Source organism: Bradyrhizobium sp. S3.2.6 (assembly GCF_040546885.1).
GTDB classification, from domain to species: domain Bacteria; phylum Pseudomonadota; class Alphaproteobacteria; order Rhizobiales; family Xanthobacteraceae; genus Bradyrhizobium; species Bradyrhizobium cytisi.
On sequence record NZ_JBEPOS010000009.1, the window covers coordinates 113,600 to 170,058 of the forward strand.

The window sequence follows — 56,459 nt, forward strand, 5'->3', positions numbered from 1 at the left end:
GGCAGTCGGGCGTAGCACCGTCGGAGCATTGCGCGACCGTTTCTGCCAAGATGGCTTCAAGCTTGACAAGATCCGAGAGTTTATTGCGAACGTTCGCCAGATGCGTGCTGGCAATCTTGTGCACATCGGCACACGAAGCGCGCTCCGGCCCTCCTAAGACCAGCAAGGCGCGAATCTCCTCGAGAGTGAATCCGAGGTCGCGGGAACGCCGGATGAAAGCCAATGTGCGTTTTTCGGCTGGTCCGTATGCCCGTCGACCGCTTGCGGTTCGGGGCGGCGCCGGCAACATTTTGATCCGCTCGTAATAGCGGATGGTCTCAATGTTCACGCCGCTATCCCTGGACAGCTCACCAATTGAGATGCTTTCGGCTCCCGAAGGCGTGATGGTGCGCATGAAATAGTCCTTGATCCTGTAGTCGCTACAGGATGCATGGTTTAGCCCATCATGATCAAGCAAGCTGATCACATCGCCGATAATCGGCGGCAAACCCTCATGGCGACCGGCGGCCTTGTTGGGGCCCTCGCGGCTTCGTCGTGTTGCATCTTGCCCCTCGCCCTGTTCGGTCTTGGGGTCAGCGGAGCATGGATCGGGAACTTCACTCGGCTTGCCCCCTACCAGCCGTACTTCCTCACCGCGACGCTCGCGTTCCTCGGGTACGGCTATTGGCTGGTCTACCGATCCTCAACGCGCGCCTGCGCCGATGGCGAGGCCTGCGCGTGCCCGTTGCCAAATCGTCTCGTCAAAGCGGGCCTCATCCTCGCAACCATTCTCGTCGTCGCCGCGCTGGCCCTCGACTTCATCGCACCGCTCGTTCTCAACTCGTAACTGGAGATTCCCAATGAACAAGATCCTCGCGCTCGCGGCCTGTGCCGCCACCATCATCGCCTCGCCAGCAGCGATGGCCGCCGACAAGACGATCACCTTGGCCGTGAACAATATGGATTGCGCGGCCTGCCCCTCCATCGTCAAAGGTAGCCTGAAAGCCGTGCCCGGCGTTGCCAAGGTTGCTGTGTCTTTCAAGGACAGGACGGCAACGGTCATCTATGACGACGCCAAGGCCAATGTGGACCAACTGACATGGGCGACCACGAAGGCGGGTTATCCGTCCGCGCCCCGGAGCTGATCCGATGCTGCTTCAATCGACCATCACCTGTCCGCAATGCGCCGCCGCGAAATCGGAGACCATGCCGACCGATGCCTGCCAGTTCTTCTATGAATGCACCGGCTGCGGCACAAAGCTAAAGCCGAAGTCGGGCGATTGCTGCGTGTTCTGCTCCTACGGCTCGGTGCCGTGTCCGCCGATCCAGGCGGTACGCTCCGGTGAACCGGATGCGGCCTCCTGCTGTGCGTAACAGGCGATGACCAACGCGCCGACCCAAACCACTCGCGACTGGCTCGGCAGCGTGCACACCAGCTTGCTGGCGTGGTGGATGCCCAAGATTACGGTGACACGATTACGGCGTCAGTGCTGGACTGCACCGCAATTCCGGCTTGAGGATATCCGCTCACTGCGCACGTACGCCCACGCCGGCGTCTCACAGCCAGCGCCGCACCCGCCCGACATAGTCATCATAGGCCGTGCCGAACTGGCGGCGCATCTTGGCCTCCTCGAACGGGATGTGGACCCAATTGACGGTCGCGAAGACGGCAACGGGCGCCATGAACATCGGCCAGGCGCCGATCCATATTGCAATGCCGAGAGCGAGAGTGACGAGGCCCAAATACATCGGGTTGCGGGTGAACCGGTAGGGACCACGCGTGACGAGTTTGCGGTTGGTCGGCGACACCGGATTGATTTCGGTATCCTCGCTCCGGAACAGGAGGAAAGCCAGGACGGGCGGGATGAACGCAAGTCCGACCAACACTAGTCCCAGCGCCGGCAACGGCAGGCCGGGAATTGCCGGCCAGTGCAGTAACCAGCTCAGCGCGACGCAGAGCAGGATAAAGATCAACGTCCAAACTGGCGGAGCGAGCTTGAGCATGATTGAGCCACCTGAACCGGACGGTCCGACAATATCTCATTCACCACAAGGGCTATCACGGTGCTCCGTAATTCCAATCACTCCAACGTCACGGCTCTGCCAGAAGCGAACTTCCGAGATCACTCAACGCTGGTGCGTTCCGGTTGGAGGCTTACGGGAGTATGTCTTTGGGTCAACCAGCGCGGCGAAACCAGCGGCAAGAGAAACGACCGCGACAAACAGGGCGGTCATGGGGTCAATAAACAAATACAGAACCGCCGCGATTGACGTCAGCAGCAGAGCGGGGCCGATCAGTACGGGGTGCGATCTAAACCAGTCCAGCACCTTGAACATGAGCGTATTGCCTCGCTGATGGGCCACGACAATACCAGATTTGCCGTTCTTCTCACTACCAAGAACGTTCAAAATTGCTTCAATCGCTCACTTGGCCTCACGGGGCCGCGGTTTCCGTTTCGGGTCATTCGCGTCGGTTTGGCCGGACCATGGCGGCTTCGGGTCTATCCGGGTGAACGGACATTCTCGGAGCTGATGGGCACATCTCAAACGGGCCAGAAGCAGTCGTTGGAGGTCGTCAACCAGAAGCGACATCATCATCGGTCGAAACCCGTGTCACCTCATTGCGCAGAAACCTAACTCGCTCATTGTATTCGCCAGCGGTTGCATTGAGTGGGAGCCCTCTCCAGCGCAAGAGGCCGACCGAGATGAATATCCCGACATAGGTGGCACCCAGCACCACAGAGCAAACATAGCAAAAGGGTTTCCAGAGCAGGGTCGGACCGAAGCTCAGCGGATATATCCAAACCAAATTGAGAAGATACGGCAAGCGATCCATTGAGCGCCCCATTTTGTCGGTTGCTCGGCAGATATGACACAACCTTGAGCCAGCTATCTATCCGCAAGCGCGTGACGCTCACCCTCAGCGCGTAGGATGGGTGGAGCGCAGCGATACCCATCGTCTCTCACCATTTTCACGGTCATGCGCTGAAGAAGAAGCTGCCACCCGGGACAAAGGTTACGAGGATAACCAGTCATGATGAGATGACGACAGAAGACAGCAATGGGTTTCGCAAGGGCTCAACCCACCCTACGAGCTTCGGGTCTATCCGGGTGAACGGACATTCTCGGAGCTGGTGGGCACGTCTCAAACGGGCCACAAGCCGACCTTATCCGCCTGCCTCGTTTCATAATGGAGCGCCAAAGCCTATCTTGCGGCAAGCCATCCACAAGCGGTGCAGATCATCGTCCGATGGAGCATCCGAATGGTCCATGCCGGTTTCAATGCACGCATTCTTCAGTTCTCTGTATTGCGGCGATCCGTAGAAATAGAGACCTACAAGCAGTGCGAGCGCCAAGCCTATACCCATCATCGCGCGCTGCATCAGCGTTCGCCGTCGGTCATGAGTTAGGCCATTTGTTGACGTGACGTGCAAGTAGAACCACTGCGCACATCGCCGCTATAGAAATCGCGAAAGACAGGGGCACTATTGGAAACGCTCGCGACGAGCTTCCGCTCACAAACAGGTACTGCAGCGTGATTGCTGTCAGCTTCCAAACAAAAAACCAAAGGATCCCAATGCCCGCAGCAGCGATCAACGTATAACCAGCGCCACCCGGCCTCGGGGAGGTCGAGCTTGCTTCGACCGGAGCTATTGCTTGCTCGCTTGTTGAGCTGTCGGCAGCAATGGGCGCTCGTAGCAGCAAGAATGCCAATGCCGCGAAGAGGGCGATGATCCCGACCGCAAGGGTTAGAAGCGCCAAACCCATTTACCGACCTTCCTCGCGACCTCACACGCGGCTTACATCATCGTTTGGTTGCGTGTACGCTGCATGTCAAACGATCGCGCCGCAGATGCTCAATTTTAGATAAACATCGGCTTGACCGCTTCGGATTAGTTGCAGACCGGGGAAGAGGGATTGAGTTACCGGGCCTCGGCGATCTTCGGTCCAGATGACAGCATCTGCGCGTTCGTTGCCGCGGGCCGGTTCGATGGCGATGCCGGGTCTGGCGATCGGAGCGCGGCGTCGGGCGGCGCTTCCTGGGATGGTCGACGGGCAGCATTTGCCGGAAGCACGATCACCTTCGCTCCGACTTTCACCCGCTCGTAAAGATCCGCGACGTCCTCGTTGGTCAGCCGGATACAGCCGGACGAAACCCGCTTCCCGATCGTGTCGGGCTTGTTGGTGCCGTGAATTCTATACTCGGTCTCGCCCAGATACATCGCCCGGGCGCCGAGCGGGTTGCCGGGACCGCCTGCCATAAATCGCGGCAGATAAGGCTGACGCACAACCATCTCTGCAGGCGGACGCCAATCCGGCCATTCCGTCTTACGCGCCACGGTCTGCTCACCGGACCATGCGAAACCTTCGCGGCCAACACCGATGCCGTAGCGCATCGCTTGTGCGTCGTTCAGGACGAAATAAAGGAATGTGTTCTTGGTATCGATGATCACGGTGCCCGGCGTCTGGTGGCTGGCGTAGTCAACCACCTGCCGAACAAAGGCTCCGGGACCATCGGCGGCCTTTGGTGGTTCGACCGGAGGCGCCGGAGCAGGAATCGGAGCCGGAGCCGGCGCTGATGCATGAACCGGCGTTGACACGTAAACCGGAGTTGACGACGCCAGGGCCTGGTGCGCGGACGGTTTTCGTATCGGTGGCACGCTCGCCGGGCGAGACAGCAAGCTGTACCCCAATGCGGCGGCGGCCACGGCGCCGATTGCAACTCGGCCGACCATTGGGAGTGCAAGTGTCTCTGCCTTTCCACGTTTGGCCCGCCTGCTCATATCTTTCCCCCCAGATCACTGCCTGGAAGACGTACCCAGCAAATTTTAACAAACCTCGAAGCGATTCCGCTCAGACTGGAACCGTTAAGCGCCGTTAACGGCAACTCTTGTCCGATCGAACACGACTTGACGGTCCCGCTCCATAGCGAGGGAGCGAGGTGGACGACGCGCTTCTGACGGACTGCAAGATGCGCGTGCGGATGTCCGGTGGGGCGGTCCGAACAATCTGAAGACGCCCTCATAGGAAAGAAGCTGCCGAGCGCGACTCGGCAGCCTCCTTTTTCTTGTCAGATCACGCGGCGAGGATGTCAGCGACCGGTGGGATCGTTGCTCCTGCCGGGACGAAGCGTCTGGGGCCCGCCCTGGCCGCTGTTGGTGCCTCCATCGGATCCGGCCCCGGCACTGCCAGCGCCGCCGCCCATGCCGGTTGTGCCGCTGCCCGATCCGTTACCGGCCGCGGACCCGGCCCCTCCCACGCCAGCGGCGCCTGTTCCAGCGGCCGCACCTGCACCGGCTCCTCCGGCGCCCGCACCCGCTCCTCCACCTGCACTGCCGCCGCCCGCCTGGGCGTGGGCGAAGCCGATCGACGCACCGGCGAGCAACGCGCACATGGCCATTGAGAAAATCGTCTTTCGCATTCTTCAACTCCGTTTGACGTTGTGGCCGTCAACCGAAGCTACATGCGGACGTTCCTAAAGGCTGATGATAAGCTTTCGCAATTCGTCAGGAACGATGTCGTGTAACGCCGGATTGATCCTTGCGGCTGGGGCGACAATTCGTTAGCCACATTCAGCCACCGGCGATCGCCGTTCGGCTGACTGATGGAGTATCTCATGCGGATCGCCGCGCTGGTTGTCTTCATGGTCGCGGGGCTTGCTCCCGCAGCGCACGCAGAGCGTGACTATCCCTGGTGCGTCTTTGGCGGCGAGCTCGGCGCTCCCGGCGAGTGCATGTATGTGACGCGAGAACAGTGCCTGGCCTCGGCGTCCGGGCGGTGGAACACCTATTGCGATGTCAACCCACGCGTGCGGTTCAAGCTGCAGCAGCCGGCTCCGCCCCGGACGCCCCGGACGCGCTGATCACGGCAACGCTGATCGGAGTGCTCGGCTCCGGCTCCCCTAATGTCCGCTTCTCTGCCCGCAACCGCGTACGCGCGGACGTCAATCCAACGGTACGTCCAGACTGGTCCCTTCGGTCATGATGCCGGGGATGTGAGCAGTCGTGAAGCCGTTATCCCTTGGGGCTCAGCGGCCGAGCGTTACGTACGGAGCGAGGGGCAGCTGGAGAAAAGCGATGCGTTCCATTTTGGCCTTGAGCCTCTTGAGCGCCCTGTGCGGCGTTGCGAACGCGGCGCCGGTACATCACGCCCACCGGCACGCTGTCGTTCACTCCCAACAGGGCATGTTCGCACCAGATCCCGCTTCGAGCTTTGCCTACGCGCCACCGCCGCCGCCGGCCCAATTCCGGTCCATCCCCTCCTGTGACAAGCCTGAACCGTATTACGGCGCTTGTCAGGGTTATGCGCCTGGCGAAAAGGAGCGATTTCTGGCCACCGTGCACAGCCCGTAATGCTTGGGGCGAGCGACGTCGTCTGACTTCGACCATCAATCCAACGGCACGTTCAGACTGGCACCCTTGGTGATGATGCCGCCACGGTTGCCGATCTCGATCGAACCATAGCGCTGCTTGAAGCAATCGGGCAGCGGCCGGTCCCCTTCCATGCTGAGCCAGAGGCGCAGCAGATGACGCTTCTGGCTTGTATCGGGCCAATCACGAAATCCGGTCCGGTCATGCAGCAAGGCATGATTGTAGACGAACTGCATGTCACCCGGCTGAAGCCGCATGCCAAAATGCAGCGTGGTATCATTCGCGAGCGCGTCGAACAGATCGAGCGCCTCGACGTGAGCCGGTGTCAGTCTCGGCGCATCGGCAAAGCGCTGCGCACTGTCGATATACTGGCGCTGATAGAACCCGGTCAGGAATCCCGCGTGCCAATTCAGCACCGGGATCTCGAGATACGGCTTTTCGTTCTCGGGCACCTCGCCGCGCCGGTCGGTCGCGATGGGATCAAACAGGAGCGCGGCAAGGTCGGGACGCCTCTCGAGCATCTCGTTGTAGATGGTCGACGTGCTGACGAGGAGAGAATCGCCTCCCTCCATGGCTTCGCGAATGCATAACAGCCCCACCACGTCGGAGGAATCCGTGTGGAACGTTTGCCGTTCCGACGTCTGATAAATCCGGGTGTTCGGATCCCTGGCATCGGCGCCGGTGTCACGGACGTGACCGAGAATGTGACCCGCCGCATTCTGGGACCGCGCCGACCCCAGATGCGCGCCGACCCCGCAGAATATCGTGGCGGCAAACTCCTGGCTGTAGTTTGCCACCGGGAGGCCGCGGATGACCTCGAAGCCGAGGCCGGCCAGGAGCCTTGTCTTGAGCCCTTCCAGATGCGCGCCGAAGTGAGGAAGCGGAAAGCTGTCCTTCGTGATCTCGGCGATTTTCTTGCTCCTGCCGAGATAGGATTCAGCCGCGTTCTCAAGCTCCGTGATCTCGCTGGCCGCAAGCGATATCAGCCATCGATCAGGATTGGCCTTCATCTCGGCGCCTCGCCAGGCCGACGGGATATCGATTTTCCCTGGAGGGCGATTGATCCTGTCGGGCGCTGAGACCGCATTCATCGTGGTGGCTCCTGAGATTGATCGCCAGGTAAGACGTCGGAACTTCAATTTCGCAGCTCAATCCTTCAACCGCACCATACACCCGAGCAAGGGGCGGCCCGCTCACCGAGAGGGGATTGCACTATTTCACAAGGTGTTGCCTGAAGTGCACAGGTATCGTCCCGTGCTTGTGGTTAGATAAGCCCACGGGGTAACGGGAGATGGTCCGTGCAGACGTGGGTTCCTGCTGCTATCGCCACGATTTTGATCGCTGGTTCGGCCAACGCGGCCGATCTCGCGCCTGTGTACAAGGCGCCTGCGGGAGCGGCACCGGTCGCCTACAGCTGGTCCGGGTTCTACCTGGGCGGGAACGTGGGCGTCATATGGAGCGACCGGCGGGCGGACCCCGTGTCATTCACGACCACCGGCGTTGACTTTTCCGGGCGCCAGGCCGTTGGCCAATTTCCGAGCTTCGACGTCGGCAATACCGCTTTCACCGGCGGGGGTCAGGTTGGATACAATTTCCAATTCGGGTCAAATTGGGTCGCAGGTATTGAAGCCGACATCAACTACAGCGGCCTGAAGAAGACCGACACGCGCGTGTTCCCGGCGACCCCTTTCATCGGCGGCGGCATCATCGACGCCAATACCGAATCCGCGACACAAAAGCTGGGCTGGCTCGGGACCGTACGCGGTCGCCTCGGGTTCACAACCCTGAACAACAGGCTGCTTGCGTTCGTGACCGGCGGCCTGGCCTATGGCAAGGTCGATGACAGCATCTATACCATTGGCGTGCCAGACGGCGCTGGCCCGTTTTTGATCAGCGCCAGCTCGGCGGCGGTTCGCGTCGGGTGGACGGCGGGCGGCGGCCTGGAATACGCATTTGCCAACAACTGGAGGGCCAAGTTCGAATACCTCTACTACGATCTTGGCACGCAAAACCTCACCCTGGATTACGCCCCGGTTCCGGGCGATGCCGGCAATACGATCACGTACCGATTTCGTAATAACGGCAATCTGGTGCGCGTCGGCCTGAACTACAACTTCTAGAGATGAACGGGACGTCGTCGCCGCTGCACGAACGCCAATCGGGCCGGCCATCTACGTGACCAGCTGCCTCGCCGCCGCCGAGATCATCACCAGCCCGCCGGTGATCACGGCGACATCGAGGATCGCGGTGTGGATGTGCACCGGCATCCGCTCCACGAAGGCCTTTGCCATGAACGCGCCGGGGATGGCGATGCCGCCGATCAGGAGCGCGAAGGCGAGCACCTGCGCGGTGACGGCGCCGGCGAGGCCGAACACCGAGATCTTGATCAGACCGGTGCCGAGCGAGATCATCGCATCGGTCGCGATCACGGCGGCGCCTTCGAGACCCGCGGCCATCAAGAGCGAGAGCAGGATCACGCCCGAGCCTGACGTGCCGCCGACCAGCACGCCGTAGCCGACGGAGCCTGCGGCGAGACCGGTGTCGCCGATCTTGACCTCGCGGCGGCGCAGCACACGGCGCAGCGGCACGCTCAGGATCAGCATGGTGCCGATCACGAGTGCAGCTCCGGCATTGGTGAGGCGTGTATAGCCGTAGGCGCCGAGCGCGGTGGTCAGCGCCGCGCAGGCCAGCACGATCAGCGCACGGCGGCGATCGGCATAGCGGAGATAGGCGACCGCACGGCTGGAATTGGTGAAGAGTGCGGAGATCGCGATGATCGGCACCACCGGCTCGGCACCGACCAGCGGCACCAGCACCAGCGGCATCAACGCGCCGGTGCCGTACCCGGCGAGACCACCGATGATCGAGGCAAACAACGCCATCAACGCGACCAGCAGAAGCTGAAACATCGAGATGTCGGCGAAGCCTGAGACGATGGTCACGTTCTCTCATCGCGGCTGATGCGTGCCGCAGCTTGATCGGCGATGGAAGCGAGTGCGGTTTCCTCTAGTGGAAAATCCGCCGCAAGCCAAGCGTCCTCGGCCAATGTCAACACATGTCCGAGCGCTGGTCCTTCCGCCATGCCGCGCGCGATGAAGTCGGCGGCTTTCAGCGGGAATTTCGGCGCAGTCCAGCGCTGCGGCAACTCCGCGAGCGCGCGCCAATGCGGCGACGTCACGTCGCCGCCGGCCCTCGCCCAGCCCAGCAAGACACGGTCGTGATAACGCTCGGGCCCCAGCCGGTAGAGGAGCCGCCGCGCATTGGCCTCGTTCTTGGTGGCGAAGCGCCACCAGCGATGGCCCATCGAATCCAGCGCCTTGGCCTCGGCATTGGAGAGCCTCAAGCGCATGGCGACACGCTTGGCGTCTTCGGTCACGGCCACCGTCAGCGCGGCGAGACGGCGCGTTACGCTTGGCGGCAAGCGCAGCTCTTGCTCGATCGCGATCATCGCCGTCAGTGGCCCGGCATAGGCGACACCACCGGTCAGCGTTTGCAGCAATCCGGCATCGGCCATCGCCAGCGTGGCTGCGGATGCGCCGCCCGCCACCAGCAATTTCAGCATCTCCATGCGCACGCGCTCGGCCGACAGGGCCGCAAGGCCAGCGCGCCCGCGGATGCAGGCGAGATAGCCGTCGCGGTCGGGCTCGCCGGCGCCGAACGCGGCATGGATGCGGAAGAAGCGCAGGATGCGCAAGTAATCCTCGGCGATGCGCTGGTCGGCGTCGCCGATGAAGCGCACGCGCCGCGCTCTCGCATCCGCGATGCCGCCGACATAGTCGTAGACGACGCCGTTGGCGTCGACCGACAGGCCGTTCATGGTGAAGTCGCGCCGCTCGGCGTCCTTCACCCAGTCGCGGCCGAAGGCGACCCTGGCCTTGCGGCCGAACGTTTCGGTATCCTCGCGCAGCGTCGTGACTTCGTAAGGCACGCTATCGATGACGAGCGTGACGGTGCCGTGGTCGATGCCGGTCGGCACGCACTTGATGCCGGCAGCCTTCGCGCGCCGGACCACCTCGTCGGGGCGCGCCGTGGTCGCGATATCCGTATCGCCCGGCGGCAGGCCGAGCAGCGCGTTGCGGACGGTACCGCCGACCACGCGCGCCTCCTCGCCATCGGCGTTAAGCAGTTGCAGGACGCGCGCGGTCCCGCCCGCGGTCAGCCAGGGCGCACCGGCAAGGACCGGCTCAAGGATCGGCTCCGCGCTCATTGTCCGGCCCTTATCTTTCCATTCAGCTGTCCCTGCCCGGCACGAGCTTGCCATGCTCGATGTGGGCGGGAATGTAGGTCGAGTTCGGTGCGGCGCCGGAGAAATGCGCCAGCCCGATCAACCCGGCGATGACAAGCACCAGCGCCACCAGGATGAGGCGCGCGACGACGGTGATCGGCCACGACGATTGCACGAACAGGCCGGATCGCGTGGCGGCCAGGAACAGCGCATAGACGGCAAAGGGGATGAGGAAGATTCCGATCTCGGTCAGAACCGGCCGGATCATGACGAATAGATCCGCTCATACAGCACACGCAGCATTCCGGCCGTCGCACCCCAGATGTAGCGCTCTGCAAACGGCATCGCATAGTAAAACCGCTCCATGCCGCGGAATTCCTTGCTGTGCACCTGGTGGTTCACCGGATTCATCAGGAAGGATAGCGGCACTTCGAATGCGTCATCAACCTCGGAATGGTTGATCGTGAGCTGAAATCCCGGCCGCACCCTGGCGACCGTCGGCAGGATGCGGAAGCCGAACGCGGTGCCATAGAGATCGAGATAGCCGATCGGCTCGACGAAATCTCTGGACAGCCCGACCTCCTCCTCGGCCTCGCGCAGCGCGGCGTCGAGCGGCGAGGAATCGGTCGCGTCGATCTTGCCACCGGGAAAGGCGATCTGGCCGGCGTGATCGTTGAGGTTCGTCGAGCGCTGCGTCAGCAGGATGGTCGGCTCGGGATGGTCAACCACCGCGATCAGGACGGCTGCGGGGCGCACCGGCTGCTCGCGCGCGACGATCTCGAGCATCTTGTCGGTGCCGGGATCGCCGGAGGCCGGAATGATGTTCGGGTCAAACAGGCCGGGCGGAACGTCGAAGCCGAGCTTCGCCCTGGAGCGGGCGAAGAAATCCGCGGCGCCGAAAGCAACGGGCTCGCTCTTCTCGCTTCTGGAGATAGGCTTGTTCAAAGTGCGGCCCTCACCTGCTCCGCGTCGGCCATGGCGAAGAACTCGCCGGCCGACTCGACGCCGAACATCGGCTGGCCATCGACCATCCGCTCCTCGCCCATGTCAACCAGATCGTAATAGAGCGCGCGGGTGACCTTGGCCCAGAGATCGGCGCGGACATGCAAGTATGGCGTCAACCCGCCGTCCCTGGCCTGCTCGAAGCGCAGCCGGTGCGCGGCATCGCAGGTGACCCAGTCGTCGACATTGGTGCGGAAGCTCAGCACGCGATGGTTGTCCTCGCCGCTCTTTTGCATCTCGACCGCCATGAACGGCGCGTCGTCGACGCGGATGCCGACCTTCTCCACAGGCGTGACGAGGAAATGCTTGTCGTCCTCGCGCTTGAGAATGGTCGAGAACAGGCGCACCAGCGCATGACGCCCGATTGGCGTGCCCATGTAGAACCAAGTACCATCGGACGCGATTCGGATGTCGAGATCGCCACAAAACGGCGGATTCCACAAATGCACCGGAGGCAGGCCCTTTTTGGCGCCTTCGGCACTGGCAGCAGTTTTGGCGGCGGCAGTCAGCCCCTCAAGACCGCGATCGGCGCTCTGCCCTTGGTTCGCCATGGTTTGCCCTGACTTTGTCATTTCGCACGTATGTCGTTTGGCACGATTGGTGCACGTCTGATTTGTAAGTCTACGTTGCAGATCAGTGCGCGGTTCCACCCCGCATTAGTCCGGTGTGGAGGTCGCCACTTCGTGATGCCCTACATAACCCTAAGCCGATAAGGTGGGGATAGGTTAATTCAACGAATACATGGCCTTCCTGCAAGTCTAGCATGGGGCCCATGTGATCACGTGACGAGATCACGTGACGGCAGATGATCTGACGACGCAAGATTGCCGCGTGACAGGCTTAAGGAGCTAACGGATGGCGGAAAGTGTCGAGAAGCTCGAAGACGGCATCGTCCGTTCGGCCGAGCAGGTGTCGAGCCAGGTGCGCGCGGCGAAGGACGCGATCGCATCGGTGATCTTCGGCCAGGATCGCGTGATCGAGAACACGCTGGTCACCATCCTCTCCGGCGGCCACGCGCTTTTGATCGGCGTGCCCGGCCTTGCCAAGACCAAGCTGGTCGAGACGCTCGGCGTCACGCTCGGTCTCGATGCCAAGCGCATCCAGTTCACGCCTGACCTGATGCCGTCGGATATTCTCGGCGCCGAAGTGCTCGACGAGAGCACCGCCGGCAAGCGCTCGTTCCGCTTCATCTCCGGCCCGGTCTTCGCGCAGCTGCTGATGGCCGACGAGATCAACCGCGCCAGCCCGCGCACGCAATCGGCGCTGCTGCAGGCGATGCAGGAGCAGCACATCACCGTGGCCGGCGCGCGCCACGATCTGCCAAAACCGTTCCACGTGCTCGCGACGCAAAACCCGCTGGAGCAGGAAGGCACCTATCCGCTGCCCGAGGCGCAGCTCGACCGCTTCCTGATGGAGATCGACGTCGACTATCCCGATCGCGACGCCGAACGCCGCATCCTGTTCGAGACCACCGGCGCCGAAGACACGCTGGCGAAGGGCTCGATGACCGCCGATGCGCTGATCACCGCGCAGCGGCTGGTGCGCCGCCTGCCGGTCGGTGATTCCGTGGTCGAAGCCATCCTGTCGCTGGTGCGCTCGGCCCGTCCGGGCGAGGAGAGCGGCGAGGCCGGCAAGTTCATCGCCTGGGGCCCCGGTCCGCGCGCCAGCCAATCGCTGATGCTCGCCGTGCGCGCCCGCGCGCTGATCGACGGACGTCTCGCGCCCTCGGTCGACGACGTGCTCGACCTCGCCGAGCCGATCCTGAAGCACCGCATGGCGCTGACGTTCCAGGCGCGCGCCGAGGGACGTACGATTCCGGACGTGATCCGGCAATTGAAGACACGGATCGGTTGATGGCCGCAGAGACCGGGCACACAGCAAAGGAGGTCATCGCGATCCGACGTGCCGATGGCGAAAGCCGTACGCTCGCCGCTTCGCTGCCGCGCCTGGTGCTCGAGGCCCGCCGTATCGCCGCCAACGTCATCCACGGCCTGCACGGCCGGCGCCGCGCGGGGTCCGGTGAAAATTTCTGGCAGTACCGCCGCTTCGTCTCCGGCGAGCCGGCGCAGAGAGTCGACTGGCGCCGCTCGGCGCGTGACGACCATCTCTATGTCCGCGAGCTCGAATGGGAGGCCTCGCACACGGTCTGGATCTGGCCTGATCGTTCGCCGTCGATGGCGTTCGCCTCAAAGACCGCACGTGACTCCAAATTGGAGCGCACGCTGATCGTTGCGTTCGCGCTGGCCGAGCTGCTGGTTGCGGGCGGCGAGCGCGTCGGCATTCCCGGATTGATGGCGCCGACCGCAAGCAGCAGCGTCATCGACAAGATGGCGCAAGCGATGCTGCATGACGATGCAGACCGGCTGAGCCTGCCGCCGTCCTTCGTCCCCGCCGCGCTGGCCGAGACCATCGTGCTGTCGGATTTCTGGTCGCCGATCGCGGAGATCAGGACCACGCTCGCAGGGCTCTCCGGCTCCGGCGCGCATGGCACGCTGGTGCAGGTCGTCGATCCCGCCGAAGAGAGTTTTCCCTATTCCGGCCGCGTCGAGTTCGTCGAGCCGGAAGGCTTTGGCGTGATCACCGCCGGCCGCGCCGAGAGCTGGGTGGACGATTACACCGCGCGGCTGGCGCTGCATCGCGACCAGATCCGCACCGAGACCAACAAGCTCGACTGGCTGTTCACGACGCATGCGACCGACCGCTCGGCCGCTGAACTCTTGCTGTTCCTCCATGCCGGCATGCAGGTGAGCAAGTCGGGCGCCCGCACCACCTCGATCAAGGCGGGGCCGGCCGCATGATGGGATTGCCGCTCGCCTTCACCGAACCGCTGCTCCTGATCGGCCTCGTCAGCCTGCCGGTGCTGTGGTGGCTGTTGCGCGTGATGCCGCCGCGGCCGCGCCGTATCGAATTTCCGCCGACCCGCCTGCTGTTCGACATCGCACCACGGGAAGAGACGCCAGCGCGGACGCCGTGGTGGCTGACCGCACTGCGCCTGCTCGCCGCAGCCCTGGTGATCTTCGCCGCCGCCGGCCCGATCTGGAATCCGCAAACCGGCCTCGCCTCCAGCAAGGCGCCGCTGATGATCATGCTCGATGACGGCTGGAGCGCCGCCTCGAACTGGGACACGCGGATCCGGGCCGCCGACGAGCTGATTGCCAATGCCGACAATGACCGCCGCGCGATTGCACTGGTGCCACTGTCCGAGCCGAACCGCGACATCACGCTGATGCCGGCGGGCGCTGCGCGCGTTGCGCTGCGGCAGATCGTGCCAAAGCCCTATTCGATCGAGCGCGTTGAAACCCTCACGGCAATCGATCGTTTCCTGAAAGCGACCGGCGACTGCGAGATCGCCTGGCTGTCTGACGGCGTCGACACCGGCCGCGGCGAAGAGTTCGTGCAGGGGCTCGGCAAGACCTCAGGGGATCGCAGCTTGACGGTGTTCGAAGGCGGCACCTCCTCCCCGCTGGCGCTGGTCGCGGCGGAAAACGCGGCGGCGAGGATGACGGTGAAGGTGCTGCGCACCGACAGCGGCATTGCCGCCGGCACCGTGCGGGCGCTGGACCAGAAGGCCTCGCCGATCGGCGAGGCGCGCTTCACCTTCGGCCCGCAGGACAAGGAGGTCGAGGCGGCGTTCGACCTGCCGGTCGAGCTGCGCAACGACATCTCGCGGCTCGAGATCTCCGGCGAGCGTTCGGCCGGCGCGGTGCAGCTCCTCGACAAGCGCTGGCGGCGGCGCGCCATCGGCATCGTCTCGGGCGCAACCAGCGAGACCGCGCAGCCGCTCCTGGCGCCGACCTTCTACCTGACGCGCGCGCTGGCGCCGTTCGCCGACGTGCGGCTTGCCGACAAGGGTTCGCCGCAGCAGGGCATCACCCAGTTCCTCGACCAGAAGCTGCCGATGATTATCCTGGCCGATGTCGGCACCGTCGCGCCCGAATTGCGCGAGCGTCTCAACGCCTGGATCGACCAGGGCGGCGTGCTGGTGCGGTTCGCGGGTCCGCGGCTGGCGCAGGCCGAAGACGATCTCGTGCCGGTCAAGCTGCGCAAGGGCGGCCGCACGCTTGGCGGCAGCCTGACCTGGGAGAAGCCGCAGCATCTCGCCGCGTTCGCCGCCGACGGTCCGTTTGCCGGCGTCGTAGTGCCCAAGGATGTCACCGTGAGCCGGCAGGTGCTGGCCGAGCCGGACGCAGTGCTTGCCACCAAGAGCTGGGCCTCGCTCGAAGACGGCACGCCGCTGGTGACCGGCGAGCATCGCGGCAAGGGATTGGTCAGCCTGTTCCATGTCAGCGCCGACATGCGCTGGTCGGATCTGCCGATGTCCGGCACCTTCGTCGAAATGCTCCGGCGCGTCGTCGACATGTCCGGCTACACCGCCAAGCCCGGCGCCGGCGTTGCCGTCGAAGCCAGCACCGAGACGCTGGCGCCGCTGCATCTGCTCGACGGCTTCGGCGCGTTCGGGCCGCCGCCGGCCACCGCCAAGCCGCTGACGGCTGATTATCGCGACCGCGCTACGCCGGATCATCCGCCCGGCTTCTACGGTCCGGCAGAAGGACCGCTCGCCGTGAACACGCTCGCAGCCGCCGACCGCATCGCAGCCCTCAACACCGCAGGCCTCCGCGCCCGGCACGCCACCTACACCAACGCCGAGCCGCGCGATCTGCGCGGCTGGCTGCTGTCGACGGCGCTGGCGCTGTTTCTGGTGGACGCCATCATCGTGGCGCTGCTCGGCGGCGGCCTTGCCGCACTGCTGCGCCGGCGCGCAGCGCCCGCCATGATCCTGCTTGGCTTCGTGCTCGCAGGCATGGCCGTGCTGACGCCGACGCCGTCGCGCGCCGACAGCGCGTCGGACGAGTTCGCGATGAAGTCGACCTCGCAGACCCGCCTCGCCTATGTCGTCACCGGCAATGCCGACGTCGATTCCATCGTCAAGGCGGGCCTGTCCGGCCTGACACTGTTCCTGGCGCAGCGCACCGCGCTCGAGGCCGGCGATCCCGTCGGTGTCGACCCCGCGCGCGACGAGCTGGCCTTCTTCCCGCTGATCTACTGGCCGATCGTGCCGGGCGCGCCGAAGCCGCCGCAGGACGCCATCAACAAGATCGACGCCTATATGAAGCAGGGCGGCACCGTGATCTTCGACACCCGCGACGCGGTCGAAGCGCCGCCCGGCGAGAACGGGGCCTCGCAGACGCCGGGCATGCAGGCCTTGCGCGAGATCCTGTCCTCGCTCGACGTGCCCGAGCTCGAGCCGGTGCCGCGCGAGCACGTGCTGACCAAGACCTTCTATCTCTTGCGCGACTTCCCCGGCCGCTTCAACTCGGGCCAGACCTGGGTCGAAGCGCTGCCGCGCGAGGACGACGACGAGAGCGCGCAACGGCCCGCGCGCGGCGGCGACGGCGTCTCGCCGATCATCATCACCTCCAACGACCTCGCAGGCGCCTGGGCGCTCCGTCCCGACGGCCAGCCGATGCTGCCGCTGACCCCGGGCGAGCCGCGTCAGCGCGAATTCGCCTATCGCGCCGGCGTCAACATCGTGATGTACACGCTGACCGGCAACTACAAGGCCGACCAGGTGCACGCGCCGGCCCTGATCGAGCGACTGGGGCAATAGGATCGATATGAATTACGGCATTGCGTTCACCCCGCTGGTTCCCGCGATCGTCCTGTGGATCGCGCTCGCTGCCATCGTGGTCATCGCGATCGTGCTGCTGGTTGCGCGGGCGCGCGGCGCGGCGGTGCGCGTGGCGGCGCTGGCGCTGTTCTTGCTCGCGCTCGCCAATCCCTCCTTCACGCGCGAGGACCGCGATCCCCTCACCTCGGTCGCCGCGGTCGTGGTCGACAAGAGCCCGAGCCAGAATTTCGGCAAGCGCAACCAGGAAGCTGCGAAGGCGCAGGAGGCGCTGGTCGACAGCCTGAAGAAGATCAAGGGACTTGAAGTGCGCGTCGTCGATGCCGGACAGGCCGACGGCGAGACCGACGGCACCAAGCTGTTCGGCGCGCTGGCCTCCGCATTGTCGGACGTGCCGGTCGACCGCGTCGCCGGCGCGTTCCTGATCACCGACGGCCGCGTTCACGATATCCCCGCCAACGCCGCCGCGCTCGGTTTCCAGGCGCCGGTGCAGGCGCTGGTCACCGGACAGAAGGACGAGCGCGACCGCCGCATCGCGATCACGGCAGCACCGCGCTTCGGCATCGTCGGCCAGAACCAGACCATCAGCTACAAGCTCGACGACCAGGGCGTCACCGGCGAGCGCGCCAAGGTCACGATCCGCCGCGACGGCGAGGTCATCAACGAGCGCACGCTCTCGAGCGGCCAGAGCGCCAGCGTCGACGTCGAGATCAAGCATGCCGGTCCGAACATCGTCGAGATCGAGGCCTCGCCGCTCGAGCGCGAGCTGACGCCGGTGAACAATCGCGCGGTCGTCGCCATCGACGGCGTGCGCGACAAGCTGCGCGTGCTCCTGGTGTCCGGCGAGCCGCATTCCGGCGAGCGCACCTGGCGCAATTTGTTGAAGTCCGACGCCAGCGTCGACCTCGTGCATTTCACGATTCTAAGGCCGCCGGAGAAGCAGGACGGCACGCCGATCAACGAATTGTCGCTGATCGCGTTTCCGACCCGCGAGCTGTTCCAGCAGCACATCAACGAATTCCAGCTGATCATCTTCGATCGCTACGCCCGCCAGGGCGTGCTGCCGATCGCTTATTTCGACAACATCGCGCGCTACGTGCGCGCCGGCGGTGCCGTGCTGGTGTCGGCCGGCCCCGACTATGCCTCGACTACGAGCATCTGGCGCACGCCGCTCGACACGGTGCTGCCGGCAGAACCCGTCGGCGTCACCGAAAAGCCGTTCTATGCGCATCTCTCCGACATCGGCAAACGCCATCCCGTCACGCGCGGGCTGGAGGGCTCGGCGTTCGAGCCGCCGCACTGGAGCCGCTTCTTCCGCACCGTCGAGACCCGCAATTCGGTCAACCCGCCGGTGATGACGGGCGCGGACGGCAAGCCGCTGCTGTTCCTGTCGCGCTTCGGCGAGGGCCGCGTCGCGCTGCTGCTGTCCGACCACATCTGGCTGTGGGCGCGCGGCTACGAGGGCGGTGGCCCGCATCTCGATCTGTTGAGGCGGATGTCGCACTGGCTGATGAAGCAGCCGGACCTCGACGAAGAAGCGCTGCGGCTTCAGGTGCAGGGCAAGGATCTCGTCGTGGTGCGCCAGACCATGGCGGACAGCGTGCAGCCGGTGAGCGTGACCTCGCCCTCCGGCGTCTCGCGTGATCTGACGCTCAGCCCCGGCGATCCCGGCGAGTGGCGCGCGAGCCTTCCCGCCAGCGAGCTCGGCCTGTGGCAGGCGACCGACGGCACGCTGAAGGCGCTGATCAATGTCGGCCCGACCAATCCGAAGGAGTTTTCGGAAGTCACCTCCACCACGGAAACCTTGAAGCCGCTGACGCAGGCGACCGGCGGCAGCGCCGTGCGGATTGCGGATGGCGGCAGCGTCGAGCTGCCGCGCATCGTGCCGGTGCGCTCGATCAGCGTGTTTGCCGGTGACGGCTGGATGGGCGTGCGGATGCGCGACGCCAGCGTCGTCAAGGGCGTCGGCGTGCTGCCGATCTTTGCCGGCCTGATCGGCCTGCTGCTGCTGCTCGGCGCCTTCGCCGCGACCTGGGTGCGCGAAGGGCGTTAGTTGCCGGAACGACACATCTTACAACGGTCCGCCTTGGCCGTTGCGGCGGCGGTTGACATCCGCTGACCCTTGCTGCGATGTTACAATATAACATCGCGACGCCGATCGGCGCCTCGCGATGCGGGGTGGCGTTTCCAGATGAAGTGGTTCCGGTCGAATATCAGGCACGGCGCCCGGCTCGCGTTGTTCGCGATGCTGGTGCAGTTCGCGCTGACCTTCGGTCATAGCCATTGGTTCGCGCAGGCCGCGCCCCTCGCCCAGTCTCAGCTGGCCGACAGCGCCAAGAGCATCGCATCGACCGACAGCGCATCGGTCCAGAAGCAGTCCCCGACAAATCCCGATCGCGAACGGCCGGGCGAGGACAATTGCGCGATCTGCGCCTTGGTCGCGATGGCCGCCACGGTCACGTTCGCGACGCCGCCCCTGCTGTTGCTGCCGCAGGCGGTCGAGCTGCTTTACCGCACCACCGATGCCGAATTCATCCATCTGCAATCGGCCCGCACGGCATTCCAGCCACGCGCCCCACCTGCGTCCTGATCTCCATCGATTGAGCTGCCTTTGGCATCGGCCGCGCGTCGCGCCGATCCCGCAAGGTTATCGAAATTGATCCGTCGCGTGTCGACGGCGCGTACCGCCCGCAAAGCCTCTAAAAGAGAGCGGCGGTGCGCGATCGGAAATCAGGACAATGGTGTCTTCAAAAGCAATATTGGCGGGCTCGAGCCTCGCCGCACTCACGCTGTTCTATCCCGGCGGCAGCGCCATGGCGCAGACGACGGCTCCCACCACGACGCTGCCGAGCGTCGAAGTCGATGCGCCCAAGCAGACCCAGGCGCCGCGCCGCCCCAAGGTTCGCGTCGCCGTTGCCAAGCGGCGTGCGACAACGCAGGCACGGCCACAGACCGAGGCTCCCGCCGCCGTCGAGGGCCAGAGCGACCGGTTCGACGCGGCGCGCCAAAGCGTGCTTCCGCCCGGCGGCGCCACGGCCCACACGCTCAATCACCAGGCGATCGAGGCGCTGCCGCAGGGTACCAATGCTTCGCTGGACAAGGTGCTGCTGCAATTCCCCGGCGTCACCCAGGATTCGGCCGCGAGCGGCGACCTGCACGTCCGCAATGAGCACGCCAACCTGCAATATCGCATCAACGGCGTCATGCTTCCCGACGGCGTCGGCGCGTTCGGGCAGATCCTCGACACCGGCATCGTCGGCAGCCTGAGCCTGCTCACCGGCGCGCTGCCGGCGCAATACGGCCAGCGAACCGCCGGCGTGCTGGACATCCAGACCAAGGCGGACGCCTTCAACAATTCAGGTGTCGTCGGCGTCTATGGCGGCAGCCACGGCACCATCTCGACCAACGTGGAATATGGCGGGACCGCCGGACAGACGCAGTATTTCCTGTCGGGACGCTTTCTCCAGAACAATCTCGGCATCGAGAACCCGACCCCGTCGGTCAATGCGATCCACGACCGCACCAACCAGGAAAAGGGATTTCTCTATCTCTCGACGATGATCGATCCAACCAGCCGCCTCACCTTCATGAGCGGCGTGTCGAATGCGACGTTCCAGATCCCGAACAATCCCGGCCAGACGCCGGGTTTCACCGCCTTCGGCGTGTCGGATTTCGACTCGTCCCGGCTCAACGAGCACCAGAACGAGTCCAACCAGTTCAACGTCGTCTCCTACCAGACGTCGAACGGTGAGTTCGATACCCAGACCTCCTACTTCAACCGCTACAGCCAGCTGCACTTCTACCCCGACCCGATCGGCGATCTCGTCTTCAACGGCGTCTCCTCGGACGTCTATCGCCAGAGCGTGGTCAACGGCATCCAGCAGGACACCGCCTGGCGCATCGGCTACGCGCACACGCTGCGGTTCGGCCTGTCGGTGAGCGCTGAGCGAACGCTGGTCAACAGCGGAACGACGGTGCTGCCGCTCGATCCAACCGATCCCAGCGGCACCGGCACGATCGATCAGCCATTCTCGGTGTTCGATTCCAACGCCAAGACCGGCTGGCTGATCGGGACCTACGTCCAGGACGAATGGAAGATCACCAACAATCTCACCCTGAACGCCGGCCTGCGCTTCGACCAGATGTATCAATTTGTCGATGCCAACCAGCTCAGCCCGCGGGTCAGCCTGACCTGGAAACCGTTCGACGGAACGACCTTCCACGCCGGCTATGCGCGCAACTTCACCCCGCCCTCGCAGGTGATCGCGTCGCCGGTTAATCTCGCGCTGGTGACCCCGCCCGGCGCGCCCGCCAACACGCAGACGCCGGAGGTCGGGCAGAACAGCCCGGTGCTGCCGGAGCGGTCGCACGTGTTCGATGTCGGCGTCGTTCAGAAGGTCTATCCGATCCCCGGTCTCGAGGTCGGCGCCGACGCCTACTACAAGAAGGCGCGCGACCTGCTCGACGATGGCCAGTTCGGCGCGGCCTATGTGCTCAGCGGCTTCAACTACGATCGCGGCGAGAACGTCGGCGTCGAGCTGAAGTCGACCTATCGCAACGGCAATTTCAGCGCCTACGCCAATCTTGCCTGGGCCAAGCAGATCGCGACCAGCGTCGTCTCGAACCAGTATCTGTTCGGCGCGGACGAGCTTGCCTACATCTCGGGCCATTACATCTACACTGACCACGCCCAGATGCTGTCGGGATCGGCCGGCGCCTCCTATCTCTGGGAGGGGACGCGCTACAGCGTGTCGATGATCTATGGCAGCGGCCTGCGCTCGGGCTTTGCCAACACCGATCACCTGCCCGGCTACACGCAGGTCAATTTCGGCCTGTCGCACGATTTCAACATCGTCGCGCCGAACAAGCCGACGACGGTGCGCTTCGACGTGGTCAATGCGTTCGACACGATCTACCAGATCCGCGACGGCTCCGGCATCGGCGTGTTCGCGCCGCAATACGGACCGCGGCGCGGCTTCTATGTCGGCATGTCGCAGCGGTTCTAGCTGTGCGGCTTGCTGCGTCGGGGCCTTAAAGCCCCGACGCAGCCAAGAGGCGGCTTACCTGCGATAGGCGACGCAGTCGATTTCGACCTTGCAATCGACCACCATGCTCGACACCACGCAGGCCCGCGCCGGCGGATTGGCGCCGAAATATTCGGCGAAGACCTTGTTGAAGCTTTGAAAGTCTCTGGGATCGTCGAGCCAGACGCCGCAACGCACGACATCTTTGGCCCCGTAACCGGCTTCAGTCAGGATGGCGAGCAGGTTGCGGATCGCCTTGTGCGATTGGGGAATGATGCCGCCCTCGATCACCTCGCCGTTCTCCATCGGCGTCTGCCCCGAAACGTAAAGCCAGCCGTCGGCCTCGACCGCGCGGGCAAAAGGAAGGTGCTGGCCGCCGGTACCGGTGCCGCCGGCCGCGCCGTATCGTTTCAGCGTCATTGGTCTCGTCCTGTCTGTGGTGATGATGTCTGCAGGGCCGTCATCCGGTGATCAGGGCCCGGCCCGGCCGCGCGAAGGTGCTGCGTCCGTCTGCAACCACGGCCTCGCCTGCGACGAATACAGAACGGATGCCTGCGGGCATTTCCGTCGGCGTCTCGAACGTCGCCTTGTCCATGATGGTCTCATCGAACAAAGTGAGATCCGCGATCATGCCCGGCCGCAGGATGCCGCGATCGGACAGGCCGAAGCGCTGGGCAGGCATCGCCGTCATTCGCCGCACGGCGTCCTCCAACGTGAGCCAGCCTTGCTCGCGCGTCAGGCGGCCGGCGACGCGCGGGAAGCTGCCATAGGCGCGCGGATGCGGCTTGGTGCCCGGGCGCGGAATGCCGTCGGAGCCGACCATGTGCAGGCGATGGGTGAAGGCGGCGCGCAAATCGGCCTCATCGAGCTGGAACATGATGATGCCGGTCTGGCCCTGGTCCTCCTCGATGCACCGAACCATGAGATCGAACGGCGAGATGCCGAGCTCGCGCGCGGCATCGACCATCGACTTGCCCTCGAGCGGCTTCAGCGCGGGATTGCCGGTGCCGGAGATGCGCACATTGTGCCAGCCGATCAGCACGATCTTGGACTGCGCGGCATGCGGATCGGGATCGCCCTCTTCTACCAGCACGCGCAACGCCTCGCGCTTCGCCGGATCGCGCAGCCGCGCGCGCAGCGCGTCGATGCCGCCTTCGAGCGCCGCCGGCGGCAACAGTTGCAGCATGTAGGAGCTGCCGGCGGGATACGGATACATGTCGAACGAGATATCGATCCCCTCTGCGCGCGCGGCCTCGAGCCGGTCGAGCGCCCTGGGGATGGCGCCCCAGTTCGGCTTTCCCGCCGATTGCAGATGCGACAGCAGCCCCGCGGCTCCGGAGGCGCGCAGGATCGCGATGAACTCGTCGATGGAATTCAGCAGGCCCGCTTCGTAGCTGCGGATATGGGCGGTGAGCAGCTTACCGTGCGCGCGCACCGTCTCCGCCAGCGCGCACAGTTCATGGGTGTCGGCATAGGCGCTCGGCGGATAGACGAGACCGAGCGACAGGCCGGCAGCGCCTTGCCTGAGTTGCTGGGCGAGCAGCGCCTGCATCGCCGCGATCTCCTGCGCCGTCGCCGCGCGGCGGTCGTAACCGAGCACCGCGAGCCGGATCGCGGCATGTCCGACCAGCGAGACGAGGTTGAGCGCCACGCCTGGCCCTTCCAGCGCCAGCCGGTAGCCGTCGAAACTGTCGAAGACTTCGTTCGAGCGGGTTTCGCCGGCGAGACCCGAGAAGTGCAGGCGCAGCATCTCGGCGGAGCCCGCGGTCGCCGGATAGAGCGAGAAGCAGCAATTGCCGACCACGAGCGTGGTCACGCCCTGCAACGCCTTCTCGGGCCTGTCAGGCTCGCGCAGGCAGATCAGGTCGTCATGGCAATGGGCGTCGATGAAACCCGGCGCGAGATAGCATCCGCGCGCGTCGATGATGTCGGCCTCCTCCGCCGGCAGCGAGGCGCCGATCGCCGCGATGCGGCTGCCGCTGATGCGCAGGTCGGCCTCGAACCACGGCGCGCCGGTGCCGTCGATCAGCCGGGCATTGCGGATGAGAGTGTCCCTGGCTCTGCTTTGGCTTGTTCCTTGGGGCATGGCCCTCTCCTCAGTGGACCGGCACGGCGTCCGGCGGCGGTGCCTCGGCGAAATCGGGAATCGATTCGATCCGCCCCAGCACCACGACATAGAAAAAGATGCCGATCAGCAGCACCACGCCGGCGATCATGAAGGCGCCGGCAAACGATTGAGTCCAGTCGACGACTATACCAGTCACGATCGGTGCGAGCACGCCCATCATGTTGTTGGTGAAATTGAGAATGCCGCCGACCGTTCCCGCCCCGCCCTTCGGCGCGATCAGCGACACGATCGAGGACCCCACGGGCGCCGCGGCCGACAATCCCGAGATCGCGATCGACAGCCACAGCAGCGCCCAGCCCGGCTTCACGGTGAAGGCGGCGCCGATGACGGCAAGCCCCATCAGCATGCCGACGATGATCACCGACTGGCGCACCCGCGTGCTGTCGTAACCACGGGCGATCAAATGATCCACCAGGAACCCGCCGATCAGGAGGTCCGACAGCGTCGCAAAAATCCAGGGAATCGTCGAATAGCCCGCGGCCGACATCAGATTCATATGCATGGTCTGCGCGAGATAGCCCGGCAACCAGGTCAGGAAGAGATAGAAGGTGTAGCCATAAGCGGAGAACCCGATGGTCAGTCCCCAGACCTTGCGGTTGCGCAAGAGGTAGCCGAGCATGCGGCTCTGCCCTGCCGTGGCCGGGCCTTCCGGCGTGCCGCCGCCGGCGACGATGTAGTCATGCTCCGTCTTGGACAGCTTCGGATCCTCGCTCGGATTCCGATAGATGAGGTAGTAGGCGACGAAATACAGCAAGCTCAGCAGCGCGGTGACGCCAAAACCCCAGCGCCAGCCGTAGAGAAAGATCACATAGGCGACCAGCGGCACGCCGATCACGTTGGAGAATTTGGCGGCGGAATCGAAGATCGCAGTCGAGCGCGCGCGCTCATCGAGCGGAAACCAGTGGCCGGTCGCCTTCTGGCTGGCCGGAAAGGCCGGTGCTTCCGCGACGCCGAGCAACAGGCGCGCGCCGGCGATTCCCCAAAGTCCGCTGGCGAGCGCGGTGATGGTGGCGGCGACCGCCCAGAGGAAGCTGCTGGCACGGCCGACCATGGTGACGCCGAAGCGGTCGAGCACCATGCCGCCGGGAACTTGCAGCAGCGAATAGGTCCAGAAGAACGCGCTGCCGAGCAGCCCGATATCGGTGGCGGTGAGGCCAAGCTCCCTGGTGAGCTCGGGCGTCGCGGCGGAGAGCCCGACGCGATCGATGTAGTTGATGAGAATTCCGACGCCGAGCAGACAACCGATCAGCCAGCGTCGTCCGGGTACCTGTTGTCTTGCATTTGCCATTTCGAATCCTCGCCTGGAACGCAGGGTCGCGCCTCTCACGCCTGCTGGCACATTGTCTCTTATAACGGACAATATTATCTTATAGCGTTACGTTAGATATTGCAGCGGCATGATGTCAAGAGTGGACACGCGGGGCCGCGACGGCCCGATGCCAGTGCATCGGCCGTGGCGCTGCCGGTCGACTGGGTTCAGTGGCGATCCGAGAGTTCGGTTGCGGTGGCGACGAGGTCGTCGAGCAGCGCGGTCCTACGCTCCTTCACCGAATCCGCGGGAACGACGAAGCAGAGCGTCGCGACCGCGACACCCTTCCTGTCGCGGATGGGGGCGGCAAGACACGACGTAAACCGATCGGACAGCGCCGTCGTCACGCATTTGCCGTCACGTCTCGCGCGTGCGACGTCCTTGATGAAATCGTCGATATCGAGAACGCGGCCGTCCGGAAGGCGAAAATCCTCTTTCGGAACGAACGCGCGAATCTCTGCCGGGCTCATGTGATCCAGCAGCAACCTGCCGGATGCAGTCCACGGCAGCGGCACCTCGATGCCGACATCCGTCGTGATCCGGAACAGGCCCGACCCGTCCCGCGTATCGACCACCACATATTTGCGGCCACGCAACGCGCAGAGTTGCGCGGTGGCACTATGCTGGGTCGCCAGCCGGTCGAGGGCTTCGCGGCATCGGCGATGCAGGGGATTGGCCTCCGCATAGGCCCGCCCGTAGAGATGCACCGCCTTGCCGAAATAGACCTGACCGCCCTCGCCGACGCTCTCCAGCAGGTCCGCCTCGATCAGGCGGTTGGCGATGGCATAGACCGTCGAGCGCGGCGCGCCCATTTGCTTGGCGAGGTCGCTGAGCCTGGAGGGCGCGCGCAAATGCAGCAGTGCTTCCAGGAGATCGATGGTCCGATCAATCCCATTCTGGCGTTCCGCGGGCGAGGTGCCCTTTTTGGATGCGGCCAAACTTCACATGTCCTTCGTCAGCTTCGCGGCCTGCTGTTTTTGGCATAAACCGCGCTGACGGTATAGCGGTGTCCGGCTTTCCGCGTTCAGAATAACGCCCCAGAGCTATTTGCCGGGCACCGGCGAGTCACGAGCCCTGCATATAGCGAACGGGGTTTTCAGGATCCGCTTTGAAGATGCCGGCAACTTCCGCGACGAGGGTCGATACGGCATCCTGATCGAGATCCTCGAACCGCTCGAAACTGAAGTTGTTGCCCCCCATCCGCAGTTCGCCGAGCTCTCCCGCATAACGGGAGACGATCGGCGCACCTTGCCTGGTAACCGCCACGTACACGCTGATGTAGTTCTTTTGAAGCGCAACACCGATCACCGGCCACTCCGTGCTTTTTCCCGACTTGACGGCGTAGCGAAACTTGCCGTAGCCGATCATCTTCATGCGCATTCCCGCCTCTCCCGCGGGCGTTCCTCGGTGGAAATAGCGCTTGAGGGTCGGCGCAACCGAGACGACCAGCTTGTGCAGTTCGGTCAGATCTCGCCTTCGCTGCGGATCGAAATCGAGGTAGGCCTGCAATGTGTCGGCTGTCACCCGGAACATGTGAGCCTACCCGCGCGCCTTGCTCCAGTCGGGAGCGATCTTGCCCGAGACGCCCTCGAAGGCGCCGTCGGCGAGCTCGAACACCAGGACGCGGGCGGCATCGACCGGGCCCGGCATGGTCACGCGTCCCTTGGGGACGAGCTTGAAGCCGACGCGGCTGTAATAGGGCTCGTCGCCGACCAGCAGCACGAGGCGATGGCCTTTGTCCCTGGCGTCCTTCAGCGACCGCTCCATCAGCATGCGGCCGATGCCGCGGCTGCGAAATGGCGGCTCGACGGTGAGCGGCCCGAGCAGCAGCGCCGGCGTCTCACCGATCGTGACAGGCAATTGCCTGACGGAGCCGACCAGCAGCGTGCCGATGCGGGCGGTGAAGGAGACGTCGAGCAGATGGTCGACGTGCTCGCGGATGCGGTAGGCGCTGAGCACGAAACGGCCGGGGCCGAAGGTGCGCTCGTGCAGCCGCTCGATCGCCTGGGCGTCGCCCGGGGCTTCGGGACGGATGGTGATTGAGAGATCGTTCATGTTGTTTCGCGGAGTAGCATCTGGACGTTCGGCAGTCCATGGCAGCGCCCGACTTCAGTTCCTTTTCGGCGCCGGCTGGGACAGATAGGCCAGCATCTTCATCTCCCGTCGCCCCCGCGTCACGGTATCGAGCACGAGGCCCGACGAGACCGACAGCATCGCCATGATCGTCAATCCCATCGACAGCACGGCGGTCGGCAGGCGCGGCACCAGGCCGGTTTCGATGAATGTGACGACGATCGGGATCGCAAGGATGATCGCGGCCAGCGCCAGCAGGATTCCGATCACGGTGAAGAAGCGCAGCGGCCGCTCCGAGCGGTACAGCTTCAGAATGGTACCGAGAATGCGAAAGCCGTCGCGCCAGGTGTTGAGCTTCGAAAACGAACCTTCCGGGCGCGCGTAATAGGGCGTCTCGACCTCGGCAACCGGCAGCGACAGCTCCAGCGCGTAGACCGCGAGCTCGGTCTCGATCTCGAAGCCATCTGACAGCACCGGGAACGATTTGACGAAGCGGCGCGAGAACACGCGATAGCCGGACAGGATGTCCTTGAACTCCTGTCCGAAGGTCGAGGACAGGAATCCGGTCAGCATCCGGTTGCCGGCGCGGTGGCCCAGGCGGTAGGCGGCCTGCGACTGGTCGATGCGAAGCCCGACCACCATGTCGAGATGTTGGTCGAGCAGCTTGTCGACCATGCGCGGCGCGCTCGGCGCATCGTAGGTGGCGTCGCCGTCGACCAGCACGTAGATGTCGGCCTCGACATCGGCGAACATGCGACGCACCACGTGGCCCTTGCCCTGCCGCCGCTCGCTGCGCACGATCGCGCCGGCCTCGTGCGCGACGGCAGCGGTGCGGTCGCGCGAATTGTTGTCGTAGACATAGATTTCCGCCGCGGGCAGCGCCTTGCGGAAGTCGGCGACGACAGTCGCGACCGCCGCCTCCTCATTGTAGCAGGGCACCAGCACGGCGATGCGGGATTGAGCGGATGTCATCGCGGCAGCGCTCCCAGACTGGCCGGCTCGCGCCGGACCGATGCAGCCTCGCGCGCCTCGGCTGGCTGAAGCAGCCGGGCAAACGACAGCGTCCACAGCGACAACATCGCAATCGGCACGACGTAGTAGGGTGTGAAGACCGGATGGCTCAGGAAGAAGCCGAGATTGACGGCGAGGTTGCCGGCAACGACGAAGGCAGCCTGCTGCACATGCCCCTCGCGCGACCACAACAGCGAGAGCGTCGCGCCGATCGCAAGCACGATCAGCACGATCTGCATGTCGCGCAAATACTGACCGAAAACCGCAAGATCGAACGCCGGCGCGACCAGATCGGCGCTGCCATAGGTTGTCGACAGCGCACTGCCGGCGTTGATGGCCTGGGCGGCCAGCGTCGGCGCCATGCCGACGAGCACGCCGGCTCCGAAGGCGAGGCCCTGCACGAACGTTGCAAGCGAGCGCGTCCACAGGAAGGGAATGCCGAGGAAGAGGAAATAGCCGGCCGCGAGCAAGGCATTCGGCAGCCTGAAATTCACGGATGCGCCGAGCAGGAGACCGATCAGCGCGATCAGCAGGACACTGCGCTTGCCCCTGGCCAGCCACAGCGCTGTCAGGAAGCCCGCGACCGCGCACAGCGCCATGGTCGGCGCGACCGAATAGCTCGCTTTCGCCGGATTGATCATGAGATAGACGGCAAGCGCGCCGAACACGCCAGCGCCGAGGACCGACGGCAGGCTCCGCGCCATGGCAATGCCTGATAGCGCGAGGCCGCACAGGATCAGGCTCGCCGCAATGTAGAGCGGCACGACCTGATGGCCTTGCGGAAACAGCGCCAGCAGAAAGCCGGTGCCCGGCGGATATTGCAACACGACCTTGCCGCCCGGCATCGGATTGTGGCAGGGCCAGCGGATCGGATCCTTCCATTCGGCGAAGGCAATGTCCTTCAGCTTGCCTTCGAAATAGCGGTCGTCGTCCCTGACCGCGTTGGTGTCGAGCCCACCGGCGCCGAAGCGCTGGAACAGATGCGCCTGCCGGAGATAGCAGATGTCGTCATAGACCCCGCGCGCCTCGCTCCAGCGCGACATTGTCGCAATGTTGCTGGCGAGGATCGCGAGGCAGATCAAGCCGAAGGCGAGTTTTGTGGCTTTCATCAGGTTTCCGTGGCGCCCATTCGGACTGGTACTAGCATAGCCCGCCCTCAGCGCCACGTCGCAATCACGGGCCTGCCGTGAAGCACTTCCGCGATCCGCAGCCGCGTGCCGGGGGTCGCCTCCTCCGGCAGCGCGGCGGTGTCGAAGAAGCCGCATTCGATGATCTCGTGGTTGGGCGCCGGCAACCTGTCCTGCCGGAAATGCCTGACGACATAGACCGCGACATGGTCGCGGCGGGAGATGTGGCTGTTGAGGAAGACGCCGTGCAGCACGGCCTCCCCGGTGAGGTCGATATCGCCCTCCTCCTTGAGCTCGCGGCGCATCGCCTGCTCCATGGTCTCGCCATAGTCGACGCCGCCGCCCGGCAGATACCAGCCCGAGACGTAGCTGTGCTTGACCAAAAACACCTTGTTGTCGGCATCGAGCACCACGGCGCGGACGCCGAGCGTCATACCGCGGACCAGCAGGAAATAGGCGTGGAAGACACGCCGCAGCAGCGGCTCGAATCTGCGTCGGATCTTGTCCAGGCGTTCCCCCATCAGGCTCTCCTGAAGCGCCCTTTCAAGCGTCCCTTGCACGTTGCCGGCGACATTGCCATTACAGCGTGCGAATAGCGAGGCAACCGCGCGCCATGGCACCTTTCACGCTCGCCCATCTGTCCGACCCGCATCTGCCGCCGCTGCCGAAGCCGCGGCTGATCGAGCTCGCCGGCAAGCGCGCGCTCGGCTACGTCAACTGGACGCGCAACCGTCACAACTACCACCGCCGCGAGGTGCTCGATGCATTGGTCGCCGACATCAAGGCGCAGGCGCCCGACCACATCGCGGTCACAGGCGATCTCGTCAATCTGGCGATGGAGGCGGAGTTCGCGCCGGCGCGCGCCTGGCTCGACGGGGTCGGGCCGCCCGATCGCGTCACCACGATTCCCGGCAATCACGACGCCTATGTCCGCGTCACGCGCCATCGCTTCGGCGAGACCTTTGCGCCCTATCTTGCAGACGACGACGGCAACACCGGCTTTCCCGGTGTGCGCCGGCGCGGGCCGGCTGCGCTGATCAGCCTCTCCAGCGCCGTGCCGACGCCACCCTTGATGGCGACGGGCACGCTCGGGCACGATCAGCTCGCCGCACTCGAACGGGTGCTCGATCAGCTCGCGGCCGAGGACGTCTTCCGCGTGCTGCTGGTGCATCACCCCCTGAAGTCCAGCGCATGGCAGAAGCGGCTGACGGATTCCGCGGCGCTGCTGGCGCTGCTCAAGCGCCACGGCGTCGAGCTGATCCTGCACGGGCACGACCACATCCATTCGACGATGTGGTTCGCAGGTCGGAACGGCAACATTCCCGCGATCGGCGTGCCGTCGGCCTCGGCGCTCGCGCACGGGCGACATCCGGCGGCGGCCTACAATCTGTTCGCGATCGAGAAGGACAATGCCGGCTGGCACTGCGAGCAGATCGTGCGAAGCATCGATCATGACCTGCAGGTGCGAGAGATCAAGCGGGCACGGGTGGTATAGCCTTGCCGTCATTGCGAGCGAAGCGAAGCAATCCAGACTGCTTCCTCGGAGACAGCCTGGATTGCTTCGTCGCTTCGCTCCTCGCAATGACGAAATCTCACCAGCTCCGCAGCGCCGCGAGCACGGCGACGCCGAACAGCGCGGCGGCACCGAGGATGAAGCCGAACACGAACGGCCAGACGCGCGAGCGGCGGGGCGGCTGCGCGACCTCCGGCTTCGGCTCGGGCAGCACCACCATTGCGCGCTCGCGCTCGATCATGCGGCGGGCGACGTAGTCGGTCACGGCGTCAACGATCACCGCAGTGTCGTGCGATTCGGCGAGCACGATGCGGCCGAAGCGGCTGTCCTGGACGAAGCGGTACAGCCGCTTGTCGCGCCCCATCATGATGTGCGCGACGACGTCGATCCAGAGCCGCGGCGTATCGCCCTGGCTGATGCCGCGGTCGAACAAATCGATCTGATCCGGAACCTGGGCGAACAGCGGGTCGAGCGCGTCGTTGAGGATCTCGAGCCGCGCCACCTCAGCATCCCTGAGATCGACGACGACGCCGGTCCGGTCGGCGGCCTCGATCCGCGCGCGCAGCAGCGCATCGCGCAGCCGCACCGGGCGCGGCTGGCTGGGATGGGTCCCGCTGGTCTCGGGCTCTGACATTGTCGGCCTGGTCCTCGACTTTCCGCTATTAACCTATCAGCAACCAAAGCGCCCGCAAAGGGCCTATCATTCCAGATACTTACGACACCCACAGGCCGTTGATGTGTGCCAAAAGCAGACGATCCCACCCGGCTTGCGCCGGATGGGACCCTCCGTCCTTGGACGTCTTCTTATTTGTCAGGCAGCCGTCAGGCCGAGACCCGCGACGGCTCTTCCACGATCGAGAAGCGGACCCCGGCCTTGTGGCGGTTCTCTTCCGAAACCGAGCGCCAGGCGTCTTCAGCTTCCTTGCGGGTCTTGAACGGACCCTGCACCTGGGCCGAGCCTTCGACGAGCTTGTGGAAGTTCATCGAGCCGAACTCGCCGCCGATCACCCAGAAATTGCTGCCCTTGGTCATATCAGTCTCCTGTTGCGTGGCGTTAGCCGAACTGGTTCATCGTGTTGTGGGCGCCGCCCGCCTTCAGGGCGGCTTCACCTGCGAAGTATTCCTTGTGGTCGTCGCCGATATCGGAGCCGGCCATGTTCTGGTGCTTGGCGCAGGCGATGCCCTGACGAATCTCCTGACGCTGGACGTTCTTGACGTAGCCGAGCATGCCCTGCTCGCCGAAATACTCGCGTGCGAGGTTGTCGGTGGACAGCGCGGCCGTGTGATAGGTCGGCAGCGTGATCAGGTGATGGAAGATGCCCGCGCGCTTGGCCGAATCCGCCTGGAAGGTGCGGATGCGCTCGTCGGCTTCAATCGCCAGCGGCGTATCGTCGTATTCCGGCTTCATCAGCTCGGCGCGGTTATACTTCGAGACATCCTTGCCGGCTTCCTTCATCGCGTCGTAGACCTGCCAGCGGAAGTTGAGCGTCCAGTTGAACGAGGGCGAGTTGTTGTAGGCGAGCTTCGCGTTCGGAACGACCTTGCGGATGCGGTCGACCATCTTGGCGATCTGCTCGATATGCGGCTTCTCGGTCTCGATCCAGAGCAGGTCGGCGCCGTTCTGCAGCGAGGTGATGCTGTCGAGCACGCAGCGATCTTCGCCCGTGCCGGGGCGGAACTGGTAGAGGTTCGAGGGCAGCCGCTTCGGACGCATCATCTTGCCGTTGCGGTTGATGATGACGTCGCCGTTGCGGGCGTTCTGCGCCGTCACTTCCTCGCAGTCGAGGAAGCTGTTGTAGAGGTCGCCGAGGTCACCGGGCTTGTGGCTGACGGCGATCTGCTGCGTCAGGCCGGCGCCGAGCGAGTCGGTGCGGGTCACGACGACGCCGTCTTCGATGCCGAGCTCGAGGAAGGCGTGGCGGCAGGCGCGGATCTTCGCCAGGAAGACCTCGTGCGGCACGGTGACCTTGCCGTCCTGGTGACCGCACTGCTTCTCGTCGGAGACCTGGTTCTCGATCTGCAGCGCGCAGGCGCCCGCTTCGATCATCTTCTTGGCGAGCAGATAGGTCGCCTCGGCGTTGCCGAAGCCGGCGTCGATGTCGGCGATGACGGGCACGACATGGGTCTGGAAGTTGTCGACCTTCTCGATCAGCTCCTTCTCGCGGGCCTTGTCGCCTTCCTTGCGCGCCTTGTCGAGCGCGCGGAAGATGTCGTTGAGCTCGCGGGAGTCCGCCTGACGCAGGAAGGTGTAGAGCTCCTCGATCAAGGCCGGCACCGAGGTCTTCTCGTGCATCGACTGGTCGGGCAGCGGTCCGAACTCGGAGCGCAGCGCCGCGATCATCCAGCCGGACAGATAGAGGTAGCGGCGATCGGTCTTGCCACCGAAGTGCTTCTTGATCGAGATCAGCTTCTGCTGGGCGATGAAGCCATGCCAGCAGCCCAGCGACTGGGTGTACTTGGTCGGATCGGCGTCATAGGCCGCCATGTCGGCCCGCATCAGCGCCGCGGTGTAGCGGGCGATGTCCAGGCCGGTCTTGAAGCGGTTCTGGATGCGCATGCGCGCGACGGCCTCGGCCGACACCCCATTCCAGGTCGGCTTGGTCTCGAGGAGCGCCTGGGCCGCCTCGATCTCGCTCTGATACGAGGCCGGGCGCTGGAGCGCGTTGATGCCACGGGGCTGGTAGTTCATGTGCGTGCTCTCTCTCGACAGTTTTGACAGTGCATTGCGAAACGCGTGACACGAGCTAAACGCGAGAAAGAGAAGTTCGTATAGAGGCCTTGTATTCGAATGGTGATGTCATGTAACATAAGAACATGTAGTAGATGTTATTTTGTAAATTTTGTAAAGAATACAGGTCAGTGAGACTGCCCTTAGTGCCTCTGGAGATGGTAAGAAATGCCCGCCGCATCAGGGAAAAAGCTGTTCGTCGGTCCGCGCTTCCGGCGGATCCGGCAGCAATTGGGGCTATCGCAGACCCAGATCGCCGAGGGGCTCGGGATCTCGCCGAGCTATGTCAATCTGATCGAGCGGAACCAGCGCCCAGTGACGGCGCAGATCCTGCTGCGGCTGGCCGAAACCTACGACCTCGATCTGCGCGATCTCGCCACCGCCGACGAGGACCGCTTCTTCGCCGAACTCAACGAGGTCTTCTCCGATCCGCTGTTCCGTCAGATCGAGGTCCCCAAGCAGGAGCTGCGCGACCTCGCCGAGCTCTGTCCCGGCGTGACGCACGCGCTGCAGCGGCTCTACGCGGCCTATACCGAGGCGCGCCAGGGCGAGACGCTGGCGGCAGCGCAAATGGCCGACCGCGATGTCGGCACGCGCTACGAGGCCAATCCGGTCGAGCGCGTGCGCGAGCTGATCGAGGCCAACCGCAATTATTTCCCGGAGCTCGAGCAGGCCGCCGAAACCTTGCGGGACGAGTTGAACGTGCCGGCCGAAGGGCTCTATGCCGCACTCGCCGCACGCCTGCGCGAAAAGCATTCGATCCAGACCCGCATCATGCCGGTCGACGTGATGCGCGAAACGCTCCGCCGTTTCGACCGTCACCGCCGTCAGCTCCTGATCTCGGAGCTGGTCGACCCTCCGGGTCGCGCCTTCCAGCTCGCCTTCCAGCTTGGCCTCGGCGAATGCACGCAAGCCCTGGAGACCATCATCGGCCGCGCCGGCCCGCTCGACGATACGCCGCGCCGGTTGTTCCGCATCACGCTCGCCAACTACTTTGCAGCGGCCGTGATGATGCCCTACCCGGCCTTCCTCGCGGCGGCCGAAGCCCTCAACTACGACATCCACGTGCTGGCGCAGCGCTTCAATTCCGGCTTCGAGCAGGTCTGCCATCGCCTCACCACGCTGCAACGGCCGAACGCGCGCGGCATTCCGTTCTTCCTGCTGCGCGTCGACAATGCCGGCAACGTGTCGAAGCGCTTTTCCTCCGGCACGTTCCCGTTCTCGAAATTCGGCGGCACCTGTCCGCTGTGGAACGTGCACTCGACCTTCGACACGCCCGACCGCCTGCTGAAGCAGGTGATCGAGCTCTCCGACGGCACGCGCTATTTCTCGATTGCCCAGATGGTGCGCCGGCCCGTCGCGCCGCACCCGCAGCCGCAACCGCGCTTCGCCATCGGCCTCGGCTGCGAGATCCGCCACGCCGCGCGCCTGACTTACGCCACCGGCATCGACCTGGAGAAGACGGAAGGCACGCCGATCGGCGTCAACTGCCGGCTCTGCGAGCGCGAAAACTGCGCCCAGCGCGCCGAGCCGCCGATCACACGCACGCTAATCCTGGACGAGACGACGCGACGGGTGAGCTCGTTCGCGTTCTCGAATGCAAGGGAGTTGTGACCCCTCTCCGTTGTCATGCTCCGCGAAAGCGGGGCATCCAGTACGCCGCGGCCCATCGGTTCAATCATAGCCGTCTCGGAGTACTGGATCGCCCGGTCAAGCCGGGCGATGACCGTTGAGTTTGAGGCGCGAGCGATCCAACCAACTACGCCAGCGTATGCACGATCACCGGCCCCGCGGCGGCGCTCGCATGCCCCGCCAACAGCGACCCCAGATCCTTTTCGATCCAGGCAATGGCACGCCGGTTCGCTTCCTCGGCCTGCTCGAACTTGTCGAAGATGGAGATCGCGGTCACCGTGTCGTCGCCGGCATAGACGACGTAATAGGCCCTGAAGCCGTCGACGTCGCTGATGATCGGAACGGCGCCGTCCTTGATGCGGCGCGCCAGCTCTTCGGCGCTTCCGCTCTTCGCCTTGGCCTGACGGATGGCGGCATACATGGCATCCTCCCTTCGGCTTCTGATCCGGGCTTGATGCCCGAGCGGCATGTTACGCCCAAGCGCGCCGCCGATCTACGGCTTGGTTAACCCTGCCCTAATCCGTCTTCGCGATCTGCAACCAGGGATTAAGCACGCCTCAACATCGCTGCCTTAGTCTCGCCCCACTCACTTTTCGCAAACAACGGCAGCCTATCCTGCCGCGTGAAGTGACATCAGGGGGTTCATCATGCGCATTGCGTTGCTGCTGACCGCGACCGTTGTCGGCGCGCTGTTCGCCAATCCGTCCACCGCCGGCTCGCTCGATGTCGCGTCCGCCGATGCCGCGAAGGCGCTGCCGCCCGGCTTCCAGAGCTACCGCGGCTACATGTTCGACGTGTCGGAGAATTCCGAGCGCAAGGACGTCGACAAGCTCACCGAGAATCTGAAGCAGCAGATCGACGTGGTCGAAGGCGCCGGGTTCTCGCCGCGCGTGCTTCGCTTCTTCCGTACCGTCCCGATCATCGCGAGCGAGCTGGCCTGCCTCGACGAAGGCGCCGCAACCGCCTGCTACGGCCGGGTCACGCCGGATACCCAGCGCACCACCCCGCGGACGCTAACGGTGTGGGACCACGACAAGCAGCGCTGGACCAACCCGAACGCCGTCGACCTCGCAGTCGATTCCGGGCTCGGCGTCATCATGGTCCGGCCGGACATGATGCGTTACGAGAAAGAGGCCGTGCTGCTCCACGAGATGCTGCACGCCTATCACGCGCGCCTGCTGCCGGACGGCTACGCCAACAAGGGCGTGATCGGCTATTACGCCTATGCCAAGTCCAAGGATTTCCTGCCCAAGGAAGCCTATGCACTGAAGAACCACATGGAGTTCTTTGCGGTCACCGCCAGCATCTTCCTGGCCGGCAAGAGCGAATTCCACGATCCCAAGACCCGCGAGGCGCTCAAGGAGAAGATGCCGGACTATTACAAATACCTGGTCGGCGTGTTCGGCTTCGATCCCGATCCGGCAGCAAGCTCAAGCGGACCGGTCGCCTCGCTGAAATAAGGCCGGCACGGCGCACCTCGCGCCAAGCCAATGCCAAAAGCCGCGCGACATGCGCGGCTTTTCTGTTTTGGTAACCGGAAGCTGCGGATGACGCCCGGGCGGGAATTGCCAAGGCGGGGCCCGATCTGCATAGTCCCGCCGCATCGATTGGGACTGTTTCGAAGAGGATAGAAGACATGGCGGACGCCGACCTGGATGTCGTGATCCGGCAACTGGCCAGACAGCTGCAGACGGGCCTGATGACCCGCGCCAAGCAGCGGCGGGATCGCTTCAGCGGCCTTGCGGCCAAGGCCAGGGGCAAGGAGACCGGCGCCCGCTTCAAGATGATGGCCAAGGCCACCATGGAGCAGGCCACCACCGCCGCAAGGCGCCTCCAGATGTCCGCCGACAATGTCGCCGACAGCTACTCCCGCGCCATGCGGCTGGCCGCCAGCACGCCCATCGAGGCGAAGGCCGAGAAGCCGGCCAAGGACAAGCCGGCGAAGAAGGCCGCGAAGGCCAAGAAGGCCAAAGCCAAGAAGGCGAAGTAGCCGACGCTTGCGCCCTTCACCTCGCCCCGCTTGCGGGGAGAGGTCGGATCGCTCTTGCGATCCGCGTGAGGGGGAGTCTCCGCAGATCCAACTCTCACCATCTTCGCGGATAGAGCCCCTCACCCCAACCCTCTCCCCGTAAGAACGGGGCGAGGGAGAACACCTCTCACCGCGTCGGCGCCGAGACGCGGGCCGGCCCGGCGCTCGAGAGCTCGGCGAGTTTTGCGCGCGCGGCGGCGCGTGTGCGGCCGTCCTTGCCGGGCGGCAACGCAACAGCGGCTTCGAAATCTGCACGAGCATCGTTGGCCTGGCCGCGGGCGAGGAACGCAAGGCCGCGGTCGAGGCGGGCCTTCGGGTCGGAGGGGTCGAGGCGGACGGCGGTGCTGTAGCTCAGAATCGCGCGGTCGAGATCACCCTTGGCGGCGAGAGCGAGGCCGCGCTCGTGATAGGGCGGCGCCGGCTTGGGATCGAGCGCGATCGCCTCGTCAAAATCGGCAATCGCGAGGCTCAGCTCGCCGTTCTGACGGTACGCCTGCGCGCGGTCGCGATAGAGCGAGGCGCGGTTGGGATTGAGGTGGATGGCCTCGTTGAAATCGGCGATCGCCCGGCCGTTGTCGCCGTGGCGCAGCGCGATCCGTCCGCGCCCCTCATAGGCGAAGGCGATCAGGGAGCCACGGAACGGCGAGAAGCCGATCACGGCCGAGCAGATGTCGGGCTCGTCCTCATCACCGCAATTCACGACCGTATGCGTGGACAGGCCAATGGCCACGCCCAGCACGATCAACAATGGCACCGCAGCTCTGGTCATCTTCGACGGCGACCGGCGACGGGCCGGCCACGCATCCCCTTTCGAAGGAACACTCTCGGTCAGGTGTTACCACCGGCGAGACCGGCCCTGTGTGCGCCAGGTCACAAAGCCAGCCAAAATCCGGCGGATTCCGCATCAGCCCCAAGGTCCACGTGAAGGCCCATCCAAGGGACCCCGTGAAGACGAGCGGCCCCACGGGCCCTGCGGCGGATAATTCTCGTTGGCGCCGACCGACGGCGTCGCTCGCGCGCCGAGCTCGGCCGCCAGTTGCTGGAGCGCCGCGATGCGGTTCTGCGTCGAGGGATGGGTGGCGAAGAGGTTGTCGACGCCATGGCCCGACAGCGGGTTGATGATGAACATATGTGCGGTCGCGGGATTTCGTTCGGCGTCATAGTTCGGCACCTGATGCGCGGCGCCCTCGATCTTCACCAGCGCCGACGCCAGCCACATCGGCTGTCCCGCGATGCGCGCGCCGAGATCGTCGGCGGCGTATTCGCGGGTGCGGCTGATCGCCATCTGCACCAGCATGGCTCCGAGCGGCGCCAGGATCATCATCAGGATCGAGCCGACGATGCCGGGGCCGTTGTTGTCGCGGTTGCCGCCGAAGAACATGCCGAACTGCGCCAGCATCGAGATGGCGCCGGCGATGGTGGCGGTAACAGTCATCAGCAGGGTGTCGTGATTTTTGATGTGCGCGAGCTCGTGCGCGATCACGCCGGCAAGCTCCTCGCGGCTGAGCTGGTTCATCAGGCCCGTTGTGACGGCCACGGCGGCGTTCTCGGGATTGCGGCCTGTCGCGAACGCGTTGGGCTGCGCTTCGTCCATCACGAACACGCGCGGCATCGGCAGGCCTGCGCGGCCCGCAAGCTCGGCAACGAGCCCGACCAGTTCCGGCGCGCTTTGACGGTCGACCTGATGGGCGCCGTACATCGACAGCACCGCGCGGTCGGAGTTCCAGTAGGTGAAGAGATTGGTCGCCGCCGCAATCACGAGCGCGATCATGGCGCCAGCGGCGCCGCCGATCAGATAGCCCACGCCCATGAACAGGGCGGTGAGGCCTGCGAGAAGCATTGCGGTACGCAGATAGTTCATGGCCGTCTCCTGGAGCCGGCCATGGCCGCTGGACGCGTGGCAGGCCGGCAAACACGAGGTAGGGATGACCCCGGCCCGGATGCAAGGTTCTAGGGTGCGTCGCGGAGCCGCGGCACTGGTTTGAGCTCGAGCATTCCATTAAACTTCGTCAAGAATCCAAACGTCTCCTCCCCCTTTCGGAAACCTCATGTCCAAGACCCGATTTGCGATCGCGGCCGCCGCTCTGTTCGCGCTCTCTTCAACCGCCTCCGCCCAGATCGCGCCGCCACCCGCAAGGCCTGCCGCGCCCAAGGCCACGGTGCCCTCGTCGCGCGCGGCGTCGTGCCACAATGGGCAGAGCTTCGATCGCTTCCTCGCCGACGTGAAACAGCAGGCGGTTGCAGCCGGCGTGTCGCAGCGAACGATAGCGGAGGCTTCGCCCTACCTCGTCTACGACCAGGGCATCGTTAACCGCGACCGCGGCCAGCGCGTGTTCGGCCAGCTCTTCACCGAATTTGCCGGCCGCATGGCCGCGCCCTATCGCATGCAGAACGGCCAGCAGCACATCAAGCAACACGCTGCGGCGTTCGCGCGCGCCGAGAAGGAATATGGCGTGCCGCCGGCGGTGATCGCCGCGTTCTGGGGCCTGGAGAGCGACTTCGGCGTCAACATGGGCAATCTGCCGACGCTGAAATCGCTGGTGTCGCTCGCCTATGACTGCCGCCGTTCGGAGATGTTCGCGAACGAGACCATCGCCGCGCTGAAGGTGATCGACCGCGGCGATCTCACGCCCGACGAGATGATCGGCTCCTGGGCCGGCGAGCTCGGCCAGACGCAGTTCCTGCCGACGCATTACGTCAATTATGCCGTCGACTATGACGGCGACGGCCGGCGCGATCTGTTGCGCAGCGAGGACGACGTGATCGGCTCGACAGCGAACTACATCGCCAAGGGCTTGAAGTGGCGGCGCGGCGAGCCGTGGCTGGAAGAGATCAAGGTGCCGCAGAACCTGCCATGGGATCAGACTGACCTCAGCGTGCAGCTGCCGCGCTCGAAATGGGCGCAGTTCGGCGTCACCTATCCCGACGGCCGTCCACTGCCGAATGACAATCTCGCGGCGTCCGTGCTGCTGCCGATGGGACGCTTTGGGCCGGCCTTCATGGCGTATGCCAATTTCGCGGCCTATACCGAATGGAATAACTCGCTGATCTATTCGACCACCGCGGGTTATCTTGCCTCGCGGATTGCGGGCGCCGCCCCGATGCGCAGGCCGGCCGGGCAGGTCGCGCAACTGCCGTTCAACGAGCTCAGGCAATTGCAGCAACTTCTGGTCCAAGCCGGCTTCAATGTCGGCAAGGTCGACGGCGTGCTGGGCCAGCAGAGCCGCGCGGCCGTGAAGGCGATGCAGATCAAATACGGCCTGCCCGCCGATTCCTGGCCGACCGCGGAGCTTCTGGCCCGCATGCGGGGCAGCACGGCACAGGCGCAGCCCCAGGCGACGGTGCGGTAGAATTTTCGCACCGCACAAGCCACTTCGTCGATTGTATTATTCCATGAGGCTCCCATGTGAGTGGCTCAGGTTTTCTCCTGAGATCTCCCACCATTGAAGCGAGCATCACATGTCCTTCCACGACGCCGTCGTTCCCGCCTATCTGCAAATGCTGAACAGCCTTATCGGCCTGCTCACCAAGGCCGAGGCGCATTGCGCGGCCAAAAAGATCGACCCGGCCGTCCTGCTCGGCTCGCGCCTCTTCCCGGACATGCTGCCGCTGTCGAAGCAGATCCAGCTCGCCAGCGATTTCGCCGCCAAGGGCTGCGCCCGGCTGACGCATAGCGAGGTGCCTTCGATGCCCGACACGGAAAAGACGTTCGAGGAGCTGAAGCAGCGGCTCGCCAGGACGATCGACTACGTGAAATCATTCAAGCCGGAGCAGTTCGAAGGCGCCGACACCAAGGACGTGACCTTCCCGGCGGGCCCGGACCGGACCATGACGCTCAAGGGCCAGCAGTTCTTCAGCGCGGTCTCGCTGCCGAACTTCTATTTTCATGCCACCACCGCTCATGGCATCATGCGTCACAGCGGCGTCGAGATCGGCAAGCGCGATTTCCTCGGCGTAAACTGAGTTTGTCAGGCCGCACGGCCGCGGCAGCGAATTCACGCTGCGGCAGCCGAAAATGCACATGAATTATGCTGCGCGGGCCTGCCGCGCAGCTCGCCTGCACTTTCCGTATGGCTCATCCCTTGCGCCTGATGTCGCAATGCACAAGTGTTCCGGACCTCTCAACCCTGGAAGCACCCCAATGAGCCGTCCGACCAAACTGTTTGAGACCTACAAGCTCGGCCCGATCACGCTGGCCAACCGTTTCGTGATGGCACCGCTGACGCGCAATCGCGCCGCGCCCGGCAGCTTCGTGCCCTCTCCGCTCGCCGCCGACTATTACGGCCAGCGTGCGTCTGCGGGCCTGCTGATTACCGAAGCGAGCCAGGTCTCGCAGCAGGGCCAGGGCTACCAGGACACTCCCGGCATCTATTCGAAGGACCAGGTCGCCGGCTGGCGCAAGGTCACCGACAAGGTGCATGAGCGCGGCGGCAAGATCTTCATCCAGCTTTGGCATGTCGGCCGCATCTCGCATGTCGACCTCCAGGCGGGCGGCGCAGCCCCGGTGGCGCCGAGCGCGATTCGCGCCAAGGGCAAGACTTTTGTGAACGGCACCTTCGCCGACGTCTCCGAGCCCCGCGCGCTCGAGCTCTCCGAAATTCCAGGCATCATCGACGATTTCAAGCGCGCCACGAAGAACGCGCTGGAGGCCGGATTCGACGGCGTCGAGATCCACGGCGCCAATGGCTACCTGCTCGACCAGTTTGCCAAGGATGGTGCCAACAAGCGCACCGACGCCTATGGCGGCGGAATCGAGAACCGCGCCAAGCTGATGCTGGAGGTCTCCAAGGCCGTCGTGGCGGAAGCCGGTGCCGACCGGACCGGTATCCGCATCTCGCCGGTGACGCCCGCCAACGACATTGCCGATTCCAATCCGCAAGCGCTGTTCAATCACATCACCGACGGCCTCAGCGCGCTGAAGCTCGTCTATCTCCACGTCGTCGAAGGCGCCACCGGCGGCCCGCGCGACTTCGCAGCGTTCGACTATGCGAGCCTGCGCAAGCGCTTCTCGGGCGCCTACATCGCCAACAACGGCTACGATTTCGAACTCGCGACCAAGGTGCTCGACACGAACGCGGCCGATTTGATCGCCTTCGGCAAGCCGTTCATCTCCAACCCCGACCTGGTCGAGCGGCTGAAGAAGGGCACGGCGCTGAACGATTGGGACAAGAACACGTTCTACGGCGGCGGCGCCAAGGGCTACACGGATTACCCGACGCTGGCCGCCGAGCCGGCGGAGTAGCCTTTCCCAAGCGACGACTGTCATGCTCCGCGAAGGCGGGGCATCCAGTAACCACCGGCAGCGAGATCAGGTCGAGAGGCCGCGGCGTACTGGATCGTCCGCCTTCGCGGACGATGACTGCGGAGAGGAATGGCGAGCGTGGCGCGCCACGAAAGGAAAAGGCCGGGATCGCTCCCGGCCTTTTTGCTACCCCCGCGCCTCAGGCGGCGTAGCGGTTGAACTTCGACTTGGAGATGGAGGTTGCGGCGACGTGGACGTGCTGCGCCAGCTCGGCCTCGGCACGCTCTTTGGTCCAGCGCGTCGTCGGCACTGAAATGTTGATCGCGGCAATCGCACGGCCATGCTCGTCGATAATGGGAGCTGCGACCGAAATGTCGCCCATCACGGTCTCGTTCATGATGACGGCATAGCCGCGCCGGGCCGCGACGCGTACACGCTCCATCAGCACCTTCGGGTCGGTTACAGTGAAAGGCGTCAGCGGCGCGAGCGGCGTGCGCTTGAGAAGATCGAGGCGTTCCTCCTCGGGCAGCGCCGACAGGATCGCCGTGCCGGACGCCGTGAAGAAGGTCGGCAGCCGGCTGCCGATCACGATGTCGATGTTGATGAGGTGCGCCCCCGGAAAGCGCGCCACGAAGACAACCTCGTGGCCATCCAGTTCGTGCAGGTTGGTGGTCTCGCCGAGATTGCGGCTGATCTCGAGCAAATAGGGCGATGCGCGGTCGATCAGATCGTTGGCCTTGAGATAGCTGTGCGAGAACTGGAGCACCTTCGAGGTAAGACCGTAATTGCGCGTGCCCTCGATCCGCTTGAGATAGCCGAGCGTCTCGAGCGTGTAGACCAGGCGCTGGGTGGCGCTACGGTCGAGACCGGCGGCGCGCGCGATGTCGGCGAGCGTCATGTAGCGCTGCGGGCCGTCGAAGGCGTGCAGGACCTGGAACGCCTTTTCGGTCGAGCCGACGAACAGCGACGAGCGTGACTCGCCGCCCTTGTCCGTGGCCTTCTCGTCGGCCTTGGCGGCCTTTGCCTTCGCGGCGCGGCCGCTGCCGTCACGACTGCTACGCGCCATGCTGCCGTCCTCTCACCCGATGCCCTCCGAGACCGCCAACTGCCGGCCGAGCTCGGCGCGGAGCGCGGCGACCAGCGCCGGTGCCGGCTGGACCAGCGGCGCCAGCATGCGCGGCGCCTCGACACCGACGAGGTCCATCACCGCTTTCATCGGTCCCGGATTGGTTTCGGCGAACGCCATATTCATCAGAGGGATCAGGCGGCGATGAAGGCTCAAGGCCTCCGCTGTCTTGCCAGCTGTGGCCGTCTCGAATATCTGGCGCCAGGCTCGCGGCAAAAGGCATGCGGTCACGACGATGCCGCCCGTCGCGCCGGCCGCGAGATGCAGCGGAAACAGGCTGTCCTCGCCGCTCAGCACCGCAAAGCTCGCGTCGACGCCGGCCACGACCTGGAGGAAATGGTACATGTCGAGATTGCAGGCCTTCATGCCGATGATGTTGGGATGCCTGGAGAGCTCATGCAGGATCTTGGGCTCGATCGCTATCCGGGTGCGGTAGGGAATCTCATAGATCAGGACAGGCACGGGCGAGGCGTCGGCATAACGCAGGAAATAGTCGCGGACGCCAGCCTGAGTCGGGTTGGTATAGTATGGCGTAAGAACCAGGAGACCGTCCACGCCCTCCGCTGCGAATTCCTTGCCCGCCTGCAAGGCATCGTGGAAGCCGGTGTCCAGCACACCGGCGATGACCGGGCCCTTGCCCGCCATCGCCTTCACCGACAAGCCGGCCATCTTGATGCGCTCGGCGCGTGCCAGCGCGCCATATTCGCCGGTGCCGCCGAGCGGCACCACGCCGTCGATCCCCTGCTTGTTGAGCCAGGCAAACAGCGCCGAGACCGCGCCGGCATCGATGGTGTCGTCGGCCTTGACCGGGGTTGGAATGGCCGGGAACAGGCCGCGAAGACGATTGGCAGTAAGCATGATGTGAACCTCTGGTTGGAATGCGGAGCTTCTATCTCGCGGCGGCCCGCCGGCGCAGGCGTTCGGCGACGAAGATCAGGAGCCCCATGAAAACGAACAGGCAGGTCGAAACGGCGGCGATCGCGGGCGAGACCTGAAGCGTCACCTCGTCCCAAAACTGCTTTGGCAGCGTCGCGTTGAGGCCGCCGGTCGCAAACAGGGCGATGGTGAGCTCGTCGAACGAGGTCGCGAAGGCGAACAGGAATGACGACATCATGCCCGCGCCGAGGATCGGGAAGGTGACGTAGCGCAACGTCGCGAACGGGCGCGCGCCGAGGCTCTGCGCGGCGTGGTCGAGCCGCGTGTCGTAATTGCGCAGCACCGCCATCATCGTCATGACCACGTAGGGCACCGCCACGACGGTATGGCCGAGAATGAGGCCGAAAGCGCTGCCGATTAGGCCCATCCGCGCGAAGACGTAAAACAGCCCGACCGCGATGATCATGCGGGGCACCACGATCGGAGACAGGATGAAGGCCAGCCACGCCGCCTTGCCGCGGATGTCGCTGCGCACCAGCAGGAACGCGGCCGGCGTGCCGATCAGCATGGCGAGCAGTCCCGTTCCGAGCCCGACCATGAGCGAGCGCAGCATGGCCTGGGTCCAGAGCGGCGAACTCAGCACGGTCTCATACCAATGCAGGGTAAAACCCTGCGGCGGCCAGTTGAGGCCGCCGGTGCCGAACGACAGCGGGATCATCAGGATGGTCGGCGCGCTGATGATGAGCAGCATGATCCAGACGAAGGCTTGCAAGCCCATGCCGGCCTGGTCGGGATTGCGGTCGCGACGGCGTGACGGCAGGAGCCGGAGGATCCGGTCGGAGACCGCACCGAGCAGCGTAAGGAGCGCGTCACCCGCCTTGTGAAGGGGGCCCGACGAACGCGACGGTGCCGCGTTGCGCGGCGCGGCCGCGCCGGTCATGGTCGACAAGCCGAGCAGGCGGTCATAGGCAGCAAAGACGATGAAGACCACGAACAGCAGCAGCACCGAGATCGCTCCGGCAAAGCCCCAGTTCATGGTCTGCTGGACCTGGTCGATGATGAGCTGCGTGATCATGGTCTCGCGGCGTCCTCCGAGCAGTGCCGGCACGATGAAGAAGCCGATCGCGGTGACGAACACCATGATGCCCGCCGCGGCGACGCCCGGCAGCGACAGCGGAAAATAGATTCTCCAGAACGCCATGCCCGGCCGCGCCCCGAGCGTGGCGGCCGCGCGCGGCAGAGTGCGGTCGATGTTCTCCATCACCGCGAGCATCGTCAGCACGGCGAGCGGCAGCAGCGCATTGACCATGCCGACGAGGACGCTGCCGAAATTGTAAAGCAGGCTCGCGGGGCTCGAGATGATGCCGAGCGAGATCAGGAGCTTGTTGATGACGCCGTTGCGCCCGAGCAGCACGATCCAGGCGAAGGCGCGGACCAGGAAGCTGGTCCAGAATGACAGCAGCACCCAGAACAGCAGCGTCGTCTTGCGTTCCTTGTCGACGACCGAGATCAGATAGGCGATCGGATACCCCGTGATGACGCAGACCAGGGTGGTGACCAGCGAGATCTTCAGGGTGATCAGGAGAACGTCGAGATAGACCGATGAGGCGAAGAGCTGGCGGTATTGCGCCAGCGTGAAGCCATTGTCGCCGTAGACGCTGAGCAGCAGCAGCTGGCCGACCGGATAGACCAGGAACAGCGCGAGCAGCAGGACCAGCGGCGCGCCCATTGCCGCCCGCGTCCAGGCCAGATTCCGCGGTATCGCGCGCGGGGCGGCCAAGCTCAGATCCCCTTGCCATCGCGGATGGCGACGGCGTCCGCCGCATGCCATCCGAGCGACAGAAGCTGTCCGATCTCGTAGGGCGCCGCGCCGCTGCGGGTCGGATGCGCGGCGACAAGTTGCGGCATGCCCGCCGTCTCCGGCGCGATGTAGAGCCGCGTCAGGCTGCCGCTGATCATCACGTCCAAAAGCCGCCCAGAGATACGGCCGGAGAGCTGGCCTCCGCCGCCGGCGTCCCCGACCACGAGGTTCTGGGGACGCACCATTACCTTGATCGGCTCGCCCGCGGCGAAACTCCCGCCATTGCCGACGGCGCGCGACGGCGCGGCCTGCGCGGCCAGGACGATGTCGAGCCCATCGCCGTCGACGCCACGCACGGTGGCGCTGAGCAAATTGGACTCGCCGAGGAAGTCGGCGACGAATACCGAGCGCGGACGGAAATAGAGATCCTCAGGCGTGCCGAGCTGCTCGATCGCGCCTGCATTCATCAGGCAGATGCGATCAGACATCGTCATCGCCTCTTCCTGGTCGTGGGTGACGTAGACGATCGTGGTGCCGAGCTCGCGATGGATGCGCTTGATCTCGAGCTGCATCTGGTCGCGCAGCTTCTTGTCGAGCGCGCCCAAGGGCTCGTCCATCAGAATGATGGCGGGCCGATAGACGATGCAGCGCGCCAGCGCGATGCGCTGCTGCTGGCCGCCGGAGAGCTCGCGCGGATAGCGTTTTGCAACGTGCGGCAGTCGCACCGTCTCCAGCGCCTCGGCCGTGCGCCGGCGCGCCTCAGCGTCGGCCACCTTCCGCATCTTCAGGGGAAACGCGATGTTGTCCTCGATCGTCATGTGAGGAAACAGCGCGTAGTTCTGGAACACGACGCCGATATCGCGGTCATAGGCCGGGCTGTGCGTGACGTCGGTATCGTCGATCAGGATCCGCCCCTCGTCAGGATGGGCGAGGCCTGCGATCAGGCTGAGCAGCGTCGTCTTGCCCGATCCCGACGGGCCGAGCAGGGTGAGAAATTCGCCGCTGGCGACGTCGAGGCTGGTCGGCGCCAGCGCGACGAAGTCGCCATAGCGCTTGCACAGCTCGTGAATGCGCAGGCTCGACGAGACCATGGGCCGCTCCGATCGCTTCGCGCTTCCCTGGGCGCCGGTCAAGCCAGAATCCAGCTGTTGAAGCGCTCGATGACGGCGGCCTGGTTGTCGTACCAGTATTTCGGATCGATCTTCAGCCCGGCCTTGATGTTGTCCGGATAGGTCGGGCAGTTCCTGGCGACCTCCGGCTTGACGTAGTTGAAGGCCTCCGGCTGCGTGAGGCCGGCCGGAAAATATTCCACGAGGGCTGCCTGCCGCTTCGCATCGGAGGCGAACTTGATGAACTCGCGGCAGGCATCCGCATTCGGCGAGCCGGCGAGGATCGACCAATTGTCAGCGCCCCAGACCCCCTGGTTCCAGACGATCTCGACGGGAGCGCCTGCCGCCTGTGCCGACTGCGCACGCGACACCCAGGTCGGCAGCATGTCGATCTCGCCCGAGGTCAGCATCTGCTCGACCTGCGCGCCGCTGGTCCACCACACCGCGACCGACGATTTGATCTTGTCGAGCGAGGCAAAGGCCTTGTCGAGATCGCAGGGATAGACCTGCGCGGTCGGGGCGCCGGCTCCCATCAGCGCCTCCTCGATCGTGTCGAACGGATGCTTGCGCACCGAGCGGCGGCCAGGGAAGTCCGCCACATTCCAGAAATCGGCCCAAGATTGCGGCGCCTTGCGGCCCTTGAAGGCGTCGGTGCGATAGGCGAGCACCGTGGTGTAGACATTGGTCGCGACGCCGTAGGGCGAGGCGTATTCGGCCGGGATCGACTTGACGACGGGCTCGGATTCGAGGCCGTGCTTCTCGAGATATTGCTTGCCGCCGGTGGTCAGGAGCTGGATCGCGGGCCAGGAGATCTTGGCCATGTCCCAGGTGTAGCTCTTGGTCTCGACCATGGTCTTGATCTGAGCGACCGGCTCAGCATTGGCCTGCACGCCGACGACCTCGATTCCCGTCGCTTCCGTGAAGGGCCGGTAGTACACCGCACCATAGGCCTTGGTGTAAATGCCGCCGTCGTCGCGCACGACAATCCGTTTGCCGGCGGCGCGGGAAGGCGACCAGACCGAGGGCGCGGCGAGCGCGACGGCGCCGGCTCCCGCACCGAGCAGCAGACGGCGGCGGGAAGTGATGATCTTCGGAAGATTGGTCATGTCAGTCCCCTCTATGATGTTGCAATGGGTGGTGGTGGCAGAACACGGCCAGGATTGAAGAGGCCCTGCGGATCGAACGCCTGTTTCACCGCCTGCATCAAGGCGAGCTCGACCGGCGGCTTGTAGCGGGACATCTCGCAGGTCAGCGTGCGTCCGACGCCGTGCTCGGCGCTGAAGGTGCCGCGCAGCGAGCTTGCGACATCGTTCATGGCGCGGCGGATGCGCTGCGCAACGGTGTCGCGCTCCGGCATGGCTTCCCACTCGGCAAAGCTGAAGAAGGGAATGAGATGAATGTTGCCGTCGCCCATGTGGCCGACGATCACGAACGGCAGATCCGGCACGACCGCGCGCACAGCGGCCATCGCCTGATCGATGAAGGCCGGCACGGTCGACACCGGCACCGCGGTGTCCGACGTGAGGCCCACGCCTGCTTTCTTGTTGGCTTCCGAGACGCTGTGACGCACCAGCCACATTGCCTTGCGCTGTGCCTCGCTTGCGGCGACGACGCCGTCGCTGACCAGTCCCGCCTCGAGCGCCTGTTCGAGCACCGTTTGCATCGTCGTCGCGAGCGCCGCGGCATCGCCGGTGTCGGACAATTCGACGAGGACGTGCCAAGTGTCGATTTCCGCGACCGGACAGCGCCGGCCCGGCACCTGCTCCAGTACGAGCCGGATCTGCTTCGCATTCATCAACTCGAAGGCTGAGAGCCGCGTGCTGCAAGAGGCCTGGAACAGGCCCAGCACGTCCAGCGCCTTCTGCGGATGATCGACCGCAAGCCAGGCGACGGCCTCCGCCGTCGGCAGCGGATGCAGCTTCAGCACCGCACCGGTGATGATGCCGAGGGTGCCCTCGGAGCCGATGAAAAGATGCTTGAGGTCGTAGCCGGTGTTGTTCTTGCGCAGCGCGTAGAGGCCGTCCCAGACCGATCCGTCCGGCAGAACCACCTCTAACCCGAGCACATTGTCGCGGGTATTGCCGTAGCGCAGCACGCCCGTGCCTCCGGCGTTGGTGCCGATATTGCCGCCGATCTGGCAGGACCCTTCGGCGCCGAGGCTCACCGGAAAGAGCCGGCCCGCAGCAGCGGCGGCCTCCTGAATGGTTGCGAGCACGCAGCCGGCATCGACCACCATGGTGTTGTTGACGGGATCGAGCGAACGGATCCGGCGCATGCGCGTCAGCGCGACGATGACCGGCGGCTTGCCCTGCCCCGATGGCGTCGCTCCGCCGCACAGGCTGGTGTTGCCGCCCTGCGGCAGCACTGGCGTTTCATGCGCGACGCAAAGGCGGACGATGGCCGCGACCTGCTCCGTGGTGGATGGCATTACCGCACAGAGCGCCGCCGCGCGAAAACGGCCGCGCCAATCCTCGGTGAGGCCCGCGAGATCCTCCTCGCGAGTCAGCACGGCCGTGTCGCCCAGCAACTGCCTGAACGCCTCGATCAATGCCATCACCAGCCTCCGGGACGGGCCGACGCTGGCCCAAACGGCGTCTGCGCAAGTAATCGTAATACGATTACTTCAATCGCATTATGCTAACTATGAATTCGGTATGACGGGGAGTCAAGCGGCGGCATTCGTCTGCTCCTGGGAGAGAAGCGCGCGGCCTTCTCTCGGTGCCTCCGCGGAAAGACTCTGGATTGCTTCGCTACGCCGCTTCGCTCGCAATGACGGCGCTGAGGTATTCCGCCTAACTCACCAAGACAAAAAAAGGCCGGGATTGCTCCCGGCCTTTCGTCGTTATGAAGCGTCGCTTACTGCAGCGAGGCGCGCTTGGGCGGGGTGGCCGGCCACGACTTGATCAGCGTGTCGTAGTCGATCGTTTCGCCCTTCGGCTTCTCGTTGGCGAGCTTGCGCTGCGGCGCGATGGTGCCGTCCTTCTGGGCCTTGGCGAACCAGAACTCGGCCGACTCCTTCTTGTGCAGCTTCGGACCGCAGGCACCCTGCACACCCGACTTCTCGATACGCTCCATGACGGAGTCTTGCGCGGCGGCAAGGGCATCCATCGCGGCTTGCGGCGTCTTCGCACCGGACGACGCATCGCCGATGTTCTGCCACCAGAGCTGCGCGAGCTTCGGATAGTCAGGCACGTTGTTGCCGGTCGGGGTCCACTGCACGCGCGCGGGCGAGCGGTAGAACTCGATCAGGCCGCCGAGCTTCGGCGCACGCTCGGTGAACGACTTGTCCCAGATGTCGGATTCACGGATGAAGGTGAGACCGACATGGCTCTTCTTCAGCGACACCGTCTTGGAGACGATGAACTGGAGGTACAGCCAGGCCGCCTTGCGGCGATCCGCCGGGGTCGACTTCAGAAGCGTGAGCGAGCCCGCGTCCTGGTAGCCGAGCTTCATGCCTTCCTTCCAGTACGAGCCGTGCGGCGACGGGGCCATACGCCACTTCGGCGTACCGTCCGCGTTCATCACGGCGATGCCCGGCTTCACCATGTCGGCGGTGAAGGCGGTGTACCAGAACATCTGCTGGGCGATGTTACCCTGCGCCGGGACCGGACCCGACTCGGAGAACGTCATGCCCTGCGCCTGCGGCGGAGCGTACTTCTTCATCCACTCCAGGTACTTCGTGATCGAGTAGACCGCAGCCGGACCGTTGGTGTCGCCGCCGCGCTCGATCGACGAGCCGACCGGACGACAACCTTCCATGCGGATGCCCCACTCGTCGACCGGCAAACCGTTCGGAATGCCCTTGTCGCCGTTACCCGCCATCGACAGCCAGGCGTCGGTGAAACGCCATCCGAGCGAAGGGTCCTTCTTGCCATAGTCCATATGGCCGTAGACCTTGACCCCGTTGATCTCCTTGATGTCGTTGGTGAAGAACTCGGCGATGTCTTCATACGCCGACCAGTTCACGGGGACGCCGAGATCGTAGCCATACTTGGCCTTGAACTTGGCCTTGTAGTCGGGGTTGGTGAACCAGTCGTAGCGGAACCAATAGAGGTTCGCGAACTGCTGGTCGGGCAGCTGGTAGAGCTTGCCGTCCGGCGCGGTGCCGAACGACTTGCCGATGAAGTCGTTGACGTCGAGCTGGGGATCGGTGACGTCCTTGCCCTCGCCGGTCATGTAGTCCGACAGCGCGATGGTCTGGCCGTAGCGGAAGTGCGTGCCGATCAGGTCGCTATCGTTGATCCAGCCGTCATAGACGTTCTTGCCGGACTGCATCTGGGTCTGAAGCTTCTCGACGACGTCACCTTCCTGGATGATGTCGTGCTTGAGCTTGATGCCGGTCAGCTCGGAGAAGGCCTTGGCGAGCGTCTGCGACTCGTATTCGTGGGTCGCAATGGTCTCCGAGACGACGTTGATCTCCATGCCCTTGAAAGGCTCGGCGGCCTTCGCGAACCACTCGAGCTCCTTCTTCTGGTCGTCCTTCGAGATGGTCGAAGGCTGGAATTCCGCGATCCACTTCTGGATGGCGGCATCGTCGGCGGCGCGAACCGGCGCCGAGGCAGCGAACGCGGTGGCGAGAATGGCCGCGGCGCTCGATACGGTCAGAAAGCTAATCTTGGTCAATGGACCTTTCCTTCTCCTAAACTGTCGCATGTTGTTCCTCCGTTGCAGCGACAAACTTTTATACAGGCCCGGGTTGACCCCGGATCTGGCCGTCCCTTCGCGAGCTTCAGACCGTGCGAAAAATGAGCACGGCCGTGGCCAGCGAAATTCCACTTGCGAGCCACAGGCTCGAAATCTCGATCCCCTCCTCGCCGATCGGCAGCGAGGCGATCGGGTCGGTGCCGACCAGGCCGATCCACGCCAGGTGGATGACGGCAGCCAAAATCAGCGAGATGAACAGGCGATCGCCGCGCGTGGTCGGAATACTGAGCACGCCGACGCGCTCGGCCTCCGGATAGACAGACGCGAGCCACGTCATCACGGCAAGCGTGCAAGCGAGCGCTGCGAAGAAGATCGCCGTCGGCAGCGTCCAGGCCATCCATGCGATGGATTCCATAAGAGCCTCCTCAGACCCGGCCAAGCGCAAAACCGCGCGCGATATAGTTGCGGACGAACCAGATCACCAGCGCGCCCGGAATGATGGTGAGCACACCGGCCGCCGCCAGCAGGCCCCAATCCATGCCGGCGGCCGACACCGTGCGCGTCATGATTGCCGCGATCGGCTTGGTCTGCACCGAGGTCAGTGTCCGCGCCAGCAGCAGCTCGACCCATGAGAACATGAAGCAGAAGAAGGCGGCGACGCCGATGCCGCTCGCGATCAGCGGCACGAGGATCCGGACGAAGAAGCGCGGGAAGGAATAGCCGTCGAGGAAGGCGGTCTCGTCGATCTCGCGCGGCACGCCGGAGACGAAGCCCTCGAGGATCCACACCGCCAACGGCACGTTGAAGATACAGTGCGCCAGCGCAACCGCCCATGGCGTATCGAACAGGCCAATCGCCGAATAGAGGTTGAAGAACGGCAGCGCATAGACCGCCGCCGGCGCCATGCGGTTCGACAGCAGCCAGAAGAACAGATGCTTGTCGCCGAGGAAGCGGTAGCGCGAGAACGCGTAGGCCGCCGGCAACGCCACCGAGATCGAGATGATGGTGTTGAGGATGACGTATTCCAGCGAATTGATATAGCCGGAATACCAGCTCTCGTCGGTGAAGATGCGCTTGTAGTGCTGCAGCGTCGGCGCGTGCGGCCACAAGGTCATCGTCGAGACGATCTCGGCGTTGGTCTTGAAGCTCATGTTGACGAGCCAGTAGATCGGCAACAGCAGGAAGATCAGGAACAGCCCCATGATGAGGCGGCGGCCGGGAATCGAGTGCATCACGCCGCTCCTTTCTGGGGTTTCCGTTCGCTGCCGGCATTGGTCATGACGGTGTAGAAGATCCAGCAGACGATCAGGATGATCAGATTGTACACAAGCGAGAGCGCAGCCGCCTTGCCGAGGTCGAACTGGCCGAGCGCGATCTTGACGAGCTCGATCGAGACGAAGGTGGTCGAGTTGCCGGGGCCGCCGCCGGTGACGACGAACGGCTCGGTGTAGATCATGAAGCTGTCCATGAAGCGCAGCAGCACGGCGATCAGCAGCACGCGGTTCATCTTCGGCAACTGGATCGCCTTGAACACGGCCCAGCGCGAGGCGCCGTCGATCTGGGCGGCCTGGTAATAGGCCTCGGGGATCGACTTCAGGCCGGCATAGCACAAGAGCGCAACGAGGCTGGTCCAATGCCAGACGTCCATGACGATGACAGTGACCCAGGCGTCGATGTCATTTGAGACGTAATTATAGTCGAGGCCTATATGGTTAAGGACATAGCCGAGCAGACCGATGTCAGGCCGGCCAAAGATCTGCCAGATCGTGCCGACCACGTTCCACGGAATCAGCAGCGGCAGCGCGAGGGTGACGAGACAGGCCGCCACTGTCCAGCCCTGGCGCGGCATCGACAGCGCGACGACGATGCCGAGCGGAACCTCGATGGCGAGGATGACCAGCGAGAAGAACAGATTGCGACCGAGCGACGCGAGGAAGCGGCCGCCGAGATCGGTCGAGGGATCGAGCAACTCCTTGAACCAGCCGACGCCGTTCCAGAAGAACTGGTTGTTGCCGAAGGTGTCCTGCATCGAATAGTTCACCACCGTCATCAACGGCAGCACCGCCGAGAAGGCGACGACCAGGAACACCGGCAGCACCAGGAACCAGGCTTTTTGGTTGATGGTCTTGTCCATCAGGCGGCTCCTTCCACCAGAAGGCTGTCGGCATAGACGTGGATGTGCGCCGGATCGAATCTCAGCCCGGCCATGCCGTCCGAACTGGTGAAACCCGCAGGCGCCCGCGCGGCGAGCTTGGCGTCGCCGAGATGCGCGCGCGCAAAGCGGATGCGGCCGAGATCGTCGATGCGCTCGATCTTGGCGGTGAGCAGGCCAGGTGTCGGCGCGACGACCTCGACGAATTCCGGACGCACACCGATCTCGATCTTGGCGTTTGCCGGCAGATTGTCGTAAGCGCGTTTGAGTGCGATGACGTGGCCGTCGATCCGCGCCTCGCGTCCCTTCACCTCGGCGGGCAGGATATTCATGCCGGGTGAGCCGATGAAATAGCCGACAAAAGTGTGGGCCGGCTTGTCGAACAGCTCGGCCGGCGTGCCGCTCTGCACCACACGGCCGTCATGCATGACGACGACGGTGTCGGCGAAGGTGAGCGCCTCGGTCTGATCGTGGGTGACGTAAATCATCGTGAGGTCGAGCTCGCGATGCAGCGCCTTCAGCTTGGAGCGGAGCTGCCATTTCAGCTCGGGATCGATCACCGTCAGCGGCTCGTCGAACAGAACGGCGGCGACGTCGGAGCGGACGAGACCGCGGCCAAGCGAAATCTTCTGCTTTGCGTCAGCGGTGAGCCGGGTCGCCTTGCGGTTCAGATAGGGCTCGAGGTCGAGCAGGCGGCCGATCTCGGCAACGCGCTTGTCGATCTCGGCCTTCGGCACGCCACGGTTCTTCAGCGGAAACGCCAGGTTCTGCCCCACCGTCATAGTGTCGTAGATCACCGGAAACTGGAACACCTGGGCGATGTTGCGCTTCTGGGTTGACAGCGGTGTGATGTCCTGGCCGTCAAACAGGATTTCCCCCCGCGACGGCGTGATGATGCCGGAGATGACGTTGAGCAGCGTGGTCTTGCCGCAGCCGGACGGGCCGAGCAGCGCATAAGCGCCGCCCTGCCGCCAGGTCATGGTCACCGGCTTCAGCGCAAAGCTTTCCTGCGGCGCATCATTGCCGCCGTAGGAATGAGCGAGATCGACGAGGTCAATGCGAGCCATGGCGCACCTCCCTCATGAGCTCGGCGCGGCGACCAGACGGTCGGCCGCGTCGAACACAAAGACATTATTGGGATCGAGCACGGCATCGATGGTCTGGCCGGGCTCGAACTCGTGCACGCCGTGCAGCACCGCAACCCAGTTCGATCCGTCGCGGGTCAAATGCACGAAACTCTCCGAACCGGTGATCTCGGTCACCGTTACCGTGGCATGGAAGGCATGGCGGTCAGTCTCGCCATTGGCGAGTGCAAGCTGGTGTGCGCGAAAGCCGACACGATAGGCCCCGTCGGCGAGCGAGGAATAAAGACCAGACGCCGGCGCGGCGATGCCGCCCGCATATTGTACCGAACCGTTCTTCTTCTCGATGCCAACGAGATTGAGCGGCGGATCGGAAAATACTTGCGCGACGCGTAGCGTCTGTGGACGTCGGTAGACGCTGGGCGTTTGGCCGATCTGGAGCGCCCGGCCCTCCCACATGCACACCGTGTTGCCGCCGAGCAGCAAGGCTTCGGTCGGTTCGGTGGTGGCATAGACGAAGATCGCGCCGGAGGCCTCGAAGATGCGTGGCAGCTCGGTGCGCAGCTCCTCGCGCAGCTTGTAGTCGAGGTTGGCGAGCGGCTCGTCGAGCAGCACGAGATCGGCGCCCTTCACCAGCGCGCGCGCCATCG

General features: G+C 64.6%; 56 protein-coding genes (2 of these 56 running past the window's edge). 18 read left to right on the forward strand and 38 right to left on the reverse strand.

The features are described from left to right. Positions 1–394 carry the 5' portion of a MerR family transcriptional regulator gene (locus tag ABID58_RS18210; RefSeq protein ID WP_354033676.1) on the reverse strand. 41 nt of this gene lie to the left of the window's left edge, so the window shows 394 of its 435 coding nt (coding positions 1–394); it begins with the start codon at positions 392–394; its stop codon lies off the left edge, out of view. 51 nt (positions 395–445) lie between these two features. On the opposite strand from ABID58_RS18210, the gene ABID58_RS18215 reads away from it, so the two are divergent. From ABID58_RS18215 to ABID58_RS18225, 3 genes are read left to right on the forward strand one after another with little or no spacing between them, the layout of a single operon-like run. Further along, the gene (locus ABID58_RS18215; RefSeq protein WP_354033677.1) at positions 446–826 is read left to right on the forward strand and encodes a mercuric transporter MerT family protein; all 381 of its coding nucleotides are present in this window, start codon (positions 446–448) and stop codon (positions 824–826) included. 13 nt (positions 827–839) lie between these two features. Then, entirely contained in the window at positions 840–1,124 is a 285-nt protein-coding gene (gene merP, locus ABID58_RS18220) for a mercury resistance system periplasmic binding protein MerP (RefSeq protein ID WP_354033678.1), read from the forward strand. Positions 1,125–1,128: 4 nt separating this feature from the next. Beyond that, positions 1,129–1,353, forward strand: a complete 225-nt coding sequence (locus tag ABID58_RS18225; RefSeq protein ID WP_354033679.1) for a GDCCVxC domain-containing (seleno)protein — start codon at positions 1,129–1,131, stop codon at positions 1,351–1,353. 183 nt (positions 1,354–1,536) lie between these two features. On the opposite strand, the gene ABID58_RS18230 is transcribed toward ABID58_RS18225, so the two are convergent. The 4 genes from ABID58_RS18230 to ABID58_RS18245 form a co-directional block, all read right to left on the reverse strand. Beyond that, positions 1,537–1,983 (reverse strand): methyltransferase family protein, encoded by a 447-nt coding sequence (locus ABID58_RS18230; protein WP_354033680.1) that lies wholly within the window; start codon positions 1,981–1,983, stop codon positions 1,537–1,539. A 123-nt stretch (positions 1,984–2,106) separates the two neighbouring features. Continuing rightward, positions 2,107–2,388: a hypothetical protein gene (locus ABID58_RS18235; protein WP_148750131.1), complete on the reverse strand. Its 282-nt coding sequence runs from the start codon at positions 2,386–2,388 to the stop codon at positions 2,107–2,109. Between the two features lie 776 nt (positions 2,389–3,164). Continuing rightward, a complete protein-coding gene (locus ABID58_RS18240; RefSeq protein WP_354033682.1) occupies positions 3,165–3,362 on the reverse strand; it encodes a hypothetical protein in 198 nt (65 codons plus the stop codon). Between the two features lie 540 nt (positions 3,363–3,902). Then, positions 3,903–4,763 carry a L,D-transpeptidase gene (locus ABID58_RS18245; protein ID WP_354033683.1) on the reverse strand — a complete coding sequence of 287 codons (861 nt, stop codon included), beginning with the start codon at positions 4,761–4,763 and terminating at the stop codon, positions 3,903–3,905. An 833-nt stretch (positions 4,764–5,596) separates the two neighbouring features. Between ABID58_RS18245 and ABID58_RS18250 the strand changes: the two genes are divergently transcribed. After that, positions 5,597–5,842, forward strand: a complete 246-nt coding sequence (locus ABID58_RS18250; RefSeq protein WP_354033684.1) for a DUF3551 domain-containing protein — start codon at positions 5,597–5,599, stop codon at positions 5,840–5,842. 525 nt (positions 5,843–6,367) lie between these two features. Here the strand turns inward: ABID58_RS18250 and ABID58_RS18255 are convergent. Next, positions 6,368–7,441 carry a TauD/TfdA family dioxygenase gene (locus tag ABID58_RS18255; protein WP_354033686.1) on the reverse strand — a complete coding sequence of 358 codons (1,074 nt, stop codon included), beginning with the start codon at positions 7,439–7,441 and terminating at the stop codon, positions 6,368–6,370. 207 nt (positions 7,442–7,648) lie between these two features. On the opposite strand from ABID58_RS18255, the gene ABID58_RS18260 reads away from it, so the two are divergent. Then, entirely contained in the window at positions 7,649–8,470 is an 822-nt protein-coding gene (locus ABID58_RS18260) for an outer membrane protein (protein ID WP_354033688.1), read from the forward strand. 51 nt (positions 8,471–8,521) lie between these two features. Here the strand turns inward: ABID58_RS18260 and ABID58_RS18265 are convergent, their stop codons facing one another. The 5 genes from ABID58_RS18265 to ABID58_RS18285 are packed head-to-tail and all read right to left on the reverse strand — an operon-like array spanning position 8,522 to position 12,128. Beyond that, entirely contained in the window at positions 8,522–9,292 is a 771-nt protein-coding gene (locus ABID58_RS18265; protein WP_148755632.1) for a sulfite exporter TauE/SafE family protein, read from the reverse strand. Next, positions 9,289–10,557 carry a CCA tRNA nucleotidyltransferase gene (locus ABID58_RS18270; protein WP_354033690.1) on the reverse strand — a complete coding sequence of 423 codons (1,269 nt, stop codon included), beginning with the start codon at positions 10,555–10,557 and terminating at the stop codon, positions 9,289–9,291. The genes ABID58_RS18265 and ABID58_RS18270 overlap by 4 nt, the downstream gene beginning before the upstream one ends. Positions 10,558–10,579: 22 nt before the next feature. Continuing rightward, positions 10,580–10,843 carry a DUF6111 family protein gene (locus ABID58_RS18275; RefSeq protein ID WP_148755630.1) on the reverse strand — a complete coding sequence of 88 codons (264 nt, stop codon included), beginning with the start codon at positions 10,841–10,843 and terminating at the stop codon, positions 10,580–10,582. Continuing rightward, entirely contained in the window at positions 10,840–11,520 is a 681-nt protein-coding gene (locus tag ABID58_RS18280) for a CoA pyrophosphatase (protein ID WP_148755629.1), read from the reverse strand. The genes ABID58_RS18275 and ABID58_RS18280 overlap by 4 nt, the downstream gene beginning before the upstream one ends. Further along, the gene (locus tag ABID58_RS18285; RefSeq protein WP_354033691.1) at positions 11,517–12,128 is read right to left on the reverse strand and encodes a DUF1285 domain-containing protein; all 612 of its coding nucleotides are present in this window, start codon (positions 12,126–12,128) and stop codon (positions 11,517–11,519) included. The genes ABID58_RS18280 and ABID58_RS18285 overlap by 4 nt, the downstream gene beginning before the upstream one ends. 304 nt (positions 12,129–12,432) lie before the next feature. On the opposite strand from ABID58_RS18285, the gene ABID58_RS18290 reads away from it, so the two are divergent. From ABID58_RS18290 to ABID58_RS18315, 6 genes are all read left to right on the forward strand, one after another. Then, on the forward strand, positions 12,433–13,431 hold the full coding sequence (locus ABID58_RS18290) for an AAA family ATPase (protein WP_148755627.1): 999 nt from the start codon (positions 12,433–12,435) through the stop codon (positions 13,429–13,431). After that, positions 13,431–14,375, forward strand: coding sequence for a DUF58 domain-containing protein (locus ABID58_RS18295; protein WP_354033693.1), 945 nt, complete (start codon positions 13,431–13,433; stop codon positions 14,373–14,375). The genes ABID58_RS18290 and ABID58_RS18295 overlap by 1 nt, the downstream gene beginning before the upstream one ends. Further along, positions 14,372–17,185, forward strand: coding sequence for a DUF4159 domain-containing protein (locus ABID58_RS18300; protein WP_354033694.1), 2,814 nt, complete (start codon positions 14,372–14,374; stop codon positions 17,183–17,185). Before ABID58_RS18295 ends, ABID58_RS18300 begins: the two co-directional genes overlap by 4 nt. Positions 17,186–17,192: 7 nt before the next feature. Next, on the forward strand, positions 17,193–19,256 hold the full coding sequence (locus ABID58_RS18305) for a hypothetical protein (RefSeq protein WP_354033696.1): 2,064 nt from the start codon (positions 17,193–17,195) through the stop codon (positions 19,254–19,256). 138 nt (positions 19,257–19,394) lie between these two features. Continuing rightward, the gene (locus ABID58_RS18310; protein WP_354033697.1) at positions 19,395–19,793 is read left to right on the forward strand and encodes a DUF2946 domain-containing protein; all 399 of its coding nucleotides are present in this window, start codon (positions 19,395–19,397) and stop codon (positions 19,791–19,793) included. A 148-nt stretch (positions 19,794–19,941) separates the two neighbouring features. Further along, entirely contained in the window at positions 19,942–22,209 is a 2,268-nt protein-coding gene (locus ABID58_RS18315; protein ID WP_354033699.1) for a TonB-dependent receptor, read from the forward strand. Positions 22,210–22,263: 54 nt separating this feature from the next. Here the strand turns inward: ABID58_RS18315 and ABID58_RS18320 are convergent, their stop codons facing one another. The 9 genes from ABID58_RS18320 to ABID58_RS18360 all read right to left on the reverse strand — a co-directional run bounded on the left by ABID58_RS18320 (position 22,264) and on the right by ABID58_RS18360 (position 30,396). Further along, entirely contained in the window at positions 22,264–22,647 is a 384-nt protein-coding gene (locus ABID58_RS18320) for a RidA family protein (RefSeq protein ID WP_354033701.1), read from the reverse strand. A 40-nt stretch (positions 22,648–22,687) separates the two neighbouring features. Then, positions 22,688–24,313 (reverse strand): N-acyl-D-amino-acid deacylase family protein, encoded by a 1,626-nt coding sequence (locus ABID58_RS18325; protein ID WP_354033703.1) that lies wholly within the window; start codon positions 24,311–24,313, stop codon positions 22,688–22,690. A gap of 10 nt (positions 24,314–24,323) precedes the next feature. Then, positions 24,324–25,643 carry an MFS transporter gene (locus tag ABID58_RS18330; protein ID WP_354033706.1) on the reverse strand — a complete coding sequence of 440 codons (1,320 nt, stop codon included), beginning with the start codon at positions 25,641–25,643 and terminating at the stop codon, positions 24,324–24,326. 188 nt (positions 25,644–25,831) lie between these two features. Then, entirely contained in the window at positions 25,832–26,602 is a 771-nt protein-coding gene (locus ABID58_RS18335) for an IclR family transcriptional regulator (RefSeq protein ID WP_354033708.1), read from the reverse strand. Between the two features lie 127 nt (positions 26,603–26,729). Next, positions 26,730–27,197 carry a DUF1801 domain-containing protein gene (locus tag ABID58_RS18340; protein ID WP_148755617.1) on the reverse strand — a complete coding sequence of 156 codons (468 nt, stop codon included), beginning with the start codon at positions 27,195–27,197 and terminating at the stop codon, positions 26,730–26,732. A 6-nt stretch (positions 27,198–27,203) separates the two neighbouring features. Beyond that, positions 27,204–27,719 carry a GNAT family N-acetyltransferase gene (locus ABID58_RS18345; RefSeq protein ID WP_354033709.1) on the reverse strand — a complete coding sequence of 172 codons (516 nt, stop codon included), beginning with the start codon at positions 27,717–27,719 and terminating at the stop codon, positions 27,204–27,206. Between the two features lie 54 nt (positions 27,720–27,773). After that, positions 27,774–28,709: a glycosyltransferase family 2 protein gene (locus ABID58_RS18350; RefSeq protein WP_354033711.1), complete on the reverse strand. Its 936-nt coding sequence runs from the start codon at positions 28,707–28,709 to the stop codon at positions 27,774–27,776. Continuing rightward, complete coding sequence (locus ABID58_RS18355) at positions 28,706–29,857, reverse strand: hypothetical protein (protein ID WP_354033712.1); 1,152 nt, start codon at positions 29,855–29,857, stop codon at positions 28,706–28,708. The genes ABID58_RS18350 and ABID58_RS18355 overlap by 4 nt, the downstream gene beginning before the upstream one ends. A gap of 47 nt (positions 29,858–29,904) precedes the next feature. Further along, entirely contained in the window at positions 29,905–30,396 is a 492-nt protein-coding gene (locus ABID58_RS18360; RefSeq protein WP_354033714.1) for an NUDIX domain-containing protein, read from the reverse strand. A gap of 92 nt (positions 30,397–30,488) precedes the next feature. Between ABID58_RS18360 and ABID58_RS18365 the strand changes: the two genes are divergently transcribed. Beyond that, entirely contained in the window at positions 30,489–31,370 is an 882-nt protein-coding gene (locus ABID58_RS18365) for a metallophosphoesterase family protein (protein ID WP_354033716.1), read from the forward strand. A gap of 97 nt (positions 31,371–31,467) precedes the next feature. On the opposite strand, the gene ABID58_RS18370 is transcribed toward ABID58_RS18365, so the two are convergent. The 3 genes from ABID58_RS18370 to ABID58_RS18380 all read right to left on the reverse strand — a co-directional run bounded on the left by ABID58_RS18370 (position 31,468) and on the right by ABID58_RS18380 (position 34,077). Continuing rightward, positions 31,468–32,022, reverse strand: coding sequence for a hypothetical protein (locus ABID58_RS18370; RefSeq protein WP_354033717.1), 555 nt, complete (start codon positions 32,020–32,022; stop codon positions 31,468–31,470). Between the two features lie 188 nt (positions 32,023–32,210). Beyond that, positions 32,211–32,420, reverse strand: a complete 210-nt coding sequence (locus tag ABID58_RS18375) for a DUF4170 domain-containing protein (protein ID WP_008137787.1) — start codon at positions 32,418–32,420, stop codon at positions 32,211–32,213. 22 nt (positions 32,421–32,442) lie between these two features. Then, positions 32,443–34,077 carry an isocitrate lyase gene (locus ABID58_RS18380; protein ID WP_354033719.1) on the reverse strand — a complete coding sequence of 545 codons (1,635 nt, stop codon included), beginning with the start codon at positions 34,075–34,077 and terminating at the stop codon, positions 32,443–32,445. A gap of 207 nt (positions 34,078–34,284) precedes the next feature. Here ABID58_RS18380 and ABID58_RS18385 point away from each other — a divergent pair, with 207 nt between their 5' ends. Further along, positions 34,285–35,730 carry a helix-turn-helix domain-containing protein gene (locus ABID58_RS18385; protein WP_354033720.1) on the forward strand — a complete coding sequence of 482 codons (1,446 nt, stop codon included), beginning with the start codon at positions 34,285–34,287 and terminating at the stop codon, positions 35,728–35,730. Between the two features lie 145 nt (positions 35,731–35,875). Here ABID58_RS18385 and ABID58_RS18390 read toward each other — a convergent pair whose 3' ends face one another. After that, positions 35,876–36,169, reverse strand: a complete 294-nt coding sequence (locus ABID58_RS18390) for an antibiotic biosynthesis monooxygenase (RefSeq protein WP_045005289.1) — start codon at positions 36,167–36,169, stop codon at positions 35,876–35,878. 226 nt (positions 36,170–36,395) lie between these two features. Here ABID58_RS18390 and ABID58_RS18395 point away from each other — a divergent pair, with 226 nt between their 5' ends. Both ABID58_RS18395 and ABID58_RS18400 read left to right on the forward strand, forming a co-directional pair. Next, a complete protein-coding gene (locus tag ABID58_RS18395; protein WP_354033721.1) occupies positions 36,396–37,208 on the forward strand; it encodes a M90 metallopeptidase family protein in 813 nt (270 codons plus the stop codon). Positions 37,209–37,384: 176 nt separating this feature from the next. Next, a complete protein-coding gene (locus tag ABID58_RS18400; protein ID WP_354033723.1) occupies positions 37,385–37,738 on the forward strand; it encodes a hypothetical protein in 354 nt (117 codons plus the stop codon). 166 nt (positions 37,739–37,904) lie between these two features. Here the strand turns inward: ABID58_RS18400 and ABID58_RS18405 are convergent, their stop codons facing one another. Both ABID58_RS18405 and htpX read right to left on the reverse strand, forming a co-directional pair. Next, entirely contained in the window at positions 37,905–38,546 is a 642-nt protein-coding gene (locus ABID58_RS18405; RefSeq protein WP_354033724.1) for a tetratricopeptide repeat protein, read from the reverse strand. Positions 38,547–38,681: 135 nt separating this feature from the next. After that, a complete protein-coding gene (htpX, locus tag ABID58_RS18410; RefSeq protein WP_148755606.1) occupies positions 38,682–39,638 on the reverse strand; it encodes a zinc metalloprotease HtpX in 957 nt (318 codons plus the stop codon). 187 nt (positions 39,639–39,825) lie between these two features. On the opposite strand from htpX, the gene ABID58_RS18415 reads away from it, so the two are divergent. The 3 genes from ABID58_RS18415 to ABID58_RS18425 all read left to right on the forward strand — a co-directional run bounded on the left by ABID58_RS18415 (position 39,826) and on the right by ABID58_RS18425 (position 43,019). Next, positions 39,826–41,127, forward strand: a complete 1,302-nt coding sequence (locus tag ABID58_RS18415; protein ID WP_354033725.1) for a lytic murein transglycosylase — start codon at positions 39,826–39,828, stop codon at positions 41,125–41,127. Positions 41,128–41,236: 109 nt separating this feature from the next. Beyond that, positions 41,237–41,740 (forward strand): DUF1993 domain-containing protein, encoded by a 504-nt coding sequence (locus ABID58_RS18420; RefSeq protein ID WP_148755604.1) that lies wholly within the window; start codon positions 41,237–41,239, stop codon positions 41,738–41,740. A 178-nt stretch (positions 41,741–41,918) separates the two neighbouring features. Next, positions 41,919–43,019: an alkene reductase gene (locus ABID58_RS18425; protein ID WP_354033726.1), complete on the forward strand. Its 1,101-nt coding sequence runs from the start codon at positions 41,919–41,921 to the stop codon at positions 43,017–43,019. Between the two features lie 199 nt (positions 43,020–43,218). On the opposite strand, the gene ABID58_RS18430 is transcribed toward ABID58_RS18425, so the two are convergent. From ABID58_RS18430 to ABID58_RS18485, 12 genes are all read right to left on the reverse strand, one after another. Continuing rightward, a complete protein-coding gene (locus ABID58_RS18430; RefSeq protein WP_354033728.1) occupies positions 43,219–44,085 on the reverse strand; it encodes an IclR family transcriptional regulator in 867 nt (288 codons plus the stop codon). A 12-nt stretch (positions 44,086–44,097) separates the two neighbouring features. After that, on the reverse strand, positions 44,098–45,003 hold the full coding sequence (gene dapA, locus ABID58_RS18435) for a 4-hydroxy-tetrahydrodipicolinate synthase (RefSeq protein WP_354033730.1): 906 nt from the start codon (positions 45,001–45,003) through the stop codon (positions 44,098–44,100). A 31-nt stretch (positions 45,004–45,034) separates the two neighbouring features. After that, the gene (locus ABID58_RS18440) at positions 45,035–46,801 is read right to left on the reverse strand and encodes an ABC transporter permease subunit (RefSeq protein WP_354033731.1); all 1,767 of its coding nucleotides are present in this window, start codon (positions 46,799–46,801) and stop codon (positions 45,035–45,037) included. Positions 46,802–46,803: 2 nt separating this feature from the next. Further along, entirely contained in the window at positions 46,804–47,913 is a 1,110-nt protein-coding gene (locus ABID58_RS18445; RefSeq protein ID WP_354033733.1) for an ABC transporter ATP-binding protein, read from the reverse strand. A 38-nt stretch (positions 47,914–47,951) separates the two neighbouring features. Next, entirely contained in the window at positions 47,952–49,037 is a 1,086-nt protein-coding gene (locus ABID58_RS18450; protein WP_354033734.1) for an ABC transporter substrate-binding protein, read from the reverse strand. Positions 49,038–49,048: 11 nt separating this feature from the next. Continuing rightward, positions 49,049–50,485: an FAD-binding oxidoreductase gene (locus ABID58_RS18455; RefSeq protein WP_354033736.1), complete on the reverse strand. Its 1,437-nt coding sequence runs from the start codon at positions 50,483–50,485 to the stop codon at positions 49,049–49,051. A gap of 302 nt (positions 50,486–50,787) precedes the next feature. Next, positions 50,788–52,584 (reverse strand): ABC transporter substrate-binding protein, encoded by a 1,797-nt coding sequence (locus ABID58_RS18460; RefSeq protein WP_354033738.1) that lies wholly within the window; start codon positions 52,582–52,584, stop codon positions 50,788–50,790. 76 nt (positions 52,585–52,660) lie between these two features. Further along, on the reverse strand, positions 52,661–52,990 hold the full coding sequence (locus ABID58_RS18465; RefSeq protein ID WP_354033740.1) for a DUF2160 domain-containing protein: 330 nt from the start codon (positions 52,988–52,990) through the stop codon (positions 52,661–52,663). 10 nt (positions 52,991–53,000) lie between these two features. Beyond that, on the reverse strand, positions 53,001–53,807 hold the full coding sequence (locus ABID58_RS18470; RefSeq protein WP_212297498.1) for a carbohydrate ABC transporter permease: 807 nt from the start codon (positions 53,805–53,807) through the stop codon (positions 53,001–53,003). Then, positions 53,807–54,709, reverse strand: a complete 903-nt coding sequence (locus ABID58_RS18475) for a carbohydrate ABC transporter permease (RefSeq protein ID WP_354033742.1) — start codon at positions 54,707–54,709, stop codon at positions 53,807–53,809. The genes ABID58_RS18470 and ABID58_RS18475 overlap by 1 nt, the downstream gene beginning before the upstream one ends. After that, the gene (locus ABID58_RS18480) at positions 54,709–55,794 is read right to left on the reverse strand and encodes an ABC transporter ATP-binding protein (protein WP_354033744.1); all 1,086 of its coding nucleotides are present in this window, start codon (positions 55,792–55,794) and stop codon (positions 54,709–54,711) included. The genes ABID58_RS18475 and ABID58_RS18480 overlap by 1 nt, the downstream gene beginning before the upstream one ends. A gap of 12 nt (positions 55,795–55,806) precedes the next feature. Beyond that, positions 55,807–56,459: the 3' portion of an ABC transporter ATP-binding protein gene (locus ABID58_RS18485; protein ID WP_354033746.1), read on the reverse strand. Its footprint extends 424 nt past the window's final position; only the last 653 of its 1,077 coding nucleotides appear in the window; the start codon falls outside the window, past its right edge; it ends in the stop codon at positions 55,807–55,809.

Coding starts and splice junctions, on each gene's coding strand:
- ABID58_RS18215 (WP_354033677.1), top strand. CDS start 446: ATGATCAAGCAAGCTGATCACATCGCCGATAATCGGCGGCAAACCCTC.
- merP (WP_354033678.1), top strand. CDS start 840: ATGAACAAGATCCTCGCGCTCGCGGCCTGTGCCGCCACCATCATCGCC.
- ABID58_RS18225 (WP_354033679.1), top strand. CDS start 1,129: ATGCTGCTTCAATCGACCATCACCTGTCCGCAATGCGCCGCCGCGAAA.
- ABID58_RS18230 (WP_354033680.1), bottom strand. CDS start 1,983: ATGCTCAAGCTCGCTCCGCCAGTTTGGACGTTGATCTTTATCCTGCTC.
- ABID58_RS18240 (WP_354033682.1), bottom strand. CDS start 3,362: ATGCAGCGCGCGATGATGGGTATAGGCTTGGCGCTCGCACTGCTTGTA.
- ABID58_RS18245 (WP_354033683.1), bottom strand. CDS start 4,763: ATGAGCAGGCGGGCCAAACGTGGAAAGGCAGAGACACTTGCACTCCCA.
- ABID58_RS18250 (WP_354033684.1), top strand. CDS start 5,597: ATGCGGATCGCCGCGCTGGTTGTCTTCATGGTCGCGGGGCTTGCTCCC.
- ABID58_RS18255 (WP_354033686.1), bottom strand. CDS start 7,441: ATGAATGCGGTCTCAGCGCCCGACAGGATCAATCGCCCTCCAGGGAAA.
- ABID58_RS18270 (WP_354033690.1), bottom strand. CDS start 10,557: ATGAGCGCGGAGCCGATCCTTGAGCCGGTCCTTGCCGGTGCGCCCTGG.
- ABID58_RS18275 (WP_148755630.1), bottom strand. CDS start 10,843: ATGATCCGGCCGGTTCTGACCGAGATCGGAATCTTCCTCATCCCCTTT.
- ABID58_RS18285 (WP_354033691.1), bottom strand. CDS start 12,128: ATGGCGAACCAAGGGCAGAGCGCCGATCGCGGTCTTGAGGGGCTGACT.
- ABID58_RS18290 (WP_148755627.1), top strand. CDS start 12,433: ATGGCGGAAAGTGTCGAGAAGCTCGAAGACGGCATCGTCCGTTCGGCC.
- ABID58_RS18295 (WP_354033693.1), top strand. CDS start 13,431: ATGGCCGCAGAGACCGGGCACACAGCAAAGGAGGTCATCGCGATCCGA.
- ABID58_RS18300 (WP_354033694.1), top strand. CDS start 14,372: ATGATGGGATTGCCGCTCGCCTTCACCGAACCGCTGCTCCTGATCGGC.
- ABID58_RS18305 (WP_354033696.1), top strand. CDS start 17,193: ATGAATTACGGCATTGCGTTCACCCCGCTGGTTCCCGCGATCGTCCTG.
- ABID58_RS18310 (WP_354033697.1), top strand. CDS start 19,395: ATGAAGTGGTTCCGGTCGAATATCAGGCACGGCGCCCGGCTCGCGTTG.
- ABID58_RS18315 (WP_354033699.1), top strand. CDS start 19,942: ATGGTGTCTTCAAAAGCAATATTGGCGGGCTCGAGCCTCGCCGCACTC.
- ABID58_RS18320 (WP_354033701.1), bottom strand. CDS start 22,647: ATGACGCTGAAACGATACGGCGCGGCCGGCGGCACCGGTACCGGCGGC.
- ABID58_RS18325 (WP_354033703.1), bottom strand. CDS start 24,313: ATGCCCCAAGGAACAAGCCAAAGCAGAGCCAGGGACACTCTCATCCGC.
- ABID58_RS18330 (WP_354033706.1), bottom strand. CDS start 25,643: ATGGCAAATGCAAGACAACAGGTACCCGGACGACGCTGGCTGATCGGT.
- ABID58_RS18340 (WP_148755617.1), bottom strand. CDS start 27,197: ATGTTCCGGGTGACAGCCGACACATTGCAGGCCTACCTCGATTTCGAT.
- ABID58_RS18345 (WP_354033709.1), bottom strand. CDS start 27,719: ATGAACGATCTCTCAATCACCATCCGTCCCGAAGCCCCGGGCGACGCC.
- ABID58_RS18350 (WP_354033711.1), bottom strand. CDS start 28,709: ATGACATCCGCTCAATCCCGCATCGCCGTGCTGGTGCCCTGCTACAAT.
- ABID58_RS18355 (WP_354033712.1), bottom strand. CDS start 29,857: ATGAAAGCCACAAAACTCGCCTTCGGCTTGATCTGCCTCGCGATCCTC.
- ABID58_RS18360 (WP_354033714.1), bottom strand. CDS start 30,396: ATGGGGGAACGCCTGGACAAGATCCGACGCAGATTCGAGCCGCTGCTG.
- ABID58_RS18365 (WP_354033716.1), top strand. CDS start 30,489: ATGGCACCTTTCACGCTCGCCCATCTGTCCGACCCGCATCTGCCGCCG.
- ABID58_RS18370 (WP_354033717.1), bottom strand. CDS start 32,022: ATGTCAGAGCCCGAGACCAGCGGGACCCATCCCAGCCAGCCGCGCCCG.
- ABID58_RS18375 (WP_008137787.1), bottom strand. CDS start 32,420: ATGACCAAGGGCAGCAATTTCTGGGTGATCGGCGGCGAGTTCGGCTCG.
- ABID58_RS18380 (WP_354033719.1), bottom strand. CDS start 34,077: ATGAACTACCAGCCCCGTGGCATCAACGCGCTCCAGCGCCCGGCCTCG.
- ABID58_RS18385 (WP_354033720.1), top strand. CDS start 34,285: ATGCCCGCCGCATCAGGGAAAAAGCTGTTCGTCGGTCCGCGCTTCCGG.
- ABID58_RS18390 (WP_045005289.1), bottom strand. CDS start 36,169: ATGTATGCCGCCATCCGTCAGGCCAAGGCGAAGAGCGGAAGCGCCGAA.
- ABID58_RS18395 (WP_354033721.1), top strand. CDS start 36,396: ATGCGCATTGCGTTGCTGCTGACCGCGACCGTTGTCGGCGCGCTGTTC.
- ABID58_RS18400 (WP_354033723.1), top strand. CDS start 37,385: ATGGCGGACGCCGACCTGGATGTCGTGATCCGGCAACTGGCCAGACAG.
- ABID58_RS18405 (WP_354033724.1), bottom strand. CDS start 38,546: ATGACCAGAGCTGCGGTGCCATTGTTGATCGTGCTGGGCGTGGCCATT.
- htpX (WP_148755606.1), bottom strand. CDS start 39,638: ATGAACTATCTGCGTACCGCAATGCTTCTCGCAGGCCTCACCGCCCTG.
- ABID58_RS18415 (WP_354033725.1), top strand. CDS start 39,826: ATGTCCAAGACCCGATTTGCGATCGCGGCCGCCGCTCTGTTCGCGCTC.
- ABID58_RS18420 (WP_148755604.1), top strand. CDS start 41,237: ATGTCCTTCCACGACGCCGTCGTTCCCGCCTATCTGCAAATGCTGAAC.
- ABID58_RS18425 (WP_354033726.1), top strand. CDS start 41,919: ATGAGCCGTCCGACCAAACTGTTTGAGACCTACAAGCTCGGCCCGATC.
- ABID58_RS18430 (WP_354033728.1), bottom strand. CDS start 44,085: ATGGCGCGTAGCAGTCGTGACGGCAGCGGCCGCGCCGCGAAGGCAAAG.
- dapA (WP_354033730.1), bottom strand. CDS start 45,003: ATGCTTACTGCCAATCGTCTTCGCGGCCTGTTCCCGGCCATTCCAACC.
- ABID58_RS18445 (WP_354033733.1), bottom strand. CDS start 47,913: ATGGTCTCGTCGAGCCTGCGCATTCACGAGCTGTGCAAGCGCTATGGC.
- ABID58_RS18450 (WP_354033734.1), bottom strand. CDS start 49,037: ATGACCAATCTTCCGAAGATCATCACTTCCCGCCGCCGTCTGCTGCTC.
- ABID58_RS18455 (WP_354033736.1), bottom strand. CDS start 50,485: ATGGCATTGATCGAGGCGTTCAGGCAGTTGCTGGGCGACACGGCCGTG.
- ABID58_RS18460 (WP_354033738.1), bottom strand. CDS start 52,584: ATGCGACAGTTTAGGAGAAGGAAAGGTCCATTGACCAAGATTAGCTTT.
- ABID58_RS18465 (WP_354033740.1), bottom strand. CDS start 52,990: ATGGAATCCATCGCATGGATGGCCTGGACGCTGCCGACGGCGATCTTC.
- ABID58_RS18470 (WP_212297498.1), bottom strand. CDS start 53,807: ATGCACTCGATTCCCGGCCGCCGCCTCATCATGGGGCTGTTCCTGATC.
- ABID58_RS18475 (WP_354033742.1), bottom strand. CDS start 54,709: ATGGACAAGACCATCAACCAAAAAGCCTGGTTCCTGGTGCTGCCGGTG.
- ABID58_RS18480 (WP_354033744.1), bottom strand. CDS start 55,794: ATGGCTCGCATTGACCTCGTCGATCTCGCTCATTCCTACGGCGGCAAT.